The 55,489-nt window shown below is 67.0% G+C and carries 59 protein-coding genes and 1 tRNA gene (1 of these 60 running past the window's edge); 32 read left to right on the top strand and 28 right to left on the bottom strand.

Annotation, left to right across the window (positions count from 1 at the left end):
- Positions 1–119 precede the first annotated feature (119 nt).
- The 8 genes from AB0L70_RS20110 (at position 120) to AB0L70_RS20075 (ending at position 8,264) form a co-directional block, all read left to right on the top strand.
- Positions 120–518, top strand: a complete 399-nt coding sequence (locus AB0L70_RS20110) for a prepilin-type N-terminal cleavage/methylation domain-containing protein (protein ID WP_363686125.1) — start codon at positions 120–122, stop codon at positions 516–518.
- A gap of 81 nt (positions 519–599) precedes the next feature.
- On the top strand, positions 600–1,697 hold the full coding sequence (locus AB0L70_RS20105; RefSeq protein WP_363686123.1) for a type IV pilus twitching motility protein PilT: 1,098 nt from the start codon (positions 600–602) through the stop codon (positions 1,695–1,697).
- 26 nt (positions 1,698–1,723) lie between these two features.
- Positions 1,724–3,316 (top strand): GspE/PulE family protein, encoded by a 1,593-nt coding sequence (locus tag AB0L70_RS20100; RefSeq protein WP_363686121.1) that lies wholly within the window; start codon positions 1,724–1,726, stop codon positions 3,314–3,316.
- Positions 3,313–4,518 carry a type II secretion system F family protein gene (locus tag AB0L70_RS20095; protein ID WP_363686119.1) on the top strand — a complete coding sequence of 402 codons (1,206 nt, stop codon included), beginning with the start codon at positions 3,313–3,315 and terminating at the stop codon, positions 4,516–4,518. Before AB0L70_RS20100 ends, AB0L70_RS20095 begins: the two co-directional genes overlap by 4 nt.
- Positions 4,518–4,952: a type II secretion system protein gene (locus AB0L70_RS20090; protein ID WP_363686117.1), complete on the top strand. Its 435-nt coding sequence runs from the start codon at positions 4,518–4,520 to the stop codon at positions 4,950–4,952. The genes AB0L70_RS20095 and AB0L70_RS20090 overlap by 1 nt, the downstream gene beginning before the upstream one ends.
- On the top strand, positions 4,943–5,578 hold the full coding sequence (locus AB0L70_RS20085; RefSeq protein ID WP_363686115.1) for a prepilin-type N-terminal cleavage/methylation domain-containing protein: 636 nt from the start codon (positions 4,943–4,945) through the stop codon (positions 5,576–5,578). Before AB0L70_RS20090 ends, AB0L70_RS20085 begins: the two co-directional genes overlap by 10 nt.
- On the top strand, positions 5,575–7,542 hold the full coding sequence (locus AB0L70_RS20080; RefSeq protein WP_363686113.1) for a hypothetical protein: 1,968 nt from the start codon (positions 5,575–5,577) through the stop codon (positions 7,540–7,542). The genes AB0L70_RS20085 and AB0L70_RS20080 overlap by 4 nt, the downstream gene beginning before the upstream one ends.
- Positions 7,543–7,622: 80 nt before the next feature.
- On the top strand, positions 7,623–8,264 hold the full coding sequence (locus AB0L70_RS20075) for a response regulator transcription factor (RefSeq protein ID WP_363686111.1): 642 nt from the start codon (positions 7,623–7,625) through the stop codon (positions 8,262–8,264).
- On the opposite strand, the gene AB0L70_RS20070 is transcribed toward AB0L70_RS20075, so the two are convergent.
- Entirely contained in the window at positions 8,254–9,177 is a 924-nt protein-coding gene (locus AB0L70_RS20070) for an NADP-dependent oxidoreductase (protein WP_363686109.1), read from the bottom strand. The genes AB0L70_RS20075 and AB0L70_RS20070 overlap by 11 nt on opposite strands.
- A 103-nt stretch (positions 9,178–9,280) precedes the next feature.
- Between AB0L70_RS20070 and AB0L70_RS20065 the strand changes: the two genes are divergently transcribed.
- Together AB0L70_RS20065 and AB0L70_RS20060 are read left to right on the top strand one after the other, a co-directional pair.
- Complete coding sequence (locus AB0L70_RS20065; protein ID WP_363686107.1) at positions 9,281–9,688, top strand: helix-turn-helix domain-containing protein; 408 nt, start codon at positions 9,281–9,283, stop codon at positions 9,686–9,688.
- Positions 9,685–10,326, top strand: a complete 642-nt coding sequence (locus AB0L70_RS20060; RefSeq protein ID WP_363686105.1) for a hypothetical protein — start codon at positions 9,685–9,687, stop codon at positions 10,324–10,326. Before AB0L70_RS20065 ends, AB0L70_RS20060 begins: the two co-directional genes overlap by 4 nt.
- Positions 10,327–11,633: 1,307 nt before the next feature.
- On the opposite strand, the gene AB0L70_RS20055 is transcribed toward AB0L70_RS20060, so the two are convergent.
- Both AB0L70_RS20055 and AB0L70_RS20050 read right to left on the bottom strand, forming a co-directional pair.
- Entirely contained in the window at positions 11,634–12,221 is a 588-nt protein-coding gene (locus AB0L70_RS20055) for an NUDIX domain-containing protein (RefSeq protein WP_363686103.1), read from the bottom strand.
- A gap of 307 nt (positions 12,222–12,528) precedes the next feature.
- Positions 12,529–13,818 carry a zinc-dependent metalloprotease gene (locus AB0L70_RS20050; RefSeq protein ID WP_363686101.1) on the bottom strand — a complete coding sequence of 430 codons (1,290 nt, stop codon included), beginning with the start codon at positions 13,816–13,818 and terminating at the stop codon, positions 12,529–12,531.
- A 276-nt stretch (positions 13,819–14,094) separates the two neighbouring features.
- Between AB0L70_RS20050 and AB0L70_RS20045 the strand changes: the two genes are divergently transcribed.
- The 5 genes from AB0L70_RS20045 to AB0L70_RS20025 are packed head-to-tail and all read left to right on the top strand — an operon-like array spanning position 14,095 to position 19,475.
- A complete protein-coding gene (locus AB0L70_RS20045) occupies positions 14,095–14,520 on the top strand; it encodes a molybdenum cofactor biosynthesis protein MoaE (protein ID WP_363686099.1) in 426 nt (141 codons plus the stop codon).
- A gap of 30 nt (positions 14,521–14,550) precedes the next feature.
- Entirely contained in the window at positions 14,551–14,796 is a 246-nt protein-coding gene (locus AB0L70_RS20040; RefSeq protein WP_363686097.1) for a hypothetical protein, read from the top strand.
- The gene (locus tag AB0L70_RS20035) at positions 14,793–15,830 is read left to right on the top strand and encodes a PDZ domain-containing protein (protein WP_363686095.1); all 1,038 of its coding nucleotides are present in this window, start codon (positions 14,793–14,795) and stop codon (positions 15,828–15,830) included. The genes AB0L70_RS20040 and AB0L70_RS20035 overlap by 4 nt, the downstream gene beginning before the upstream one ends.
- 43 nt (positions 15,831–15,873) lie before the next feature.
- A complete protein-coding gene (locus AB0L70_RS20030) occupies positions 15,874–16,491 on the top strand; it encodes a PPA1309 family protein (RefSeq protein ID WP_363686093.1) in 618 nt (205 codons plus the stop codon).
- Entirely contained in the window at positions 16,488–19,475 is a 2,988-nt protein-coding gene (locus tag AB0L70_RS20025; RefSeq protein ID WP_363686091.1) for a UPF0182 family protein, read from the top strand. The genes AB0L70_RS20030 and AB0L70_RS20025 overlap by 4 nt, the downstream gene beginning before the upstream one ends.
- Positions 19,476–19,548: 73 nt before the next feature.
- Here AB0L70_RS20025 and AB0L70_RS20020 read toward each other — a convergent pair whose 3' ends face one another.
- A complete protein-coding gene (locus tag AB0L70_RS20020; RefSeq protein ID WP_363686089.1) occupies positions 19,549–20,085 on the bottom strand; it encodes a hypothetical protein in 537 nt (178 codons plus the stop codon).
- A gap of 183 nt (positions 20,086–20,268) precedes the next feature.
- Entirely contained in the window at positions 20,269–21,234 is a 966-nt protein-coding gene (locus AB0L70_RS20015) for a GNAT family N-acetyltransferase (RefSeq protein ID WP_363686087.1), read from the bottom strand.
- 115 nt (positions 21,235–21,349) lie between these two features.
- Here AB0L70_RS20015 and AB0L70_RS20010 point away from each other — a divergent pair.
- A tRNA-Met gene (locus tag AB0L70_RS20010) sits at positions 21,350–21,426 on the top strand.
- A 709-nt stretch (positions 21,427–22,135) separates the two neighbouring features.
- On the opposite strand, the gene AB0L70_RS20005 is transcribed toward AB0L70_RS20010, so the two are convergent.
- Positions 22,136–22,693 (bottom strand): tyrosine-type recombinase/integrase, encoded by a 558-nt coding sequence (locus AB0L70_RS20005; protein ID WP_363686085.1) that lies wholly within the window; start codon positions 22,691–22,693, stop codon positions 22,136–22,138.
- 342 nt (positions 22,694–23,035) lie between these two features.
- On the opposite strand from AB0L70_RS20005, the gene AB0L70_RS20000 reads away from it, so the two are divergent.
- From AB0L70_RS20000 to AB0L70_RS19990, 3 genes are all read left to right on the top strand, one after another.
- The gene (locus AB0L70_RS20000) at positions 23,036–23,977 is read left to right on the top strand and encodes an aminoglycoside phosphotransferase family protein (protein ID WP_363686083.1); all 942 of its coding nucleotides are present in this window, start codon (positions 23,036–23,038) and stop codon (positions 23,975–23,977) included.
- 405 nt (positions 23,978–24,382) lie between these two features.
- Positions 24,383–24,889 (top strand): SigE family RNA polymerase sigma factor, encoded by a 507-nt coding sequence (locus tag AB0L70_RS19995; RefSeq protein ID WP_363686081.1) that lies wholly within the window; start codon positions 24,383–24,385, stop codon positions 24,887–24,889.
- 11 nt (positions 24,890–24,900) lie between these two features.
- Positions 24,901–26,001: a hypothetical protein gene (locus tag AB0L70_RS19990; protein WP_363686079.1), complete on the top strand. Its 1,101-nt coding sequence runs from the start codon at positions 24,901–24,903 to the stop codon at positions 25,999–26,001.
- Positions 26,002–26,065: 64 nt separating this feature from the next.
- On the opposite strand, the gene AB0L70_RS19985 is transcribed toward AB0L70_RS19990, so the two are convergent.
- On the bottom strand, positions 26,066–27,112 hold the full coding sequence (locus AB0L70_RS19985; protein WP_363686077.1) for a zinc-dependent alcohol dehydrogenase family protein: 1,047 nt from the start codon (positions 27,110–27,112) through the stop codon (positions 26,066–26,068).
- Positions 27,113–27,311: 199 nt separating this feature from the next.
- On the opposite strand from AB0L70_RS19985, the gene AB0L70_RS19980 reads away from it, so the two are divergent.
- From AB0L70_RS19980 to AB0L70_RS19970, 3 genes are all read left to right on the top strand, one after another.
- Positions 27,312–27,965 (top strand): GPR1/FUN34/YaaH family transporter, encoded by a 654-nt coding sequence (locus tag AB0L70_RS19980; RefSeq protein ID WP_363686075.1) that lies wholly within the window; start codon positions 27,312–27,314, stop codon positions 27,963–27,965.
- Between the two features lie 98 nt (positions 27,966–28,063).
- Positions 28,064–28,534 carry a hypothetical protein gene (locus AB0L70_RS19975; RefSeq protein WP_363686073.1) on the top strand — a complete coding sequence of 157 codons (471 nt, stop codon included), beginning with the start codon at positions 28,064–28,066 and terminating at the stop codon, positions 28,532–28,534.
- Positions 28,503–28,886, top strand: coding sequence for a glycosyltransferase (locus AB0L70_RS19970; protein ID WP_363686071.1), 384 nt, complete (start codon positions 28,503–28,505; stop codon positions 28,884–28,886). Before AB0L70_RS19975 ends, AB0L70_RS19970 begins: the two co-directional genes overlap by 32 nt.
- Before the next feature lie 3 nt (positions 28,887–28,889).
- Here the strand turns inward: AB0L70_RS19970 and AB0L70_RS19965 are convergent, their stop codons facing one another.
- Entirely contained in the window at positions 28,890–29,063 is a 174-nt protein-coding gene (locus AB0L70_RS19965; RefSeq protein WP_363686069.1) for a hypothetical protein, read from the bottom strand.
- 125 nt (positions 29,064–29,188) lie between these two features.
- Between AB0L70_RS19965 and AB0L70_RS19960 the strand changes: the two genes are divergently transcribed.
- Positions 29,189–30,019 carry an amidohydrolase family protein gene (locus AB0L70_RS19960; protein WP_363686067.1) on the top strand — a complete coding sequence of 277 codons (831 nt, stop codon included), beginning with the start codon at positions 29,189–29,191 and terminating at the stop codon, positions 30,017–30,019.
- A gap of 30 nt (positions 30,020–30,049) precedes the next feature.
- Here the strand turns inward: AB0L70_RS19960 and AB0L70_RS19955 are convergent, their stop codons facing one another.
- Positions 30,050–30,373 carry a putative quinol monooxygenase gene (locus AB0L70_RS19955; protein WP_363686065.1) on the bottom strand — a complete coding sequence of 108 codons (324 nt, stop codon included), beginning with the start codon at positions 30,371–30,373 and terminating at the stop codon, positions 30,050–30,052.
- Between the two features lie 53 nt (positions 30,374–30,426).
- Entirely contained in the window at positions 30,427–31,314 is an 888-nt protein-coding gene (locus tag AB0L70_RS19950) for a MurR/RpiR family transcriptional regulator (protein ID WP_363686064.1), read from the bottom strand.
- Positions 31,315–31,394: 80 nt separating this feature from the next.
- On the opposite strand from AB0L70_RS19950, the gene AB0L70_RS19945 reads away from it, so the two are divergent.
- Positions 31,395–32,198, top strand: coding sequence for a PHB depolymerase family esterase (locus AB0L70_RS19945; protein WP_363686063.1), 804 nt, complete (start codon positions 31,395–31,397; stop codon positions 32,196–32,198).
- On the opposite strand, the gene AB0L70_RS19940 is transcribed toward AB0L70_RS19945, so the two are convergent.
- Together AB0L70_RS19940 and AB0L70_RS19935 are read right to left on the bottom strand one after the other, a co-directional pair.
- Positions 32,185–32,838, bottom strand: a complete 654-nt coding sequence (locus AB0L70_RS19940) for a response regulator transcription factor (protein WP_363686061.1) — start codon at positions 32,836–32,838, stop codon at positions 32,185–32,187. The two genes, AB0L70_RS19945 and AB0L70_RS19940, sit on opposite strands and share 14 nt — an antisense overlap.
- Positions 32,823–34,049 (bottom strand): histidine kinase, encoded by a 1,227-nt coding sequence (locus AB0L70_RS19935; protein WP_363686059.1) that lies wholly within the window; start codon positions 34,047–34,049, stop codon positions 32,823–32,825. The genes AB0L70_RS19940 and AB0L70_RS19935 overlap by 16 nt, the downstream gene beginning before the upstream one ends.
- Before the next feature lie 152 nt (positions 34,050–34,201).
- On the opposite strand from AB0L70_RS19935, the gene AB0L70_RS19930 reads away from it, so the two are divergent.
- The gene (locus tag AB0L70_RS19930; protein WP_363686056.1) at positions 34,202–35,320 is read left to right on the top strand and encodes an acyltransferase family protein; all 1,119 of its coding nucleotides are present in this window, start codon (positions 34,202–34,204) and stop codon (positions 35,318–35,320) included.
- A gap of 74 nt (positions 35,321–35,394) precedes the next feature.
- Here AB0L70_RS19930 and AB0L70_RS19925 read toward each other — a convergent pair whose 3' ends face one another.
- The 3 genes from AB0L70_RS19925 to AB0L70_RS19915 all read right to left on the bottom strand — a co-directional run bounded on the left by AB0L70_RS19925 (position 35,395) and on the right by AB0L70_RS19915 (position 37,565).
- Positions 35,395–35,610, bottom strand: coding sequence for a hypothetical protein (locus AB0L70_RS19925; RefSeq protein WP_363686054.1), 216 nt, complete (start codon positions 35,608–35,610; stop codon positions 35,395–35,397).
- A 258-nt stretch (positions 35,611–35,868) separates the two neighbouring features.
- On the bottom strand, positions 35,869–36,642 hold the full coding sequence (locus AB0L70_RS19920; RefSeq protein ID WP_363686052.1) for an ABC transporter permease: 774 nt from the start codon (positions 36,640–36,642) through the stop codon (positions 35,869–35,871).
- Positions 36,643–36,650: 8 nt separating this feature from the next.
- Positions 36,651–37,565, bottom strand: coding sequence for an ATP-binding cassette domain-containing protein (locus AB0L70_RS19915; RefSeq protein WP_363686050.1), 915 nt, complete (start codon positions 37,563–37,565; stop codon positions 36,651–36,653).
- 83 nt (positions 37,566–37,648) lie between these two features.
- Between AB0L70_RS19915 and AB0L70_RS19910 the strand changes: the two genes are divergently transcribed.
- Positions 37,649–38,392: a TetR/AcrR family transcriptional regulator gene (locus AB0L70_RS19910; RefSeq protein WP_363686048.1), complete on the top strand. Its 744-nt coding sequence runs from the start codon at positions 37,649–37,651 to the stop codon at positions 38,390–38,392.
- Here the strand turns inward: AB0L70_RS19910 and AB0L70_RS19905 are convergent.
- From AB0L70_RS19905 to AB0L70_RS19865, 9 genes are all read right to left on the bottom strand, one after another.
- The gene (locus AB0L70_RS19905) at positions 38,379–39,011 is read right to left on the bottom strand and encodes a nucleoside/nucleotide kinase family protein (RefSeq protein ID WP_363686046.1); all 633 of its coding nucleotides are present in this window, start codon (positions 39,009–39,011) and stop codon (positions 38,379–38,381) included. The genes AB0L70_RS19910 and AB0L70_RS19905 overlap by 14 nt on opposite strands.
- 23 nt (positions 39,012–39,034) lie before the next feature.
- A complete protein-coding gene (locus AB0L70_RS19900) occupies positions 39,035–39,667 on the bottom strand; it encodes an urease accessory protein UreD (RefSeq protein ID WP_363686044.1) in 633 nt (210 codons plus the stop codon).
- 31 nt (positions 39,668–39,698) lie between these two features.
- Positions 39,699–40,415, bottom strand: a complete 717-nt coding sequence (ureG, locus tag AB0L70_RS19895; RefSeq protein ID WP_363686042.1) for an urease accessory protein UreG — start codon at positions 40,413–40,415, stop codon at positions 39,699–39,701.
- Positions 40,408–41,160, bottom strand: a complete 753-nt coding sequence (locus AB0L70_RS19890; RefSeq protein ID WP_363686040.1) for an urease accessory UreF family protein — start codon at positions 41,158–41,160, stop codon at positions 40,408–40,410. The genes ureG and AB0L70_RS19890 overlap by 8 nt, the downstream gene beginning before the upstream one ends.
- Before the next feature lie 11 nt (positions 41,161–41,171).
- Positions 41,172–42,875: an urease subunit alpha gene (locus tag AB0L70_RS19885; protein ID WP_363686038.1), complete on the bottom strand. Its 1,704-nt coding sequence runs from the start codon at positions 42,873–42,875 to the stop codon at positions 41,172–41,174.
- The gene (ureB, locus tag AB0L70_RS19880) at positions 42,868–43,251 is read right to left on the bottom strand and encodes an urease subunit beta (RefSeq protein WP_363686035.1); all 384 of its coding nucleotides are present in this window, start codon (positions 43,249–43,251) and stop codon (positions 42,868–42,870) included. The genes AB0L70_RS19885 and ureB overlap by 8 nt, the downstream gene beginning before the upstream one ends.
- A gap of 10 nt (positions 43,252–43,261) precedes the next feature.
- A complete protein-coding gene (locus tag AB0L70_RS19875) occupies positions 43,262–43,564 on the bottom strand; it encodes an urease subunit gamma (protein WP_363686033.1) in 303 nt (100 codons plus the stop codon).
- Positions 43,561–45,213, bottom strand: a complete 1,653-nt coding sequence (locus AB0L70_RS19870; protein WP_363686031.1) for a hypothetical protein — start codon at positions 45,211–45,213, stop codon at positions 43,561–43,563. Before AB0L70_RS19870 ends, AB0L70_RS19875 begins: the two co-directional genes overlap by 4 nt.
- 102 nt (positions 45,214–45,315) lie before the next feature.
- Positions 45,316–45,711, bottom strand: a complete 396-nt coding sequence (locus tag AB0L70_RS19865) for a MarR family transcriptional regulator (protein WP_363686029.1) — start codon at positions 45,709–45,711, stop codon at positions 45,316–45,318.
- A 103-nt stretch (positions 45,712–45,814) separates the two neighbouring features.
- Between AB0L70_RS19865 and AB0L70_RS19860 the strand changes: the two genes are divergently transcribed.
- Entirely contained in the window at positions 45,815–46,891 is a 1,077-nt protein-coding gene (locus AB0L70_RS19860) for a substrate-binding domain-containing protein (RefSeq protein WP_363686027.1), read from the top strand.
- On the opposite strand, the gene AB0L70_RS19855 is transcribed toward AB0L70_RS19860, so the two are convergent.
- On the bottom strand, positions 46,879–48,234 hold the full coding sequence (locus tag AB0L70_RS19855; RefSeq protein WP_363686024.1) for an FAD-dependent monooxygenase: 1,356 nt from the start codon (positions 48,232–48,234) through the stop codon (positions 46,879–46,881). The two genes, AB0L70_RS19860 and AB0L70_RS19855, sit on opposite strands and share 13 nt — an antisense overlap.
- An 85-nt stretch (positions 48,235–48,319) precedes the next feature.
- On the opposite strand from AB0L70_RS19855, the gene AB0L70_RS19850 reads away from it, so the two are divergent.
- Positions 48,320–48,940: a TetR/AcrR family transcriptional regulator gene (locus AB0L70_RS19850; protein ID WP_363686022.1), complete on the top strand. Its 621-nt coding sequence runs from the start codon at positions 48,320–48,322 to the stop codon at positions 48,938–48,940.
- Here the strand turns inward: AB0L70_RS19850 and ligD are convergent.
- Positions 48,937–49,917 carry a non-homologous end-joining DNA ligase gene (gene ligD / locus AB0L70_RS19845; protein ID WP_363686020.1) on the bottom strand — a complete coding sequence of 327 codons (981 nt, stop codon included), beginning with the start codon at positions 49,915–49,917 and terminating at the stop codon, positions 48,937–48,939. The genes AB0L70_RS19850 and ligD overlap by 4 nt on opposite strands.
- 58 nt (positions 49,918–49,975) lie before the next feature.
- Between ligD and AB0L70_RS19840 the strand changes: the two genes are divergently transcribed.
- Positions 49,976–50,386: a nuclear transport factor 2 family protein gene (locus AB0L70_RS19840; RefSeq protein ID WP_363686018.1), complete on the top strand. Its 411-nt coding sequence runs from the start codon at positions 49,976–49,978 to the stop codon at positions 50,384–50,386.
- A 1-nt stretch (position 50,387) separates the two neighbouring features.
- Here the strand turns inward: AB0L70_RS19840 and AB0L70_RS19835 are convergent, their stop codons facing one another.
- Together AB0L70_RS19835 and AB0L70_RS19830 are read right to left on the bottom strand one after the other, a co-directional pair.
- A complete protein-coding gene (locus AB0L70_RS19835) occupies positions 50,388–51,515 on the bottom strand; it encodes a branched-chain amino acid aminotransferase (protein WP_363686016.1) in 1,128 nt (375 codons plus the stop codon).
- 10 nt (positions 51,516–51,525) lie between these two features.
- Positions 51,526–52,710, bottom strand: a complete 1,185-nt coding sequence (locus AB0L70_RS19830) for a helix-turn-helix transcriptional regulator (RefSeq protein WP_363686014.1) — start codon at positions 52,708–52,710, stop codon at positions 51,526–51,528.
- Positions 52,711–52,980: 270 nt separating this feature from the next.
- Between AB0L70_RS19830 and AB0L70_RS19825 the strand changes: the two genes are divergently transcribed.
- The 3 genes from AB0L70_RS19825 to AB0L70_RS19815 form a co-directional block, all read left to right on the top strand.
- On the top strand, positions 52,981–53,382 hold the full coding sequence (locus AB0L70_RS19825; protein ID WP_363686012.1) for a hypothetical protein: 402 nt from the start codon (positions 52,981–52,983) through the stop codon (positions 53,380–53,382).
- A gap of 126 nt (positions 53,383–53,508) precedes the next feature.
- Entirely contained in the window at positions 53,509–54,279 is a 771-nt protein-coding gene (locus AB0L70_RS19820; RefSeq protein ID WP_363686010.1) for a helix-turn-helix transcriptional regulator, read from the top strand.
- 100 nt (positions 54,280–54,379) lie between these two features.
- Positions 54,380–55,489, top strand: partial view of an MFS transporter gene (locus AB0L70_RS19815; RefSeq protein WP_363686008.1) — the 5' portion only. 141 nt of this gene lie beyond the right edge of the window; only the first 1,110 of its 1,251 coding nucleotides appear in the window; its start codon is at positions 54,380–54,382; its stop codon lies beyond the right edge, outside the window.

Here is a 55,489-nt window from a genome sequence, read left to right as displayed (position 1 = left end):
GATGTGAGGCTGGCTCAGCGAGATTTACAGGGGTCGAGCTGAGTCGCTCGTCCGCGCGCTGTCGCGCCTGGAAGACCCCGTCTCCGTCGCTTGCCGGAGCATCTGCAAAGGAAGCAAGAATGAACTACCGCCTTCGGGCCCTGGTCGCCCGGACCGTCCACCCTGCCCGCAATCGGATCCACCGAGCACGGACCAGGACGGAGTCCGGCTTCACCCTGATCGAACTACTCGTCGTCATCGTCATCCTCGGCGTCCTGTCCGGGATCGTCGTGTTCGCCGTCTCCGGCATCCAGGACCGCGGTAACGCGGCCGCCTGCAAGACCGACAAGAAGAGCGTCGAGGTCGCCGTCGAGGCCTACTACGCGAAGAACGGCACGTACCCGGCCGCCGGCGACGCCGGCTGGCTGCAGCTCACTGTCGGCGTCAACCAGCTCCTGCGCAGCAAACCGGACGGCGACGGCTACGCCATCACGCTCGGCGTCAACGGCCTCGTCACCGCGTCCGGAGCCTGCACCTGATCGCTCCCGCTGGCCAGCGGATCACGGTACGGCGCACGTCCGCGTCGTACCGCGGTTCGACGATCTCGCCGAAGGAGCGTCATGAAAGTTCCCCTGCCCGGTAGCCGGGTGGATCTGTTGCTGGAAGAACTCTGGAATGCCGGAGGCACCGACCTCCTCCTCACCGTCGGGATGGCGCCACAGTTGCGCGTCCACGGCGTACTGCGTCCCTCCGCCGACGCGACCCGGCTGACCCGCCTGGACACCGAGGCGATGCTCGTCGAGGTCCTGAACCCACACCGGTCGAACGTATGGCAGACGACGTACGAGCATGACTTCTCGTTCTCGTGGCGGGACAACGCCCGGATCCGCGCGAACGCGTTCACCCAGCGCGGCGACACGGCGCTGGCGCTTCGGATCATCCCGCGCAGCATCCCGACGATGTCGGAGCTGGGGTTGCCGCCGGTGCTCGCCAAGTTGGCCCAGCTGCATCAAGGACTGGTGCTGGTCACCGGTCCGACCGGCTCCGGCAAGTCGACCACGCTCGCGTCGATCATTCATCAGATCAACACCGACCGGGCCTGCCACATCATCACCATCGAGGACCCGATCGAGTACGTGCACGAGCATCGCCGCTCGGCGGTGAACCAGCGGGAGGTCGGCAGCGACACGGCATCGTTCCCGGACGCGTTGCGGGCCGCGCTGCGCGAGGACCCCGATGTCCTGCTGGTCGGTGAGATGCGGGATCTGGAGTCGATCCAGTTCGCGCTCACCATCGCCGAGACCGGGCACCTCGTCTTCGCCACGCTGCACACCAACGACACCGCACAGTCGCTGGCCCGGATCATCGACGTGTTCCCGTCGGAGCAGCAGTCGCAGGTGCGGGTCCAGCTCGCGGCCGCGTTGAGCGGGGTCGTGCACCAGCGGCTGATCCCGCGGACCGGCGGCGGCTTGGTCGCCGCATTCGAGGTGATGATCGCGAACGCCGGGATCCGCAACCTGATCAAGGAGGGCAAGACGCATCAACTGCGCAACGCCCTCGTCACCGGCCGGCGCGAAGGCATGATCACGCTCGAGCAATCTCTGTCCGAGCTGGTCCAGGCCGGCGACATCTCGGCCGCCGAAGCTTATGCCCGCAGCGCGTATCCGAAGGAGATCGAACTCCGGGCGCGCTCACGAACTGGAGTAGGGCAGGTTTGATGAAACACCGCGGACGGGGAAAACCGGTGGCACCCGCGGCACCGGTTCCAGCACTTGGACCTCAAGGACCTGTCGACGTCCAGGCTGCGCGGCGATGGGCCGCGCAACTGGCCGAACGGCACGGCATCCCACTGGTCGATCTGTGGACCGTCACTCCGGAAGCGGAGGCGACGGCGCTGATGGACGAGAACCTGGCCCGGTCCTGGACCGCGATGCCGCTGGCGATGCGCGACGGCGAAGTCCTCGTCGTACTCGCGGATCCGGCGCTCGCGGTCCAGATCGAGGAGTCGCTCGGCCATCCGGTCCGGCTGGCCCTCGCGGCCGCGCCGGACATCGTCCGCGCGATCGACAACACCTACCGCGCGCTGGCCGGGATCGACGCACCGATCCAGCAGTTCCAGGCCAGGGATACCGCGCCGGAGCCGGACGAACTCGTGGTGAACGAGGACGCGCCGGTCGTGCAGGTGGTCCAGCTGATCATCACCCAGGGCCTGCGCGACCGGGCCTCGGACATCCACATCGAGCCGCACGACGACCGGGTCCGGGTGCGGTTCCGGGTCGACGGCGCCTTGCGCGACCAGCTCGATCTGCCCGGCACGATCGGGCCGGCCGTGGTCAGCCGGATCAAGGTGCTGGCGGACCTCAACATCGTCGAACGCCGTCGTTCCCAGGACGGTCAGATCCGGATGCAGGTCGAAGGGCGAGACGTCGACATCCGGGTCTCGACCGCGGCAGTGGTCGGTGGGGAGAAGGTCGTACTGCGTCTCCTCGACCGGAGCCGGCCACTGTTCCGGCTCGGTCAGCTCGGGATGCCCCCCGAGTTGACCGAGCGGTACTCCGCCCTGCTGCGAACGCCGTACGGGATGGTCATCTGCGCCGGGCCGACCGGGAGTGGCAAGACGACCACGCTGTACGGGTCGCTGGGCGAGATCGACAGTCCCGAGCGCAATGTGATGACGATCGAGGACCCGGTCGAGTACAGCTACGCCTCGATCAACCAGATCCAGATCAACGAGACGGCCGGGATCACCTTCGCCACCGGGCTGAAGTCGATCCTGCGGCAGGACCCCGACATCATCCTGGTCGGCGAGATCCGGGACGTGGAGACCGCGCGGATCGCCGTCCAATCCGCTCTGACCGGGCACTTTGTGCTGTCCTCGGTGCACGCGACCGACACCGCGACGGCCCTGCATCGCCTGCTGGACATGGGCATCGAGAACTTCCTGGTCGCGTCGTCGGTGAGTGCGGTGGTCTCGCAACGGCTGATCCGCAAGATCTGTGAGAACTGCCGCGAGTACTACGACCCACCGCCGGTGGAGCGGGCCTTCATGCAGAGCAGCGGTGCCGAGGCTCCGGCCGGCGGGCTGGTCCGCGGTGCGGGCTGCAACTTCTGCGCGCACACCGGCTACCTCGACCGGACCGGTGTGTACGAGCTGATGCCGGTGTCCGACGCGATCCGGGAGCTGGTGGTCGATCAGGCGCCGCTCGCGGAGATCCGCAAGATCGCCTGTTACGAGGGCATGCGAACGCTGCAGGAGGAGGGCGCCCGGCTGGTGCAAACCGGGATCACCACGGTCGCAGAGGTCTTCCGCTCGATCTACACGGTAGGGATGCGATGACGAGATACAGGTACGTCGCGGTCGAGGCCGACGGGAGCACCAAGCGGGGTACGACGCGGGCCCCGAGCCGCGAGGAGGCCGAGGAGGCGTTGGTCGACCGCGACCTCCACAACATCCGCCTGACCGAGAAACCGGGCCTGCTCCAACTGGAGATCACCGCACGGCGGGTGAAGCGGGAAGAGGTGATGCACCTGACCCGGCAGCTCGGTGCGTTCGTCGCGGCCGGCCTGCCGCTGACCGAGTCGGTCCACAGCCTGGGCCGGGAGGCGGAGAACTCGTCGGTGCGCCGGATGATGCTGGAGGTCGAGGACGGCCTGCGCGACGGTGAGACCCTGTCGGACTGCTTCGATCGGCACCCGCGGATCTTCCCCGAGTTCTACCGTGGCATCCTGCGGTCCGCCGAGCTGAGCGGTCGCCTCGACACCGTGCTCGGCCAGCTCGCCCGTTACCTGGAACGCGATCTCGAGGCCCGTCGCCGGATCAAGCAGGCCACCATCTACCCGGCCGTCGTCGCCGCGATGTCGGTGGTGACTCTGGTCGTGCTGGCCGGTTTCGTACTGCCCCGGTTCCGGGAGTTCTTCGCCAGCCTGGGCGCCAAGCTGCCGCTGCCGACCAGGATCCTGCTGGCGATCACGGAGTTCCTGAGCAGTTGGTGGTGGGCTCTGATGATTGGCACGGGGGTGCTCATCCTCGCCCTCGTCTACGTGCTCAGTACGACGCCAGGCCGCTACCTGCGCGACCGGTTGCTGCTCGCGTTGCCGGTGATCGGCCCGACCGTGCAGTTCGCGCTGGTCGAGCGCTTCTGCCGGATTCTCTCGTCGATGGTCAGTGCAGGTGTCCAGCTGCCGCAGGCGTTGCGCGTCGCGACCGGCTCCTTGCCGAACCGCGTGTACCGCCGGTCGTTGGCTCGCGTGATGGAGGCGATGTTGCAGGGCGAGGGCCTGGCCCGGCCGCTCGCCGCCTCCGGGTTGTTCCCGCCCACTGCGGCCCAGATGCTCCGGGTCGGCGAGGACACGGGGACGCTCGACGGTCAGCTCGAGGTCACCGCGCAGTACTACGAGGGCGAGCTGGACTACAAGCTCAAGAAGCTGATCGGCCTGTTCGAACCGGCCGTGATCGTGCTGATGGGTGGCGTGGTCGGGTTCGTGGCGATCGCGCTGGTGTCCGCGATGTACGGGATCTTCCGGCAGGTGCAGGGCTGATGCGGGAGCGCGGGGAGAGCCTGCTCGAACTGGTGGTCGCGATCGGGTTGATGGGCGTCGCCATCGTCGCGGTGATGTCCGGTCTGACCACGACCGTGCTGATGTCGGACGTCCAGCGCAAGGAGGCGACCGCCGGTACGACGGTTCGCGACTACGCGGAGGCCCTCCAGAAGTACGTTGCCGATGGCCACTACGTCGCGTGTGCCTCGTCGTACGCCGTACCTGGCTTCGTCCCGCCGGACGGGTTCACGGCGCGTGTGGTGAGCGGGTCGGTGCAGTACTGGACCGGGGCGTTGTGGCTGCCGTTGTGCCTGCCAGATCGCGGAGTGCAGCGGTTGAGGGTGTCCGTCGCCAGCACGGACGGACGTGCCGCCGAGAGTCTGGACGTCGTACTGCGGAAGCCCTGCCGGCCGGAGGATCCACCGTGCAGCTGAGGCGCGCCGAACAAGGCTTCACGCTGATCGAGGTGCTGATCACGATCGCCCTGATGGGGGTCGTGTCGCTCGCACTGTCCGACCTGGTGATCAACGCATTGCGGCAGATGAGTGCGACGTCCGACCGGCTGGACATGTCGCAAGATTCCCAGCTCGGGTCGACGTACTTCTCTCGAGATGTGGCGGCAGTGGGACTGCGGGACTACGGCGCTGTGGGCGCTGACGGGTTGTTGCCGTTCAAGCCGTCGGTCGAGCTGGATGCGGCCTTCAGCGTGGGTGGGGTCACCTGTGGTCCGCTGCCGGACGCAGCGGTGCGGTTGCTGTCGGACAATTGGGATACCACGGTCACGCCGGCAGTTCGGCGTACTGCTGTGGTCGCTTACTACGTGAAGGTCGCCGACGGGGTCAGCGAGGTGCGCCGCGCGCAATGCCTCGAGCCGAGTACGACGCCCACGTCCGACGTACGTATTGCGTCCAATGTGAAGCCGGGGAGCCTGACGGTCACGTGCTCGAGTGCCTGTGATGCAACTGTTCTGCCGGAGGACATCACGTTGCGCTTCCTGCTGACGAAGCCGTCGACCGGTGACTACGAGGTCGTCCTCAGCGGACTGCGGAGGCAGGGGTGAGGCGCCGGGACGAACGCGGGTCGTCACTCCTGCTCGTGCTCGTGGTGATCACCGTGATCGGGGTGGCGCTGTCCGCGCTGTTGACCCGGACCGACACGGCGCAACGGGTTTCGAAGAGCCTGCAGGGGGAGACCGCGGCGTCGTACACGGCTGACGGTGCGATGGAGGCCGCGATCAACAACCTGCGGAACAGCACCTACAACGGCGAACCGGGGCAGCGGTGCTTCGGACTCTCCAACACGCTGTCGCTGGTGCTGTTCAACGGTTTGGACTCCGCCGCTGTCACGTGTCGGCCGGATCCCAAGCAGGTGGTGGTGCAGTGCCATGACGCGGCTGACTGCAACCGGCCGGACAACGCGATCCTCACGCTGGGCCGGATCGCGGGGGAGGACGGCCTGTCGATCAACCAGCCCGCCGGTTCGAACCTGCAGATCCACGGCGACGTGTCGTCGAACTCGACGGTCTCCGTGGCATCCGGCTCGCTGAAGGTTCTTGGTTCGCTGTCGGCGCGCGGTGGATGTACCGGAGACGTGCTCGGCTTATGCGGTTCTGTTCTGCCGCACGGAGACGACCCCGGCTATCCGTCACCGTTGACGGCGGTGCCGGTCCACCGGTCGCTGCCGGCCTGTACGACGCCTAACTCCGTCGTCACGTTCTTGCCTGGCTACTACGACGACGCTGTCGGGCTGAGCGCGATGATGAAGAGCGGCAGTGCTTGTCACGGGAGCACGTGGTGGTTCAAGCCGGGCTCGTACTACTTCGACTTCCACAACACCGTTAATCCGCTGCTGTCTGCTGGTGAGAATGTCTGGACCATCGAGGACGGCAATCTGGTCGGTGGAACGCTGGCCGGTGGTCCGGTCGTGATCCCCGGCTCGTGTCTCAGTCCGCTGAGTGGTGCGACCGGTGGGGTCCAGTTCGTCTTCGGCGGGGACAGCCGGCTCGAGGTGAAGGCGTCGGCGAAGGCCGAGCTCTGCGGGAGCTACTCCTCGACCCGGCCGGCGATTGCTCTCCAGGGACTCACCGGCGGGGTTGAGTCCCTGGAGTCGTCGGCTTTGAAACCGACTGCGGTCTCACTGCTGAGCAAGTTCGGGCTGACCGCGACTCCGGGCCGGCTGAGCACGGTCGACGGTGTTGCGGCCAGTTGGAAGAGCACGGTGGCGGGGGACAGCGCTGGGCTCACTCTGAACGGTTACACGCCGGCTGGCGTGATTCCGGCCGGCTCGGTGCTTCAGTCGGCCGCATTGAAGGTTACTCATCGGCACAGTGATCCGGGGTCGACGGATCAGCTTGATCTGTCGGTCGACGTCGGCTCGGGTGCACCTCTCACTGCGTCGGTGACTGGCGGGTCGGGCGGAACGGCGTACCAGACCGAGACTGTCCCGCTCGATGCGGACCGGACTGGGGCGCTGGCTCGGGCTGTTTATGGCGGGACATTCACCGGGGCCAGCGTGGCGCTCTTTGCGCGGCTTGCGGCGAAGGACGACACCGAGGACATCGATGCGGTTCGGCTGGAGCTCAGCTTCACCCCGCCGGCGTTGCGGGCTGCGGATGGGTGTGTGACGGACGGGCCGTATCCCAGTAGTACAAGCGCTTGTGCCATGGTCAAGGCGGCCGGGCGGTTCTACGTGCAGGGCACGGTGTACGCGCCGGACGGGGTGCTGGATCTGACGGTCGCGCCGAGCCCTTCTGCGGCGGTGCTCCGAGCTGGTGCGGTGATTCGTGCGTTACGGATCACCGCAACGGGAACGCTGTCCGGTGTGGTGGTCGATCTGCCGGACAATTCGCCCGGTTTCACCTTTGGCTTGCACCTTGCGGCGTACATCTGTCCGGGGGCGCTGATCTGCGCGCCCAGTGGCCGCCCGGCGCTGCAGTCGAGAATCGGGCTGGTCGACGCCGATCCGACCGCTCCGGTCGCCGGGCGGCGCGCCGTGACCGTACTCGGATGGTGGCGACCGGGCTGATGGTGATGTGTCGAGTGGCTCCTTCGCTGATCTCTACCGCAAAGGTGTCACGCTGCGTAGTTTGGTCTGCGGGGGAATTCATGAGCGAGTTGGTCAAGGTTGTCGTCATCGACAGTCACACGCTGGTCCGGTACGGACTGGCCGGTCTGGTCGACCAGGAACCGGATCTGGAGATCGTCGGGAACACCGGCCTCCGCGCGGAGGCGGTCGGGATCGTGCTGGCCGCGCGCGCGAATGTCGTCGTACTCGATGTGACGCCGCCTGATCTCGAGGGTCTGCGTACTGCGCGCGATCTCCGGGACCGGTACACCGAGTTGGGGATCGTGCTGCTGGCGCCGGAGGGCCAGGACAGCGTGCTGTTCGATGCGCTGGAGTCCGGTGTGTCCGCGTTCGTCGCGAAGACCGCGCCGACGGACGAGATCCTCGCGGCGATCCGGCATGCGGCTGTCGCGCCTACGTCGTTCACGGCGACTGGGCTAGGTCCCGCGATGGCTCGGCGGGACCAGCCCAGCGGGCAGACGCTTCTGAGCCCTCGCGAGACTCAGGTCCTGCAGTTGCTCGGCCAGGGGTTATCGGTGCGTGCGATCGCGGTGGCGTTATCGGTCAGCGTGTCGACGGCTAAGACCTACGTGGAACGGCTCTACGAGAAGCTCGAGGTCTCCAACCGGGCCCAGGCCATCATGACCGCCCTCCAACGCGGGCTCATCGCTCCTAAGGCCTGAGTACCAAGCGTCCGCGTACGCCGCCTTTGGCCAGCCGGGCATACGCCGCGGCGGCGTCGTCGAGTGGGTAGGTCTCGGCGACGCGGGTCGAGACGACGCCTGCCTCGATCAGGCGCACAAGCTCGTCGAGAACGGTGCGGGTCGCGTGGACGAACTGCTGGACCACGGTGATCCCGCGTAGGTGCGGCGGCAGCGGTCCGCCTTGTAGGTGCACATGTCGGCCACCGTTGCGGACAGCCTCCTGCGCTCCGACTCCGACGATCGCGGCGTCTATCAGACCGTCCACGCCCTGCGGAACGATCTCTCGTACGGCGGCCGACAGGTCGTGCGACCGTGGAACGAAGTGGTCTGCGCCCAGGCGCCGTACCAGCTCCTCGTCCTCCGCGGCCGCACTGGCGATCACGGTCAGCCCGAAGTGCTTGCCGAGCTCGATCGCGTACCCACCGACGCCGCCGGCCGCGCCGGTGACCAGCACTGTCTGGCCGGGTTCTCGTTGGAGTGTCGTGTACGCCTGCAAGGCCGTGGATGCGTTGAGCGGGAAGGTCGAAGCTGCTGTCAGGTCGACGTTCTGTGGTGCCCGGGTGACCGCGTCTGTGTCGAGTACGACGTACTCGGCGTGTGTCTTTAGTGCCCGGCCCAACAGGTCGGCCAGCCCGACTACCGCCGTACCCGGCTGGAGGTCGACACCGGGGCCGACCGCGTCCACGGTGCCGGCGACGTCCCAGCCGAGGCCGAACTGCGGTCTGGCCGCGGTCAGGCCGAACTGGACGGCCAGGCCGGCGTTGACGGCCAGGTCCACGGGATTGACTGCTGCGGCGGCTACTTTGATCCGGACCTGGCCCGCGGCCGGCTCGGGTACCGCGATCTCGATCAGTTCCGGTTCGTCGAGCCCTCGGGCCACCAGTGCGCGCATATCGTTCGCTCTCCTTATTTGTGTTGGAGACACCACTGTCGGAGAGTTACTCTCTGGCGGGAAGTACGCACTTCGAAGTGGGTATCGCACGACGAGGAGAGCCATGCCGACGCGCACCGCCGCCCAACGCCGCGAAGTTGCCGCCCGGGAGTACGACGCCTTCCTGGCGACCTGCCCGGCCCGGCAGTTGCTGGACCGGATCAGCGACAAATGGGTGACGCTCATCCTCACCGCTCTGTCGGACGGGCCGCAGCGGTACTCCGATCTGTCCCGCCGGATCGCCGGTGTCAGCCAGAAGATGCTCACCCAGACCCTGCGCCTGCTTGAACGCGACGGGCTGGTGAGTCGGTCGGTCACGCCGTCGGTCCCGGTGCGCGTCGACTACGAGCTGACCCAGCTGGGCCAGACCCTGATGCCGCTGATCGCCGCGATCAAAGACTGGGCCGAAACCCACATGCCCGAGGTCACCACGGCCCGATCCGCCTACGACGCCGAAAGCGCCTCCGCGTGACCGACCCGTCTGCTGCTGACCGGCGCGTGGTCGTCCTCGTCGTACCCGCCCAGGGGACGTGGGCCCCACCCGGCCGCTCACCCGACGCATGGCGCCTAGCCCTGGCCGAAGACACCTACGAAGTCCTAGCCGCCCTAGACCGCGTAGAAGTAGCAGTAGCCGTCGTCACCCCCTCCGTCGCCAACTCGTCAGACCCGGCGGTGGCTGAGATTGCTGAGCTGACTTGGCCCGGGACGCCGGTGTACGCCGTCAGCTCCGACCGGCCGATCCTCGACGCCGTCGAACTCGCCGGCCCGGCTGCCGCAGTAGTCGCCGTCTCGTACGACGTACCCGACCTCCCCGGCCTCCTCATCGGCAAACTCTTCCGCGCCCTCAGCAGCGCGGACATCGCCGTAACCCCCGCCGAAGACGGCACGCTCGCCGCAATCGGAGTCAACCTCCCATCCGCCTCCTGGGTAGCCGCGGCAGCCCCAACGTTCGATACCCCGCTGTCCGAACTCGAGTCCCACAAACCCCGCCGCCACGCCGTTGCTATCGGCCCCGGTTGGCACCGTCTGCGATCGTCCGCTGACATAGCGCGACTGGATCCCGGCCTCGAAGGCTGGGACGCGACAAGATCCCTACTTCGTCACTCCTGACCCGTCACCTTCCTGCGCTCCGCTCGTTCTCCAAGCAGCGGGAACTCCTGGGGGAGTCCGGACTGATCTCGATGCCGTTCAGGGGCGGTACTTCGAGCCAGCCCACCCCCGCTCGACGGTCGCACCCGGGGGGATGCGATCAGCCCAAGCCCCACCCTGACGGGGCCGACGGCAACCACACGGGGAAGCAACAAACGAGCACCACCGGGGGATGGGACTCGACGGGGACCAAGCAGCAAATACGACAACGGAATTCCGTAGTCCAGCGGGGGACTCACGGGGACCATCCCATCGGGAGTAAGGAGCCCGATGGGATGCCACCGCGAACCAGCACGACAGCAACACGCCACTGGAAACGAGCAGTTCAACGGGCGACACGGGGAACCCGAGGACAGTGCGAGCTCGCCACCAGCGGAAGAGGCACCACCCATCGGGGGATGGATCCAAACGCGAGCCCACGGGGGACTGTTAGTAGAGCAGGCTCGCAAGGCACCCATCGGGGGATGGGAGCAACACAAAGGGGAAGCAGCACAAGGGGAAGTAATACGCGGGAGTAGTACAGGGCGGGACTCGGGTGGACCAGCAGCCTGGTGGGGACAACGGTACGACCCGGGGGCGGAGCTCGGCTACGGGTCGCGGGCCGGTCGTCCGACGCGTCCGGGTGCACTCGCAGCCCTGATGGTTAGTCCATCGGGATGCGGCGGGATGGAAGAGCAGGGATACGAGGGCTCTTCTGGCCGGTAGGTAGGGGGTGGGCCGGTTGATCCAACCGGCCCACAGCTCTACCCGTCGTACGTCTCTCCCCGATCCAACCTCGTACGTGTCTCCACGCTCCAACGCCGTACGTCTCCATGCTCCGACGCCGTACGTCTCCCTTGCCCGACGGCGTACGTCTCCCTGGCCCCGACGACGTACGTGTCTCCCCGGTCCACGTCGTACGTGGTTCCCTGACCCAACGCCATACGTGATCAAGTTGGGTCACACAGAACCACCCAGCGCCCACGGGACCATGCCTCGCGACACGCCACCACCCAGCGCCCACGGGACCATGCCTCGCGACACGCCACCACCCAGCGCCCACGGGACCATGCCTCGCGACACGCCACCACCCAGCGCCATTCGGGGCCACGCATCGCCAGACGCCACCACCTAGCGCCTACGGGATCACGCATCGCCTACGGGACGCGCCGCGAATGCGGGAGCATCTTCGTATCTGGGGTCGGTGCCGTCATCGCCGTACCGGCCGGCCGATTCCGCCGCTGCGGTCGACGCGGTCTGTGGGTGCTTCGTGTTGGCGGTGTGCAGGGTTAAGCAGGGTGTGTGCGCGGGCCGCGGGTGCTGGGTGGGGTGAGGTGGTCGCGGGCGCGGGTTGCTAGTTGGCGGACTGTGGGGTCGAGGTCTTGGGGGAGCGCGTCGAGGGGGAACCATGCGAGGTCGTGGGACTCGTCGCTGACGGTGTAGTCGGTGCTCGCGGTGGCGGTGACGACGTACTGGACATCGAGGTGGAATGCGCCGGCGCACCCGCCCGCAAGGATCTGATGCCGCGAGAGCTGGACCGGAGCCGGCGTGATCGTCAGGCCGTCCAGGCCGGATTCCTCAACGGACTCACGCAAAGCCGCACCAACCAACGTGATGTCGTCCGGCTCGCAATGTCCGCCGAGCTGGAGCCAACGACCGACCGTCTTGTGCAACGTGAGAAGCACCCGACTACCCGACGCGTCGACCACGAGCGCACTCGCCGTGATGTGCTCCGGCCGGGAACTCCGCCAAACCCCATCCGCATGCTCCTTCAAATGCCGCAGATAGTGCTCCCGCAACTCCTCCTGCTCACGATCAGGCGCACTCCACCCCTCCAACACCCCAACCGCATCCCGATGAAGCACCCCATCCGCCACCAAGCCACCATCAATCACCCGCCAAGTCTCCCCCACCCCACCGAAGCCCCATCCACCCACCACAAACCACGTATCCCCACCCCATCACCACACGAACCCACGCCTTGCTCCAGGCCGTGCGAGATGCCGACCCGCCCCACCCACCGAAGACAAACAGGAGGTGCGACAGCGCTCCACGAACATCGACAGCGCGCTCGGTGGAGCCCATGACTGTCACCGCGGGCAGTCTCGTCCTGCTGGGTGGCGTGCGTGCGGACATCCTGCCCGGCGGACGGAGCAGGTGGGAGTTCAGCTCGTGGAGCGGAGGTTATTTGGTGGGGGGTTCGCCGGATTCGGGGGGTTCTTCGTTGGGGAGGAAGTCGGTTATGTCTATGTCGGCCAGTTCGCCGGCGTGTTGGGCGAAGCCGATGGGGTCGTCCAGGTCGGCGGCGCTGGGGAGGAGGTCGGGGTGCGACCAGAGTTCGTCGCGGCCGGCTACGCCTCGGGCGTCGCGGACGGCGGCCCAGAGGTTGGCGGCGTCGCGGAGGCGGCGGGGGCGGAGTTGGAGACCCACCAGCGTGGCGAACGTCTGCTCGGCCGGTCCACCGGCGGCGCGGCGACGGCGTACTGTCTCGGCGAGCTGGACGGCGGCCGGCATCCGGTCCTTGGTCGCTTGCCGTACGACGTCGTCGACCCAGCCCTCGACCAGCGCGAGGTTCGTCTCGAGCCGGACCAGAGCCGCCTTCTGCTGTTCGGAGTCCTCGGGCTCGAACAGTCCGCCCGCTAGGGCCTCCTGCATGGCCTCCGGGTTCTGCGGGTCGATCCCGGACATCGCGGACTCGATCTTCGCGGTGTCGACCTCGATGCCGGCGGCGTAGTCGGCGACCGCGGCCAGCAGGTGCTGACGCAGCCACGGCACACCTGCGTACAGACGCTGATGCGCGACCTCACGCAGAGCCAGATAGAGCCGAACGTCCTCGTCGGTCAGCCCAAGACCCTCGGCGAACTTCGCGACGTTGTCGGGAAGCAAGATCGCCTGACCGGTCGGTCCGAGCGGCAGCCCGATGTCGGACGAGCTCACAACCTCGGTCGCGAGCTCCCCGAGCCCCTGACCGACCTGCGCGCCGAAGACGGACCCGCCCAGCTGGCGCAGCATGCCGGCCATCGGGCCGGCGAACTGCTGTGCCTCGGCCGGAAGGGCATTGCCCATCGCGCCGGCGACGTGCTCGGCGACCGGGTCGACGATCGTCTGCCAGACAGGCAGCGTGTTCTCGACCCACTCCGCCCGGCTCCAGGCCGCGGATGTGGCGGACACCTCGGGCAGCGTGGTCGCCTCGTCGAGCCAGTGCTCGGCCAGCCGGACCGCGTCCGATACCCGGTCGGTGTCGGCAGCGACGATCGACCGGTCGCCGGCGGCGGAGACGGTCTTGCGGGCGATGTCCTTGGCCAGATCCCAGTTCACCGGCTTGCCGTCGGTGGAACCGCTCAGCATCTGCTGGACCTGGGCGAAGATCGCGTTCAGATCCGGGGTGCCGCCCGCGCCGGCCGCACCGGAGAACTGCTGGAACATGGCCTCGAACGGAGTTCCCTTGAACGGGTTGTCCGGTTCATCGCTCATGTCAGTGGGCCTTCCTGTGCGGGTGGGGCGTACATACTCCAACGTACTGGTTCCACCCACCGGTTCCGCCCCCGGCGAACGGATTAACGCTCCAGTTCACCCGGGGCAGACCCACCTCCCGCCCGCAGGCGGCGTGGATCGCGGGTAGGTGAGCAAGGCAACAGTGTTGAACGGCCCGGAAGAAGGGCGGATTCGGGCTGGAGGCAGATAAGAGGGACAATCGGGTGTTCGGGGTAGCTGGGTGCGGGTCGGGGGCCTGCCGGGAATGAGGGACGGATGAGCGACACGATCAGGCTGCTGGACATCCGGGCGGATGTCCTGTCCAGCGACGAGGTGCTGGCTGCCGTCTCCGATCCGACCGCAGGTGGGACCGCTCTCTTCATCGGGACCGTGCGCAACCACGACCAGGCCAAGCCGGTCGATCGGCTCAGCTACGAGGCACACCCGGACGCGCTGGAACACCTGCGGAAGGTAGCGCTGCGTATCTGTGACGACCCCGCCGTGACCGCGCTGGCCGCCGTCCACCGGACCGGCGACCTGAGGATCGGGGACGCCGCCGTGATCGTGGCCGTGGCCGCTTCTCACCGGGATGTCGCGTTCGCCGCGTGCCGTCGGCTGATCGACGATCTCAAGGCCGAGGTTCCGATTTGGAAACACCAGCACTTCACCGACGGTGCCAGCGAGTGGGTCGGCGCTCACTGACACGTACGCTGGGCGCATGAAGGTGGCCGGATGAAGGTTTTGGCGTGGCTGGCGTTCCCGCTGGTCGCCACGCTGCTGGCGATGTGCTGGGCGGCGTGGCGTGGGCGGAGCCGTGGCCCGCGCCGATCCGGTGGTGCCTTCGACTCGGTCGACGACTTCCGTCGGTTCAACGAGGCGATCGCCGCGCCCGGCCCGCGCGCTGTTCCGCCCCGCCGCCGCGGTCTGGGCCGCCGCGCTGACACACCGTCCACCAAGATCGCAGGGCAGGGTTCGTGACACGTCGTACCGCCACATTGGTCGCCTCGATCGTCGTGCTCGTCATCTCGCTCGGACTGGTCACCGCGTTCCCGGTGCCGTTCGTGTCGTTCAGCCCGGGCCCGGTCAAGGACACCCTGGGTACGGCGAAGAACAAGCCGGTCATCGAGATCACCGGGCACGAGACGTTCCCGACCAGCGGCCAGCTCGACCTGACCACCGTGTCGGTCACCTCGCCGGACCGTGAACTGACCCTGCCGCAGGCGATGCGGAACTGGCTCGACCCGCACCACGACCTGTTCCCGCGCGACATCATCTATCCGCCGGATCAGAGCGCCGACGAGGTCGAGCAGCAGAACACCGCAGAGATGACCGGTTCGCAGGACAGCGCGATCGCAGCCGCACTCCAGGCGGCGAAGGTCCCGTTCCACGCGAAGGTCTCGACGGTCTCCAAAGACACCCCGGCCGAGGGCAAGCTCAAGGCCGGCGACGTCGTCCTCGCAGTCGACGGCCAGACGGTGACGCAGGTCCCGCAGGTCGGCGACTTCGTTCGTAAGCACAAGGTCGGCGAGAACGTCGTCTTCCTGATCCGCCGCGGTTCTGCCGAGCAGACCGTGCAGCTGAAGACCGCTGCCACGCCGGGGGAGACGACGCGGCCGATGGTCGGCATCACCATCGGAGTCGACTCTCCGGTGAAGGTGACGGTCAACCTCGGCCAGGACATCGGCGGCCCGAGCGCGGGGACGGCGTTCGCACTGGCCATCTACGACAAGCTGACGCCAGGCCCGCTGCTGGACGGCAAGCACGTCGCCGGCACCGGCACGATCGACGCACTCGGTCAGGTCGGCGCGATCGGCGGCATCCAGCAGAAGATCGCCGGCGCCAAGAACGACGGCGCCACGGTCTTCCTGGTCCCGGCCCCGAACTGTGAAGCAGCACTGCATGCCGACGTGAAGGGCATCCGGCTGGTGAAGATCAGCACCCTGAGCGACGCGATCACCGCACTGCAGGCGGTCGCCACCGGAAAGGGAGATGTCCCGGCATGCACATCCTGAGCCACCTGTACGCACCGGCCAGCCAAAGGGGAGATCTGCCGGCATGGACTCCGTAGGCATCCTTCCTCCTGACGCGCTCAGCCGCGCAGTGATCGAGATCGAGAAGCACGTGAGCAGCGCGGGCTGGGACCAGCCCGCGCAGCTGTTCGCGCTGGTCCCCACCGATGAGCTCCTCCGCGCCGAGCCCCAACTGGCGGCCGAACTCGGGGCCGAGGACGCATCCCAGCCGCTGACTCCGGTCGCCCAGGGCGAACTGCCGGGCGCCGTAGAAGACGAGCACCTGGCCGACGCGCTGGCCCGGATCGAATGGCCCGACGGCGTCAGTGGCTGCGCGTTGGCGATCGAGCGGATCGTCCTACCCGCCTCGGCCGAGGCGGGTCTGTCCAGCGTCGAGGCGGATGCCGAGCTCGCCCGGATGGCAGGCAGCGATCCGCGCCGCCACGAGGTTCGGATGGTCGCCGCCGTGCTCCGCGAAGGCGACCGGTTCGGTGCGGTCCGGCTGCGCTCCCATGACGAGGACACCGCCGTACTGACCGGCATCGACTTGGTCCCCACGCTGTGCGAAGTACTGTCTTTGACATTCGAGCCTTCGGTCGGCATCCGGCCGGGCGAGGGCCCTGGGGTCGACGGCATGAGTGACGACGAGGAGAACCGATCATGAGTGACGGCGTCTACGACATGCCGGAGGAGCCGCGGAGGACGCGGCGAACAGGCGGGCGTCCCCGGGCCCTGCTGCCGACGATCGCCACCCTGATCGTGCTGCTGATCCTCTTCAGCGTCTTCACCGACGTCTGGACCCAGCGGCTCTGGTACCGCTCGGTGGACCTCGGTTCCGTGTTCAGCACGGTGCTCGGCACGCGAGTCCTGCTGTTCGTAGTGGTCGGCCTGCTGATGGCCGTCGCGGTCGTCGCGAACATCGTGGTCGCCTTCCGCACCCGCCCGCGGGTCGCCCTCGCGCCGTCGCCGAGCCCCGGCTTCGAGCGGTACGGCGATCTGCTGCAGCAGCGCGGGAAGATCGCCATCGGTGTGGTCGCGGCCCTGATGCTGGTGTTCGGTGGCTCGGCCGCGTCGGGCGAATGGAAGGTGTTCCTGGCCTGGCGGAACCGAACGTCGTTCGGTGTGAACGACCAGCACTTCAACAAGGACATCTCGTTCTTCGTCTTCGACTACCCGTGGCTCCGCGTCCTGCTGGGCTTCGGCTACTCGATCGTGCTGCTCTCCTTGGTCGCCGCGATCATCACCCACTACCTGTACGGCGGTTTCCGCCCGTCCGCCAAGGGCCAGAAGGCCTCCGGTGCGGCGCAGGTCCAGTTCTCCGTGTTGCTCGGTCTGCTCGTCCTGCTCAAGGCCTTCAGCTACTGGCTGGACCGGTTCGGTCTGACGACGTCCGACGGCAGGCTGTTCACGGGTATCTCCTACACCGGTGACAACGCGGTTCTGCCCAGCAAGGAGATCCTGGCGGTCATCGCGGTCCTGTGCGCGGGCTTGTTCTTCGCGAACGTGGTCCGCCGCACCTGGCTCCTGCCCGGTGTGGGCACGGTCGTCCTGATCCTGTCGGCGATCCTCCTCGGCGCCCTGTGGCCGGCCGCGCTGCAGCAGTTGCGCGTCCGTCCGAGCGAGCCGGTGCGTGAGGGGCCGTACATCGCCAAGAACATCACGGCGACGCGGCAGGCCTACGGTCTGGAGCGGACGCAGGTCATCAACTACCCGGCGCTGACGACGGCGAAGCCGAGCGAGCTGCTGGCCGACACCGAGGTGCTGCCGGGCATCCGGCTGATCGACCCGACGGTGGTCGGCCCCACCTTCGAGCAGTTGCAGCAGGTCCGCGGTTTCTACTCGTTCCCGACCGATCTGGACGTCGACCGCTACAAGGTCGGCACCAAGGTGAACGACACCGTGATCGCGGTCCGCGAGGTGCAGATCGACCGGCTGCCCGCCGGCCAGCGCAACTGGAACAACGACCACACCGTCTACACCCACGGGTACGGCGTCGTCGCGGCGAACGGCAACCAGCGTGCACCTGACGGAACGCCGGTGTTCTCCGAGAAGGACCTGCCGCCGAAGGGTGACCTCGGTGACTACGAACCGCGGATCTACTTCGGCGAGCAGTCTCCGGACTACTCGATCGTCGGTGGACCGAACGGCGGCCAGGCGGTCGAGCTCGACACACCCGAAGGCAAGAGCGGCGGCGACCCGACCCTGAACACCTATCAGGGCAAGGGTGGTGTGGGGCTCGGATCGTTCGGCAACCGGTTGCTCTACGCAACCAAGTTCCGGGACGCGAACATCCTGCTTTCCAGCCGGGTCAACACCGACTCGAAGATCCTCTACGACCGCACTCCGCGCGAGCGGGTCGAGAAGGCGGCGCCGTGGCTGACTCCGGACGGTGACCCGTACCCGGCGATCGTCGACGGCCAGGTCGTCTGGATCGTCGACGGCTACACCACCACGGCGAACTACCCGTACTCCGAGAAGGTCGCCCTGGACGAGAGCACCCGGGACACGACGACCGGTCGTGGCACCATCGCGCAGCAGCCGAGCGAGCAGATCAACTACATCCGCAACTCGGTCAAGGCCATCGTCAACGCGTACGACGGATCGGTCGAGCTGTATGCCTGGGACGAGAGCGACCCGATCCTGAAGACGTGGATGAAGGCGTTCCCGGGCACGGTCAAGCCGCGCTCGGACATCTCGCCGCAGCTGATGTCGCACCTGCGCTACCCGGAGGACATGTTCAAGGTCCAGCGCGACCTGCTGGCCAAGTACCACGTGACGGACGCGACCACCTGGTATCAGAACAGCGACCTGTGGCGTGTCCCGGCTGACCCGACCGCGGTGACGTCGAGTGATTCGTCGGCGCAAGTGAAACAACCTCCCTTCTACCTCTCGTTGCGGATGCCCGGTCAGACCGAGCCGAAGTTCTCGCTGACCTCGGTCTACGTGCCGAACGCGGAACGGGAGAACCTGACCGCGTTCATGGCCGTCGATTCCGAGGCTTCATCGCCGGACTACGGCCAGTTCCGAATACTGCGATTGCCCGGCAACCTGCAGATTCCTGGCCCGGGACAGGTGTTCAACAAGTTCCAGACCGACGAGGGCATCAGAACGGCGTTGCTGCCGATCAACCAGCCGTCCAGCGGCGCCAGAGCCCAGTTCGGGAACCTGCTGACGCTGCCGCTCGGCGGTGGTCTGCTCTATGTCCAGCCCGTGTACTCGGTCCGGACGAGCGGGCCTGGTAGCTACCCCGTCCTGCGGTACGTGCTGGTGTCCTTCGGTGATCGTGTAGCCTTCGGCGCCACATTGTCGGAAGCGCTGACCAAGGTCTTCGACACCAACGTCCAAACCAATGAACAACCCGGCGGTACGACGACTCCGCCGAACAACCCAACGCAGAACCCAACGGTCACGCAGGCGCTGGCCGAAGCGCAGGCCGCGTACACAGCGGCACAAGATGCTCTGAAGGCCGGCAATCTGGCCGAGTACCAGTCCCAGGTGAACAAGATGAAGGCCGCGGTCGACAAGGCCATCAAGGCTGGGGCCACACCCGCGACACCGAACCCGACGACAACGCCGTCGGGCACACCGTCCGGCACTCCGTCGACGCCGGCAAATCCGACCAGTCCGCCGAGTTCCCCGACAGGCTGATCCGCAGGCCGCTTCCCGGGGCGGCGACACCGACACCAGTCGGCGTCGCCGCCCCGTTCCGTTGCCTAGGGCATCAGGTAGTGGTCTCCGGGTGGAAGCCGGCGGCGGTGTCGAGGAGGTCCTCGTCGGTGAGGCGGTCGTGGTCGATCGTCACCTCGGCCGCGACGCCCGGCTCGATGAAGTAGAACACCTCGTTCCCGGCGAGCAGACCGTCGTACCCACCGACCTTGACCGGGGTCAACGCCCAGCTGTCCGGATCCTTCTCCTCGTACTCGATCAGGAACGTCTTCAGGGCCGCGAGATCGGTCAGCTTCTCGCCGCGGAGCGTCTTGATGGTCAGATCGACCTTGAACGCACCCTCCGGATCCGGTCCGGTCTCCCAGACCCGGCTGCGGAAACTCACGTCCTCCCACTCGTACTCGAAGTCGCTCGGCGTACCGATCCCGTCGGGTAGCTGCTCGATCACGAAGCCGTCCAAGGTGCATGCCCTTTGCTCGGTCGAAGGAGGTGCCACGGAGTAACCCGAGCGCGGCCCGGGCTCACTCGCCGCGGCCACGGTGGCGGTCCAGGCGCCGAGTGAGGCGAGGACGACCGCGCTCCCCAGCACCATACGGCCCAGCACGATGCGACGGGTCGGCGGAACGACTCGGGAACGAAGGGAAGAACGCGACATGGCTGCCTCCTGGGAACCGTGACGCCTCACCTGCTGCGAGACGCCTTCGTGCCCAAGAACATGCCGTGATCACCCCAGCCCTCGACCCGCGAATTCAAAGCTGTGGATAACCGCCCGAAGTCAGTGCCCGATCATCCGATGCAACCGATGGAACGTCTGCTTGAACCCGAGCCGCGGCCAGGTCCGCGACGACAACAGATTCGTCACCCGCCAATCGGTCACCACCGACGTGTACCCGGTCGTCGCCGCCCACTGCAGTACCGCTTCGCCCAACGCCCGCCCGGCGCCGTGCCCCCGAGCCGACGGCAGTACGGCGGCGAATCCGAGAAAGCCGGCGTTGTCCGGCCGAGCCAACCCGCTGTGCGAACTCGACTTCTCCAGCGAGCACCCGACCGCGGACCCGATCACCTGACCGTTGTACTCGGCAACAAAGCTCGCGTAGTCCTGGTCGTCGATCGACTCCTCCCAATCCGCCACTGCCTCCTCGAGGGTCGGCAGCTCCCCGGTGGCGAACACCGGCGACAGACCCTGGTGCTGGGGCAGTGCCAGATCGAGCTCCGCGAGTACTGGAATGTCTTCGCGGACGGCTCGACGGACCAGCAGATCCGGAGGCGGCAGGAGGAGAGTTGTCGGGGCGGGCCGGACCGCGTGCGCATGCTGCGAGCCGAACGCGAGCCGGAACCACGCATCCAAGAGCTGTGGGTCATCCGGGACCAGCGCGTAATGCGCGATCCGACCGTCGTCGACCCACTTCGTTGCCGCGGCAGCGTACAAGTCACGAATGTGTTCAGGCTCACGTACGGCGTGACCCGCGGCCTCGACCCAGATGTTCGGCCCCCAGACCGGCGACTTCTTAGGTGCCCCCAGCACGTATCCGGTCAGTTCGCCGTCCTCGATCATCACCGCACCAGAGGCGCTCTCGCTCTCCCACAGGGCCGTCACTTCGACCAGGGCGAGCAGTTCGTCCTCGTAATCCGCCGGAAGCAGAGGGTGGCGCTTGCGATGTTCCTTGTGCCGCTGCGCGAGCAGACCGGCGGCCGCACCGAGATCCGTGGCCTCGAACGGCCGGATGACGTGTCTGGACATACCCGGACGGTACGCCGCTCGCCCGGGTGGCGGAACGGGTTTTCACCAGGTCAGAGCCACACCGGGAACCGATTTGGTTGCTCGGCCCAGATCCTCTAAACTAAAGACACAACGGCGCGGGGTGGAGCAGCTCGGTAGCTCGCTGGGCTCATAACCCAGAGGTCGCAGGTTCAAATCCTGCCCCCGCTACCACAGAAGGCCCGGACCAACAGGTCCGGGCCTTCGTTTTGTTGTGCCGTCTGACCTGCGGTTCTGCGCAGTCCTGGTCGGCTGTCAATCCATCAGTCGGGATCGCCTGGATGGCCATCGGCCGACGCCGTCCGCAGGCATCTAGTGTCGGACCGCGCCACGGGTACCCAGTGGCTTGATTATCTCTCGCGTGATGTGGACATGAGCGGAGAACTGGCACCAAGGTTCAACCCTGCATACAGACGAGTCCTTGCCCGGTGATCTTGCCGGCGATGTCGTGTCCTCCCTGATGCCAGGCGCGGGACCTCTCGTCAAGCGCATGTTGGAGGCGGTCGCCAGCGAGTGGAGCAAGAATCGGTCGCAGGCGCTCAAGGCGGCAGTGGCGACCTCCGGACTGACCCGGGAGGATCTCGCCCAACGGATCGCAGAGAAACCCGAGCTGGTCCCACTCGTGACGCGCCTCCTTTATGAGGCATCAATGACTGCGCGAGATCCGCGATCGGTATGTGTTCGTCCAACAGATGGAGCAACCGGAAGACGAGACCCCCGAGACCGATGAGATGCAGACCGCTCGCAGACTGTCCGCGCGCCTCCAAGTGAACGAGGAGGCATTGGTGTTCGGGCTCGTAAGGCTGTCGAATCAGGGCTTCGTCACGTTCACATCGGTTCTATCTGGCGAGCGGTTCACAATCACCGAGTTGGGACGACTCCTTTACGACGCCCTAGAGCCCGCCTTGTCCACGAGGCGATTGGACCGTGCGGTGATCGTGTCGGGGTGCAGCGGTCGACCTTCCGGTCCGACCATGACGTAGTCGTGGTTCGGGTAGCTGTCGCCAAACGCCTCTCGCTCTTCGTTCATCCGGCCGATGTAGCTGCGCAGGTGGCGAACAGTGAAGCTGTCGAGCGAGATGTCGCGCTGGCTCGATTCGGACTTGCCGTCTGACGCCTCGGCTCGTCCACGCACCACCACCCGAGTGTCTTCGATAGTCAACGCGCCCGCGTCCAAATCGACCATCTTTCCCTCGACGCCGGCCAGCTCAGATCGGCGCATTCCTGTAGTTGCCGCGAGCACCCACATTCCGTCATAGCGATCTCGGAGGGCGACGAGTAGAAACGCGCCAAGTTGTGGCGGGGTCCAGATCGCGTGCTGCTTCTTTGCTGAACGTCGGCCGCGCTCCCTTGGGCGGCAATTTCGCGAGGCAGAGGTCCAGCGCCGTCGCGTTCGTCGTTGAGCCAGCGAGCCGGTTGTAATGGATGCAGAATCGCTCATTCTGAACCTCGAATCGGTTCCCGAGAATCCGTGGGCCGCGACAGGGAGTCAAGGAACAATGGGGATCGAAAGTGTATTCACTGAAACTCTGATGAACGGGGAGATTCCGTTAGGCACATGTAACGTCGTCGTGGGCCCAGCTGAATTTCAAGACGAGTGGTCCAGGACTCGAGCGACTCGGCGGCCAGGTTACAGATTCGGGTAGTGCCGATGCCTGATACCCGGGCCCTAATGCGCCGTGGACCGCTGCCGCCAGAGCTCGTAACCGGTAACGAGGCTGACGCGACTGCCCTTTGATCTAACTGTGTTGGGAAAGCCACTGCTGCGTCATAAAGTCATGAAATGGCAAGAGCACACACAGGCAAGATGCCGAGTGACCAGGTTCTGCGCTGGGCGGCCGAGGCGGTTGGCGGGACGAGCGTCGTTTCGTCCGAGGGCCTGACCCGCGGCGAGCACCGCCCTTCGGGCACGTTCCGCCTGGGAATCGAAGGACCGGCGGCCCGGACCAGGGACGTGATCTTGAAGGTCCCTGTCCGGGGATGGATCGCTGCCGCGTGGGTGATTACGAACGCACGCGCGCTTCAGTTGGCCGAGACTCATGGCCTGGCCGCGCCGCGGCTGATCGCTGCGGATCTCGACGGGAAGGCGAGCGGAACCGTCGCCACCCTGGAGACCTTCCTGCCCGGCAGCGCCGGTCTCTCGCCGACGGTTTCGGTCGCCCGGCTCCGCGAAGCGGGAGCGGCCCTTGCCAGGGTCCACGCCTTCAGGCTGGTTCCGCAGGCCCACCTGCCATACCGGCCGCGGCCGTGCGCCGTCGACGACCGCGCCGATGAACGCTTGCGGGGCCTGATGCCGACCACACCTTTGCTGCAGCAGGCCGACGAGCGGGTCAGGTCGCACGGGATGCCGGCAGTCGCGTCGGTGTTCGTGCATGGTGACGCCTGGGGCGGCAACATGCTGTGGGAGGGTGACCGTTGCGTTGCGCTGATCGACTGGAATACAGCCGGGGCCGGTAATCCGGGCGTCGATCTCGGCAGCCTGCGGATGCAGATGACCCTTCAGTACGGCCAGGACGCGGCGGCCCATGTGTTGGAGGGCTGGGAGCGGCAGGCGGGCCGGGAGGCAGTCGGCGTGCCCTACTGGGATGCCGTGGCCGCGCTGAACACGCCGACAGTGATGGACGGTTGGGCGGGATTCGCCGACGACGGTAGCCTCCTGGGCGCCGCTGCCGTCACCGAAAGGCGCGACGCTTTCCTTCGCACCGCTCTCAGTCAGTGGTCATAAAGTGGTCGCGCATGCCGAATCGACGCTGCTCTCCACTTGGGGGCCTGTAAGGGGATGCAGTACACGGGCGGAGTCGCCGCGCCTGGTTGTGTAGTTGCCACTGGTGGGATCGGAGACCGTCAGCCCACGTACCCAGATCCGTACCCAAGGCGATCCAGGACCCGCCCGATCGGATGAGACGTAGGGGACAAACTGGACGGCGATCAGGTCGAGTACACGCAGTTCTCGACACACTCTGTTGCGCCTGAGACACCGCCCGGGCCTTCGCTTTGCTGTATGACCTGCTGACTCCTCCGTGCTTCAGGACGCCTGGGAGTATGTGTCCACAGATCTCCACGCCCGACTGATGCAGCGTTAGTGGGTCGGGCTTCCGTCTTGAGGGGGACATGGAGAGCGGAGGCGGGGATGGCGGAGCGGGACAAGGCGTTCGTCGAGTTCGTGGAGGCGGCGCTTCCGTCGCTACGGAGGACGGCGTACCTGATCGGCGGCGACCGGCACAAGGCGGACGACGTGGTCCAGGAGACGCTCTACAAGCTGTACCTCGCCTGGCCGAAGGTGCAACGGGCCGGCAACCCGTTCGCCTACGCCCGCCGGATGCTGGTCAACGTCGCGTACGACGGTGGCCGGCGCCCCTGGCGTCGTGAGGTCACCATCGCCGAGCTCCCGGAGTACGCCGTCAAGGGCGGCGACTTCGCGGCTGGGCACGCTGACCGTGACGAAGTGCTCGAAGCGCTGCGAGCACTGGCGCCACGGCAGCGTGCCTGCGTTGTCCTTCGGTACTACGAGGATCTCTCGATCGCGCAGACCGCGGAGATCCTCGGGTGCTCGGAGGGAACGGTGAGAAGCCAGGCGACCCGCGGCCTCGAGACTCTCCGCAAGGCCATCGATCGGCGACGGAGTCCGGCGCTGTGAAGGAGAACGAGATGGAAGACACCCGCGAGGTCAGCGCTGAGCTCCACCGTCTGGCCGACGCCGCACCAACGAATCACTTCGACACCGCGACCGTCCTCACCCGAGGCCACCGTGGTCTGCGGCGCCGCCGCTTCCTGGGCGTGGGCGGCACCATCGCCGGCGTCGCCGCGGCAGCCCTCGCCGTCACCCTCATCCCCAATCTCACTGGAACCGGCAACGGCGATGATCCCGGCGTGGCCGCCACCCAGACCGAGAACTCCCAGTTCAGCCCGGTCCCGGGCGTCCCCCGCGGCGAGGACGGCGCCGGGCAGCGGATCTCCAAGCAGGAGGCCGAACGCCGCTGTGCCCTGCGGTATCCCGATGCGAAGAAGTCGCTGACGGATGGCACCGGCTTCCGGTCCGTGAGCTCGCACTCCTACGATCTGAAGAGTGGGCAGCAGAAAGGCGGAGGGGTGGTGCTGAATTCCTCGAGCCCCTTCTTCTGCATGATCCCCGGCGGCGACAAGCCGTCCGCTGCGCTGGTCGCCGCCGCGAAGGCGGATCCTCTCCCGAAGAACGAGGCCGACCAGCTTCGCAACTGCTCGGTGAACGCATGGGTCGATATGACCAAGTGGCACATCGTGGTCTCCGACCGCCTGGCTCTGACCGAGAAGAACTACCGCGGATTCAGCCGCGAAATGCTGATCGCGGTCTCGCCGTCCGGCAAGACGGCAATCGCCTGCCAGTTGCCGGTGGACGTAGTTCGGGGCGCCGGCTTCGGCTGGGGGGTCACAGCCCTGCGCCTCGACGACCTCGGCACGGACTACCCCCGGATCCCGTGGCCGGACGGCACCCAGGGCAAGGAGATCGCCGCGATTCTTCCCGAAGGCACGGACTGCAACGGCAACGTCTGTGGCCGGTCACTGCCCACCGGCTGGGGCCAAGCACCGGCGAACACCGCCAAGGTCGTCGTACAGATCGGCTCCGGTCCGGCGTACGAGTCGCCGCTCAAGGACGGCTGGTTCACCTTCACCGTGATGGACAAGCACAGCCACACCAATGCCGAGCCGTTGAAGGTCAGGGCGTACGACAAGGACGGAAAGCTCCTCAGCAAGCTCTACCCCGAGAAGTAGCCACCCCGCCGGCCCGGGATCCCCCGGGCCGGCCTCGGCTGATCCGTACCCGTACGGCTCCTGCTTACGAGGCGATGATGACCTTGAGGGCTTCTTGTTCGGCGGCGTTGGCGAAGGTGTCGTAGGCCAGTTCGAACTGGCCGAAGGTGAAGCGGTGGGTGACGAACTTCTCCGGGGCGATGGCACCCTTCTTGATGTCGTCGAGGAGTTCTGGTGCGGTGATCGCGTTCACCAGGCCGGTGGTGATGGTGAGGTTGTTGATCCAGTGCCGCTCGATCGGGAACTGCACACTCTCACCGTGTACGCCGATGTTGGCGACATGCCCGCCGGGCCGTACTGACTCCAGCGCGGTGCCGAAGGTTGCGGGCACACCCACCGCCTCGATGGCGACATCTACGCCCAACCCGTCGTGGCTGAGTTCCTTCAGGGCCTCCACGACATTCTCGCCGGCTTCGATCGTCTCGGTCGCCCCGAAATCGCGGGACTGATCGAGCCGGAACTTGTTGGTGTCGACGGCGATGATGCTCGCGGCACCGGCGGTGCGGGCGGTCATGATCGCGGCGAGCCCGACCGGCCCGGCGCCGATGACGGCGACGACATCCCCGCTCTTGACGGCACCGTTCAGTACGCCGATCTCGTAACCGGTCGGGAGGATGTCGCTCAACATGGTGCCCTGCTCGGCCGAGACTCCTTCGGGGAGCGGGATCAGGCCGTTGTCGGCGTACGGGACGCGCACGTACTCCGCCTGGGTTCCGTCGATGAGGTGCCCGAAGATCCAGCCGATGCCACCGAGGGTCTTGCAGTGCGAGGGCAGGCCGGCCTTGCAGTAGTCGCAGGTCCCGCACTTGCTGATGCAGGAGATGATGACCCGGTCGCCGACCTTCACGGTCTTGCAGCCGAGGCCGATCTCGGTGACCACGCCGACGCCTTCGTGGCCGAGGATCCGGCCGTCGGTGACGGCAGGTACATCGCCCTTGAGGATGTGCAGGTCGGTGCCGCAGATGGTGGTGACCTCGACCTTGACGATCGCGTCGGTCGGGTCCTTGATGACGGGATCCGGGACGTCTTCCCACGCTTTCGTGCCAGGTCCGTGGTAAACGAGGGCTTTCATCGCAACTCCTTGTCTCGTTGGCCAGTCGGCACCAGGAGCGCACCGGCGTTGAACGGATAGTCACCCCGCAGCACCACCGCGCCGGTCTCAACTTGAGACGACGCCATCGGGCCGGCGAGGTGCCTCAAATCGAGACACCCTCGAGGGTGAGAAGGGGCAAAGCTGGTCGCATTCGGGATGCACCCGGAAGGAGCTGCCCATGACCACCATCGATGCCGATGCTCACAGCGCCCCAGAGGTACGGGCCCAACCTGCCGCCGAGGCCGCGGTCCCGGTGGCGACCGGAGACCCGTCCCTGATCGGTCTCCCCAGTTTCATCGCGGGATCGGTCGCACTCGGTCTCGTCCTGGTCGGCTACGTTCCCGCGGCGGCGGTCGGAGCGTCGCTTCCTATCATCCTCGCGGCGACCGGCCTCGGCCTGCTGGTCGCGGGCATCTGGGCGGCAGGTGTCGGTCAGAGTGCGGTAGCCGGAGTGTTCGGCATCTTCGCCGGGTTCTGGCTGAGCTACGGGATGCTCGTCCTGGGCCTGACGCACAACTGGTTCGGCATCGTCGCCGCGGATGCCCTTCATACACAGGGCCTGTACCTGATCTCCTGGCTGGTGGTGATCGGAATGCTGACCCTGGCGACACTCCGACTGCCGGTGGCATACACGCTGCTGTTCGCGTTGATCGAGATCGCTCTGGTGCTGGTGCTCGTCGGCACGCTGCAGCAATCGAGCGGTGCGTTGAAGGTCGCCGGTGTGGTGGTCTTCGTCTTCGCCGCGTTGGGTGTGTACCTGTTCTTCAGCTCGGCTTCGCAGGCGACCGGCGGTAAGGCGCTTCCGCTCGGACAGCCGCTGCTGCACGGCTGACCCACCTCTGTCGACGGTCCGGATCTGCTGGTCCGGACCGTCGTCTTGCTACGGTCATGAGATGCGGGTGGTGCTATCGACGTACGGCGGACGTGGCGATGTCGAGCCGATGGTGGCCTTCGCCGTGCGGTTGCGAGAACACGGTCGACCTGGCCAACGGTCAGCGCGAGGTACTGCCTGAGGTGGCGGAGGGGTGCGATCTGCTGGTCGCGACCGGTGTGCCGGCGGTGGTGGGCGGAGCTCGGTCGATCGCCGAGAAGCTAGGTATCCCTTGGATTCACGTGACCTTCCAGCAGCTCATCCTGCCGTCGCCGTACCGTGCCCCGCAGACCTACCCGGGCCAGGAGTATCCGTCGGACGTGACGGACATCCCGACGCTGTGGAAGCTCCACGACCAGTACCTGAACACGTTGCTCGGTGAGGCCATCAACACCAACCGCGACGCGTTGGGGCGGCAGCATGCCGATGACGTCGTCGACGGACTTGTCGAGTGCTGTCATTGCGGCGGTGCGCGCGAATGGCCGGCGTGCGGTGTTGATGCGCGGATGGGCCGACCTGTCCGCTGTTGACGGACAAGAGGACTGTTTCGTCGTCGGTGAGGTCAACCATCACGAGCTCTTCCCGCGGATGGCCGCGGTCGTTCACCACGGCGGCGCCGGTACGACGGCAACGTCCGCGCGGGCCGGCGTACCGCAGGTTGTCGTACCGCAGGGCGCGGACCAGCCGTACTGGGCGAGCCGCGTCGCCGAGCTGGGAATCGGCGTAGCTCATGACGGTCCGAACCTGACCGCAGAGTCGCTCACGACCGCACTCGAGAACGCCATGGCGCCCGAAACCACCGAACGTGCGGGCGCCATGGCGAAACGAGCCAGCACCGACGGCGCGGTGCTGGCAGCGAATCTGTTGCTCAAGCAGGCTTGAAGATCAGCGGCGGCGCCCCCACTTGCCGCCGGCGCCGACGCCGGCCAGGTGAAGGGCGATGCACAACAGACCGGCCATGAGCAGGGTCTGGGGCGTGAACGCGTCGCTGGCCTTGATGTTGGCCCAGTCGAGGATGAGTGCCAAGCCGAAGATGACGGCAGCGATGATCGCGAACATCGGGGTGCTCCTTAATGGGGCGGGCAGAGGTGTGTCCGGTACCCAGGCGCAATCCTTCAGAGTCGATATGTCGGATAATAGATGAACCTATTGCATAGGAAACCCTTGGGCGCTACCGTCGGGGGATGACTCAGACGCTGACGAATGACGCACATCGCCACCTGGGCATCATGCCCGCGTTCCCGTTCTACGGTGGGCCGCCGGCCAACCCGGACGTGCTGGCCCGGGCAACGCCGGCCGAGCTGATCGAGGACCTCGACCGGGAAGGCGCCGAGCGCGCGCTCGTCCTGCCGAACTACGGAGTGCCCGACGCTTCGGTGTCGTTCGGTTTCAACCCTCTGGTCATCGAGGCCGCGGCCAAGGACGACCGGATCAGCTGCGGGCTCTGGGTGTCACCGCGGCCGCAGGATGCTGAGCTCACGGCGGAAGCACTCGCTCTGACCGGTGAGCCGGGTGTCGTAGCCCTGAAGACCAGCTTCCTGCTGGGCGGCGCGGTCGACGACCCGGACTGCCAGCCGCAGCTCGAGCAGATCTTCTCCACCGCACGCGAGCGCGGTCTCGTCGTACACATCCACACCTCGCCCGGTGCGGCCTCCGACATCGACCAGATCGGCAAGCTGGTGGATCGGTACGCCGATGACGTCAAGATTCACCTGGTCCACTTCGGCGGTGGCATGAGTGGTCACATCAAGCTGATCAGTGAGCGCTTCTTCACCTGGATCGAGGCCGGCAAGCAGGTCTACACCGACACCAGTTGGGCGATCGGCTTCGCGCCACGCTGGCTGGCGCGCGAGATCGAGCGGCGCGGGATCGGCCAGGACCGAGTGCTGTTCGCGAGTGACGAGCCATGGGGTGACTACGTCGGCGAGGTCCACCGCCTGAGCGAGGCAGCCGGAGACGGCGAGCTGGCCAACCTCTTCCTCCGGGACAACTTCACCGCGCTCTACGGCTCCTGAGGCGTCAAACAGCGAGGCGAACCCGCCCGGTTACTTGACGGCGAGTTCGCCGAGCTCGGACCAGTCGTCCTGGGGAACCTTGAAGTTCACGATGCGGGGCGTCTCCACCAGGTGCGGCGGGAGGTCCTGCTGCGCGGCCTTGAAGTGGTCCGAGGTGACGTGGGCAGTGGCCGCGTCATCGTCGGCGAAGGCCTCGACCAGGACGTACTCGTTGGCGTCGTCGACCGAGCGGGACCAGTCGAACCACAGGCAGCCTGCCTCGCCCCGGGTGGCGGCGGTGAAGGCCGCGGTGATCGACGGCCAGTTCTCGGCATGCTCCGGCTTCACGCGGAACTTGGCGGTGATGAAGATCATGGCCGACAACTTAGCGCAGCCACACCGCCAGCGGAGTCTCAATCTGCGACCTGTCAGAACCCCAGTTGCTGTCGCAGCGACTCGAGCGTGTGTGCCGACTCCAGCGTCCGCTCCGTGTCCGCACTGGCCACTGCCTGCGCCAGTGCGTCTGTGGCGACGATTGTCGTCAGCATCTCCGCGGTGATGCCGGTGACTGTGTTCGGCACGTGGATCGCGACCGTCACGTCGCCGGCCAGTCGTTCGGCCACGAGTTGCTCGCTGAGCAGGATGATGGCGGCCCCGACGGCTCGCGCCCGGTCGATCACCACCTCGGCGTCGATGGTGATCCGGCCCGGCGCGATCACGATCACCACGTCGTCCGGGTCGATCGCCAGTAGGTCGTCGGCGAGCCGGAACCCGGCCGTGGTGATGCACCGGCTGCGCAGCCCGAACCGATTCAGCTTCAGGGCCAGGTGCTCCGCCGCGACATAGTTGGCCCCGAATCCGTACGTCGACACTTCGCGCGCGTCGAGCAGCAGCCGGACCGCCTCCTGGAAGGCGTCCATCGACATGTGCTGGTTCAGGAACTCGATCCGCTCGATCGACTCCGTGATGACCCGGTCCCAGACGTGCTTCGGGTCGCCGCCGGTCGACTCGATCCGGTTCCGCAGCCGCTCCTGGCGGTGTGCGGTCGTGAATGGCGACGCAACCAGGTCCTTCAGCTCGGCCAGACCGGCGTACCCGAGTGACTGGAGGGTGCGGACCACGGTGGCGTTGCTGGTCTTGCTCGCTTGGCCCAGTTCGGCCGCGGACAGATAGAGCAACCGCTCCGGCGACATCTCCGACAGCGAGCGGCAGACCGCGCGAGAGGCCGGGGTGAACTCGTCCCAGTGCTCCCGGATCCGGCGGCGGAGCTCGGCGATCGCGGGATTCTTCGTAACCCCTGTTACCTCATCTGGCATTTGTGTATCATCCGATCCCATCGCGTCTGTAACAAACCATCCAAGCCAGTCAATTCTGTAACACATCGTAAAGGAAGCTGATGCATACCTTCTATCAGCGTGGTGCGACGCCGATCTTTGCGTCTCAGGCGGATCAGCGGCTGCATTACTGCCTCTACGTTCCGGAGCGGCTGACGGATGGTGACCGGGCGCCGCTGGTGGTGATTCAACATGGGACCGCGCGGTCGGCGACGAACTACCGCAACCAGTTGAAGGAGTGGGCCGAGGACCAGGGCGCGGTGGTCCTGACGCCGATCTTCCCGGCCGGGCTGGTGGATCCGACCGACCTGCACAACTTCAAGTTCATCGAGTACCAGGGGATCCGGTTCGACCGGATGCTGCTGGCGATCGTGGACGAGGTCGCGGACCGGTTCCCGGTGGCGACCGAGAAGTTCTATCTGCACGGGTTCTCCGGCGGCGGGCAGTTCACGCATCGGTTCCTCTACCTGCATCCGGAGCGGCTGGCCGCGGCGTCGATCGGGGCGCCCGGGCGGATCACGCAGCTGGACGACACATTGCCGTGGTGGCTCGGGACGAAGGGGTTCGAGGACAAGTTCGGGCAGTCGATCGACTTCGAGGCGCTTCGCCGGGTGCCGATCCAGCTGGTGGTGGGATCGGAGGACGTGGAGACCTGGGAGATCATGAACCGCGGTGAGTCGAACTGGATGGACGGCGCCGAGCTGACCGGCACCACCCGGATCGAGCGGCTCCGCACGCTGGAACGCAACTACCGCTCCCACGGCCTCGACATCACTTTCGACCTGATCGAAGGAGCCGCCCACTCAGGCCGCAAGATCCTCCCCGCGGTAGAACGCTTCTTCACAGCACAACTCAAGAACCGGTGAGGCCCAGGTAGGTCAGGACGGCCAGGACTCGGCGGTTGCTGGTGTTGTCGTCGGTGAGGCCGAGCTTGGTGAACAGGGATGTGGTGTGTTTGCTGATGGCGCTCTCACTCAGGAAGAGTCGTTGCCTGATCGCCTGATTCGAGAGCCCTTCGGCCATGAGTCCGAGCACGTCACGTTCGCGCTCGCTGAGACGGTCAAGGCGCTTGTTCGACGTACCACTCGACAGCAGCTTCGAGATGACCGCCGGGTCCATCGCAGTCCCACCTGCTGCAACCCGCTCCAGCGCGTCGATGAACTGATCAGCCTCGAACACGCTCTCCTTCAGCAGATACCCGACGCCGCTGGCCCCGTCGGTCAGGAGCTCACGTGCATACAGCTGCTCGACGTGCTGCGACAAGATCAGCACCGGCAACCCAGGCACCTGCCGCCGGGCGGCGAGCGCAGCCTTCAGCCCTTCATCCGTCTGCGTCGGCGGCATCCGTACGTCGATGACCGACACATCCGGCCGCCACTTCAGCAACGCGTCGAGCGTCTCCGGTCCGGTGCTCGCGGTCGCCACGATCTCGTGACCGTACGCCTGGATCAGCCGGACCATCCCGTCCCGCAACAGGTAGAGGTCTTCGGCTACAAGGATTCGCATGGCACCGTCATCCTCGCACGCGTCGGCCCACCCACCGGGCTGCTGAACTCCAGCGATCCGTCGAACGCGGTCAGCCTCCGCTGCAGTCCCGCAAGCCCACCACCCGGCGCAACCGAACCGCCGCCCTGCCCGTCATCCTCGACCGTCGCCACGATGCCGGTGCTGTCGAGAACAAGAGTGATCTGAGCGTGCGAGGCTCGCGCGTGCTTCACCGCGTTGGTCAGCAGCTCAGCGATCCCGAAGTACACAGCCGACTCGATCGGCGGATCCAGCCGTAGCTCACCCTCGGCAGCCACTGAGGTCTCGAGCGGGCTGTCCATCGCCAACGCTCGTACGGCGTCCACGAGACCACGCTCGTTCAGCACTGGCGGGTTGATCCCGCGCACCAGTTCACGCAACTCCGACAACGAGGTCGCGGCGCCGACCCGCGCCTCGCGCAGCAGCGCTTTCGCCTGCCGCGGATCCGTCTCCATCAGCTTCTCCGCCGTCGCCAGCGACAGCCCGAGAGCGACCAGCCGAGCCTGCGCGCCGTCATGCAGATCCCGCTCGATCCGCCGGATCTCCGCGGCCTGCGCGATCGTCGCGTCGGCACGCTGCGCCGTCAGCTCCTCAACGCGATTCACCAACGCCATCGACGACGTGGGCCGCAAGAACCGCAGAGCGACCGGCCCGAAAGCCCGCCACGCGTACGGCGAACTCACCACGGCCACCACGAGCCCCGCCACACCGATCACCGGCTTCGCCTGAGCGAACCCAACGACCGCAACCACGATCCCAGCCGGCGGAACCGCAGCGGCCAGTCCGGCCGTCATCGCGAGGATCGCCGCGAACCGCAGATCACGCCAGTTCGCCGGATCGGTCCACCGCACCCGCATCGCCAGATCCTTCTCGGCGTCCCGGCGACTGCGCTCGTACGAGTACCCGTTCCACCAGTAGCCGGTCGACAGCTGCGTCACCGCCCCAAGCTCCCGATACCCGGCCGGGATAACCGCCCCCGTCCACCGGGCCACGAGCGAGCGAGCCATCCGGCAGACCGGCCGGAGCAGCAGCCCGGTCCCGACCACGGCCCAGACCAGCGGCGCGAACCAGGTCCACGGGTTCTTCCACCAGATCGCGATCAGTACGGCGGACGCCCACACGGCCGGCACCAGCGCGCTGACCACCAGAACGACGCACGCCCGGACGAACCCGACGCCGGCACTCCTGACCATCACAAACCCTCTCCTTCATCACGGTTGGTGATTTCACTCTGCATCACCCGCACCGCGAAATCGGCTCGATCGGCACCGAAGTAGGGCTAGCCCCACCCAACCGTGCGTCCAGCCGCATACCGCGCCGTACTCGCACTTTCTAGCGTCGAAGCATGCCGCAAACAACGACTCTGCCCGACACCTCCCGGACCCAGCGACTGTGGTTCGTCGACAATCTGCGCGTCCTGTTGATCTCGCTCGTGGTCGTCCACCATGTCGCGTGTATCTACAGCGGGCTCGACGCCTGGTACTACACCGAACCGCCGACCAGCGACGCCGCCGGCCTCGGCCTGAGCGTCTTCCTGCTGGTCAACCAGTCCTGGTTCATGGGCGCGTTCTTCCTCCTCTCGGGCTACTTCTCGCCCGCGTCGTACGACCGGAAAGGCCCGCGCGCGTTCCTCCGCGACCGGCTGATCCGGCTGGGCATCCCACTGCTGATCTTCTACTTCGCGATCAACCCGGTCCTGGCTCTCGGCAGCGGCGACAGCTACCTGCACACGATCGGCAGCGGGCCGCTCTGGTTCGTCCTCGCGCTGCTTCTTCTCGATACGTCGTACGCCGTCTTCCGGCACCTGACCCGCCGGCCCCAGAGTCGGACCCAGCGCCGGACCCAGAGCCGGACCCCGCGGCCGCTCACGTTCCGTGCGGTGATCGCGTTCATCCCGGCGCTGGCCTTGGCCACCTTCGCGCTGCGGGTCGTGATCCCGATGGGTGTCTCGGTACCGATCATCGACTTCCCGACCAGCGGCTACCTGCCGCAGTACGTCAGCTTCTTCGTCCTCGGGACCGCGGCGTACCGACGCGGCTGGCTCACTGCCACCCCCGCCCGACTCGGCAAGCTCGGACTCGGCCTTGCCGTCGGCGGAACGCTGGTCTTCCTCCCGCTCGCGCTGACAAACGGACCCGACGCGTTCCTCGGCCACGGCACGGTCAACTCGCTGTTCTACGCGCTGTGGGACTCGACCTTCGCGGTGGGCGTGGTGCTTGCGCTGCTCACCCTCTTCCGCCGGCGCTTCAACACCCAGGGACCGGTACGGCGCTACCTCTCGACGCACGTGTTCACCGTGTACGTGATCCACGCGCTCGTCGTGACCGCGGCCGGGTACGCGCTGCGCGGGGTGGACCTGCCGTCGCTCGAGAAGTTCGCGATCGGTGCAGTCGTGGTGCTGCCGGCCTGTTTCCTGCTCGCCGGTCCGGTCCGGCGGATTCCCGGCGTACGGCGGGTGCTCTGAACAGACATCAGCCGCTGGTGCCCGGCGTGGGCAGCAGCGGCTGACGGTGGTACTCGAGCGACCTGAACAGGTTGTCAGGCAGCTTGGGGAACGCGGGTGCGGCTCTTCGCGGCCCAGACGGCGCGGCGCAGCTTGGCCTTGTCCGGGTAGCCGGCGGCGCAGCCGATCACGTAGACGTCGTGGCTGCGCATGTTGACCATGCCGGCCACGTACCAGACCGGGCTTCCCTCGGCCAGCATGGTGATGATCATGTTCCTGACGGTGCTGTCGATCGTTGCGGTGGTGTTCATCCTGACCCTCTCCCTTGGTCGCTCTTACTGATACGTCGACCCAGGGCGGCCAGAATCGACACACCTCGACAAAGAAGTTTTGGCCGCAGAAAACAGAACGCCCCGGCCAATGACCGGGGCGCTTGTCCGTGTGGGTCCCGGGGGGAGTGGGACCACCACACGTTGGGGGGGACTTTGACGTTAACCCGGCGAAGGGGTCATGTGCACCTTTTCGTCCACTCTGGAATACCCAACCGGCGAACGGTGCGGATCCTGCGCTCAGTGGTTCGTCTTGCGCCGGTACAGCGTTGTCGCCAGCACGAACGAAAACAGGAGCAGACCACAACACCACGCGAGCGCGATCCAGCCGGTGTTGCCCATGGGTGTTCCGATCAAAAGACTACGGACAGTCTCGATCACCGGGGTGATCGGCTGGTGTTCGCTGATCGGACGCAGCCAGCTCGGCATCGTCTCCGGCTGCACGAACGCGCTGCTCAGATATGGCAGGAACAGCATGAAGAAACTCAGTGTGCTGGCCGACTCGACCGTCTTCGCGATCACGCCGAGACCGGCCGCCAGCCAGGAGAGCGCGAGTACGTAGAGCAACAACAACCCGATCGTGCCGAGCCAGTCGAGCACGTTCCCGGACGGACGGAATCCCATCGCGAACGCGGCCAGGATCACGATCGCCGTCGAGGTCGCGTTGCGGGCGACGCTCGCGGTGACATGTCCGGTCAATACGGCGAAACTGCGGATCGGCAGCGAGCGGAGCCGGTCGATCATCCCGCTGGTCATGTCGTCCGCAACCACCATCGCCGTCGAGGAAGCGCCGTATCCGGTGGTGAGCAGCAGGATCCCCGGGACGACGTAGTTGATGTACTCGGTGCCGGTGTTGATCGCGCCGCCGAACACGTACACGAACAGCGCCATCATCAGCAGCGGCAGGAGCAGGGAGACGAAGAGGGTGTCGACGTTGCGTCGCGCCAGCCGAACACTCCGGTCGATCATGGTCGACGCATCCGAGAACGCGGCGGCAACTCCTTGATGGGACATCAGGGCTCCTAGGCGGTGAGTGCGAGGAAGACGTCGTCGAGGGTCGGACGGTGCGATGAGACCCGCTCGGGCTGCAGTCCGTTGTCGCGGAGTACGTCGAGGACGTGATGCAGATGCGCCGCCGTCCCGTCGGAGGGAAGTCCGAGCACGAGGTCCTCGACTGCCACGGCTCCACTCTCTCCGCGCAGGGTGGCTGTTGCTTTCAGCAACTCAGGTTCGCTGGTGAAGCGGAGTTCGATGCGTTCGCCACCGATCTGGGCCTTCAGGGCGTCGGCGGTGCCGGTGGCAACAATCCCGCCGCGGTCGAGCAGCACGATCCGGTCGGCGAGCCGGTCCGCCTCCTCGAGGTACTGCGTGGTCAGCAGGATCGTCGTACCGTCGCGGACCAGGTCGCCGATCGCGTCCCACATCGTCGAACGGCTGGCCGGGTCGAGTCCGGTGGTCGGTTCGTCCAGGAAGATCACCCGCGGTCGTGCGATCAGGCTCATCGCCAGGTCGAGCCGCCGCCGCATGCCGCCCGAGTAGGTCTTCACCCGCCGGTCCATGGCGTCGATCAGCCCGAACTGTTCCAGGAGTTCCCCGGTCCGGCGCCGTGCCCCCGGCTTACCCAGGTGCATCAGGCGGCCGACCATGACCAGGTTCTCCCGGCCGGTCTGGTTCTCGTCGACCGCGGCGTACTGCCCGGTCAGGCTGATCACCCCGCGGACCTGGGCCGGCTCGCGGAGTACGTCGTACCCGGCGACGGTGGCGTGGCCGGCGTCCGGCTTGGTCAGCGTGGTCAGGATGCGCACGGTGGTGGTCTTGCCGGCACCGTTCGGACCGAGCAGCGCGAGCACGGAACCCTCCGGGACCCGCAGGTCGACACCGGTCAGCACCTCGGTCGTGCCGAACGACTTCCGCAGTCCGGCTGCTTCGACGATCATGGCCCCTCCTGTAACTGCGTATTAGATACGCTAAATAGCGTAGCAGGTACGCAGTAAGGCTTGGCAAGCCCTAGACTGAGCCGGTGGAGAAGAACGAGCTGCCGGCCGATGTCGCGGCGATGTGGCGGTTGCGGGAGCCGCCCCGGCGCGGGCCGAAGCCGTCGCTGACCCTCGACGACATCGTCCGGGCGGCGATCGAGCTCGCCGACGCGGAGGACCTCGCCGCGGTCTCGATGGCGCGGGTGGCCGAGCGCCTGGGCAACTCGACGATGGCGCTGTACCGGCATGTGAAGAGCAAGGACGAGCTGCTCGTGATCATGTCGGACGCGGCGCTCGAGCGTCCCGAGCCGATGCCGGCGGACGTGGACTGGCGGACCGGGCTGACGTTCTGGGCGGACGGCGTACTCACGGCGATCCGCAAGCACAAGTGGTACGCGAAGCTCCCGATCTCCGGGCCACCGGCTGGGCCGAACAACCTCGCGTGGTTCGACTCCGCGCTCGGCGCCTTGAAGGACACGGGTCTGCCGGAGCCGGCGAAGGTTGGCGTGGTGATGGGCCTGATCACCTATGTCCAAGGCGAGATCCGCGTCGCCTTCGACCTCGCCGCCGGGTACGCCGAGGATCCGTCCGCCTTCACCCAGTTCGGCAGCACGCTCGCCCGCGTCGTCGACCCCCGCGTCTATCCCGCCGTGTCTCGCCTGGTCGAAGCCGGGGTCTTCGACGAGGTAGGCAGTTTCGAAGAGGACAACGAAGCCGACTTCGACTTCGGCCTACAGCTCTATCTGGACGGGGTGGCCGCCTTTATCGAGAGAGTTAAGCGAGGGTGATGAGCGCGTCGGCGGCTGCGGCTGTCGCGGCGATCAGTTGAGCGTTGCGCTCGTCGGACCCGAACGTGCGTTCGTGTGCTTCCTCCGCCGATCGACCGTAGCGGCGATGCCGGGCCTCCAGCCGCTCGTGCCGCACTTGCTCCGGCACCGCGACATACCAGCACTGGTCGACAAGCGTACGAACAGTTGCCCATGGCATCTCGTCGAGAAGCAGGTAGTTGCCTTCGGTCACCACCAGCGTCACCTCCGGCGCCACCCCGATGCTCGCGGCAATCGAATCCTCCAGCCCGCGGTCGAAGCGGGGCGCCCAGATCTGCTCATCCGATGCCTCCTTCAACCGTCGGAGCAAGGCAACAAACCCATTCCCGTCAAAGGTATGCGGCGCGCCCTTCACATCTGCCAGGCCCAGCTCCTCCAGCACCGACTGCGCCAGGTGATACCCGTCCATCGGCACCAGCACGACCTTGTAGCCGTCAGCGGTGAGCTTCGCCGTCAGCTGCTCGGCGTACGTCGACTTTCCAGCCGCCGGCGCCCCGGTGATCCCGAGAATCGACCGCTCGCCGCGGGTGGCGAGCTCAACAGCAAGGTCATAGGCGGCAGCCGGATCCAGTGTGCGCACCCGTCGATCCTAGGAGGTCCTCGTCAGCCCCCGCCCATTGTGCGCAAGTCCAGATCACTCTCATGCTGCTCCCGAACCAACCGCCGCGCGATCGACCCAGCCGCCTCGAGCTGCAGAGTCTGTGCCCCCTCGGGCAACCGGAACCCGAGCGCGGTCACGGTATCCAGGCAACGGGCACTCCCCAGGATCGCCCAACCAGTACGCGCCGCTGGCGACAGGTCCAGGTCCTCAGCCAGCACGAGTTCGTCCCCGATCCAAGCCCGCGTACTCGTCTGCAACGCCCCACCGACTTCGCCGTGTCGGCCGAGTACGAGTGACTCCCGCACCTCGGCCGTACACCGCGGGTCGAGACGGATCGACGACGTCCTCACGACATCCGCGTCCGCGGACACGACGAACGGTTCGCCGTACCACACCAGACTCGCCCCATCACTCAGCCGAATATCCACATCCCATCGCGCCGACCCGCCACGCATCCCATACGCAACCGTCCCGGCCGTCTCGATGATCTCGACCCGCAGCTGCCCCGTGACCGCGATCTCGATCTGCACCTGATCACCAGCCAGGAGCAGTGCACCCGCCGCCACCAACGCGACCCGTACAACGCCCGGCGGCCCGGGCAGCCGACGCGGTGACAGATGGTCAGTCCTCAGCACACACCGATCACGGACCGGATCGGCTGTGATCTCAATGCGCGTGGGCATGAGTGTGCGTGATCAGCTCGCCGTCCTCGCCGACGTGCGAGTGCGGAGCCATCGGACCGGGATCGACAGGCGTGTGCTCACCACTGCGGACCACCTGGGTCATCGACAACACCCACTCCTTGAGCCGGGCGACGGAGGCGGAGTCCGTGTGAGAGAGCGCCAGTACCGGCTTCCCCGCACGCGCAGCCTCCGCGTCCCGCACCATCTGCTCGACGTCGACTCCGACGTACGGTGCGAGGTCAGTTTTGTTGACAATCAGAAGGTCTGCACGCGCGATCCCCGGACCACCCTTGCGCGCGACATCACCACCTCCGGCCACGTCGAGCACGAAGATCTGCGCGTCGACGAGCGCGGGGGAGAAGGTGGCGGTCAGGTTGTCGCCGCCGGACTCCACGAGTACGACGTCCAGCGGCGCGAAGTCGCGTTCGAGGTCTTCGACCGCGATCAGGTTCGGCGTCACGTCGTCGCGGATCGCGGTGTGGGGGCACGCGCCGGTCTCGACCGCGCGGATCCGCTCGGGATCGAGTACGCCGGCCGACCGGAGCAAGCGTGCGTCCTCGTCGGTGTAGATGTCATTGGTGATCACGCCGAGGCTGAGCTGATCGGAGAGCTCGCGGCAGACAGTCGCGATCAGCGAACTCTTCCCCGTACCCACCGGCCCGGCGACGCCCAGCCGGAACGATCGTGTGGTCTCAAGCATGGAACAACCTCATTCTCTCGATGGAGTGGTTCTGCGCGAACAGGTCGATCAACGGTGCGCCGTGCGCGGGAATCTTCTCGATCTCGGTCAGCGGTGCCACGTCGGTTACGAGTCGCTCGATGTCGTCGTGCAGATCGGCGACCCAAGCCGCCGCGTCCGCCGGATCCACGGGCAGCAGCTTCAGCGATGCCGCGACGACCGTCTGAACGTCGTCGTACGCAACGACCCGTGCGACCTGCTCCGCCGACATCCCGGTCACCGCTCCGATCACCCCGACCACGATCGGCCGAGGAACCTCGCTGTCGGCCGGCAGATACGCCAGGATTTGCGGCCAAACCCGGGCCGCCAACCGCAAGTACGCCCGCCCCTGCCGCCGTGAAACGCCACGCAAGACATCACTCGGCGTACGAGCCGCCCAAGCCTTCTCGACCGTATCCAACTGGCGTGCAGTCTCCTGGTGCCAGCCCGGGAGTGGACTGCCGCCCGTCGTCGCGGCCCGTGGATCCTGGTGGGAGGCGGATAGGCACAGGTGGCGGGACACGACGGCCACGGCTGCTTCGACCCGGGTGACAGTGCGCACCCGGTCTCGTGCATAGGTGACGACATCCGCGAGTTGCTTGCCCTCGGCACCCAATCCGGCCCGCACCGCCGGCTCCAGCCCGGCCGACTGCGTATGCCCACCGGTAGGCAACCGCGCGTCCGCCAGCATCAACGCGACCACCTCGGGCGAGGTCGTCCGACCCATCGGCGCGTTCATCAGAACATCGCGTAGAGCTGGGCGAGCGGGAGAACCTCGGCCGGTGCGGGTTCGATCAGCTCGCCGTCGACCTTGATCGCGAACGTCTCCGGGTCGATGTCGATTGTCGGCAATGCACTGTTGTTCTTCATGTCCGCCTTGCCGATCGCCCGCGTCGGACGTACGCCGAGCAACTGCCGACGCAGCCGCAGCCGCTCAGCGAGCCCGTCCTCCAACGCCGCCGGTGACACGAACGTGAACGACAGATCCGCCCCGATCGCGTCCCCGAACGCCGGTCGCATCAACACCGGCTGCGGGGTCGGGATCGACGCATTCGGATCACCCAGCGCCGCCCACGCGATCGCGCCCCCCTTGATCACGAGCCGCGGCCGTACGCCGAAGTACTGCGGATCCCACAGCGTGAGGTCCGCCAACTTCCCCACCTCCACCGAGCCGACCACATGATCGATGCCATGGGCAACCGCAGGGTTGATGGTGTACTTCGCGACATACCGCCGTACCCGCTCGTTGTCGGCCGGCAGTCCATCGCCGAGCGTGCCCCGACGCAGCTTCATCACGTGAGCGACCTGCCATGTCCGCGTGATGACCTCGCCGATCCGGCCCATCGCCTGCGCGTCCGACGAGGTGATCGAGAGTGCGCCGAGGTCGTGCAGGATGTCCTCGGCCGCGATCGTGGTCGCGCGGATCCGCGACTCGGCGAAAGCGAGGTCCTCTGGTACGTCAGGGCTGAGGTGGTGGCAGACCATCAGCATGTCGAGATGTTCGGCGACCGTGTTGACGGTGTGCGGCAGCGTCGGGTTGGTCGAGCCGGGGATGACATGCGGATACGACGCAATCGAGAGGATGTCCGGCGCGTGACCACCGCCCGCACCCTCCACGTGGAACGCGTGGATCCCACGACCCGCGATCGCGCTGAGCGTCGACTCGACGAAACCGGCCTCGTTCAAGCTGTCCGCGTGCAGGGCGACCTGCAGGCCCCACTCGTCCGCGGCTCGGAGCGCGGTGTCGATCGCGGCCGGCGTCGAGCCCCAGTCCTCGTGCACCTTGTACCCGGCGGCGCCCGCGAGCGCCTGCTCGGCGAGGGCTTCCGCGCTGACCGAGTTCCCCTTGCCCAGCAACAACACGTTGAGCGGGAAGCCGTCCAGACTCCGATGCATCTGCTCGAGGTGCCAGGCACCTGGCGTCACCGTTGTCGCCTTGGACCCCTCACTCGGCCCGGTCCCGCCGCCGACGACCGTCGTAATCCCGGTCGCCAGCGCCTCGTGCAGTTGCGAGGGCGAGAGCAGGTGCACGTGTGAGTCGATCGCTCCCGCGGTGAGGATCCGGCCTTCTCCCGCGATCACATCCGTCGACGGCCCGATCCGCAGGTCCGGGTGCACCCCGTCCGCGATGTCCGGGTTCCCCGCCCGCCCGAGCGCGACGATTCGTCCGTCGCGGATCCCCACGTCCGCCCGGATGATCCCCCACCAGTCGACCACCACCACGTTCGTGATGACCGTGTCCGGAGCCCCCTCCGCGCGGGTCGTCGTACCTTGCCCCATCGACTCCCGAATCGACTTCCCACCGCCGAACACCACCTCCTCACCGCCCACGGTGAGGTCCTCCTCCACCTCAATCCACAGATCTGTATCGGCCAACCGGACCTGATCCCCAACCGTCGGCCCGTAGAGCGCGGCATAAGCCGCCCGCGAGATCTCAACCACGATCCACCTCGCTGGGGGAGTCCGGCTTCACCTGAATCCCCGGCACACGACGAAGTCCTCTCAACGCGACCAGGTTCACCTCCCGGGAGGCGCCTGGTTCGAAGCGTTGGGAGGTCCCGGACGGGATGTCGAGCCGGAAGCCTTGAGCGGCTTCGCGGTCGAAGGACAGCGCGGTGTTGGCGTCCGGTAGGTGGAGGTGGGAGCCGATCTGGATCGGGCGGTCGCCGGTGTTCACGATCACCAGTCGCAAACGTTCGTCGGCCGAGCGGTCGGCGTTGAGGACGATCGTGCCGGCTGCTACTCGGATGGCACCTGGCCCGGGTGGGCCGGCCTGCGCCCCCTGACCTTCATTGCTAAGTCTAACGTCGTCGGCCATGGATTCTGCCTTAAATAATAGGGTTGTGGATGGTGACCAGTTTTCGGCCGTCGGGGAAGGTGGCTTCTACTTGGACGTCGTGGAGTAGTTCGGCGACGCCGGGCATGACCTGGTCTCGGGTGAGGACGGTGCGGCCGGATTCCATCAGGTCGGCGACGCGGGCGCCCTCGCGGGCGCGTTCGATCACCCAGGTGCTCAACAGCGCGACGGCTTCGGGGTGGTTGAGCTGGACTCCCCGGGCCAGCCGGTCGCGGGCGACCATGCCGGCCACGGAGAGCAGCAGCTTCTCTACGTCAGCGGGAGTGAAGTTCACGATTGCAAAGGTAGGACGTGGTCGGACACCTTGTCTGTGCTGAGACACAACGAGCACACAGCCGCATCATGAGTAGCGCAGGCAGTCATATCCGGTCGCTCGTACTCCTGCCGACACACGTGACAGGTGAGTACGGCGCCCGACGGGTTCCCATGCTCGTCGTACATCGGCAGATCCAACCCGTCATCCGTCCGGCGCAGGTAGTACTTCCCCCGCGTCACCACAGCCAGCACCGGCGGCAGTACGAGCGCCAGCCCGATCGCGACGAGTGGTGAGTACGGCTTGATCGTGTCGCCGAGTCCGCCGAAGAACACCAGGATCGAGACCCCCGCGGCCATCGCCATCGAGACGAACCCGACCGGGTTGACGGCGTACAGCATGCCCCGGCGGAACTCGGGCTGCATCGGCGACAGCTTCAGCAGGTACTTGTTGAAGACGATGTCAGAGGCAACGACCACGATCCACGCCATCCCGCAGTTCGCGTAGAAGCCGAGGATGGTGTTGAGGAAGTCGAACATGTTCGCCTCCATCAGCACCAGCGCGATCACCAGGTTGAAGGCGAGGAACACGAGCCGGCCGGGGTAGTGCCGGGTCAGCCGGGTGTACGAGTTCGTCCACGCGAGTGAACCGGAGTACGCGTTGGTCACGTTGATCTTCACCTGACTGATCACGACCAGTACGACGGCCAGCGTCATCGCCAGCCACCCCGGCAGGAAGCCGCGGTAGATCTCCAGGAACTGATGCACCGGCTCGTTCGCGACGGAGGCGCCATCGGTGACCTGGGCAATGATGTAGACGGCGAGGAAGAGGCCGATCACCTGCTTGATCGCGCCGAAAATCACCCAGCCCGGACCGGCGAGCAGCATCGCGGTCCACCACTTGCGCGAGTTCTCCGGGGTCTTCGGCGGCATGAAGCGCAGGTAGTCGATCTGCTCGGCGATCTGCGCGATCAGCGACAGGCACACTCCGGCCGCGAGCAGCATCGAGCCGACGTTCGTACCCTCGTTGTTCTCGCCGCGGTAGTCGAAGAACGTCGACACCGAGTCAGGATGCGACACGACCAGATAAACGAACGGCAGCACCATCAGGATCAGCCACAGCGGCGTTGTCCACACTTGCAATGTCGACAACACCTTCATCCCGTAGATGACCAACGGGAAGATCACCAGCGTGGACACGGCGTACCCGAGCCAGACCGGGACATGCAGTCCGAGTTCGAGGCCCTGCGCCATGATCGAGCCTTCGAGGGCGAAGAAGATGAAGGTGAACGATGCGAAGATCACGTTCGTCACGACGGAGCCGTAGTACCCGAAGCCGCTGCCGCGGGTGATCAGGTCGAGGTCGACGTTGTACCGGGCCGCGTAGTACGCCAGCGGTAGGCCGGTCGCGAAGATCACCACGGCGAAGATCCCGATCCCCCACAGGGCGTTGCTGGTGCCGTAGGAGATGCCGATGTTCGCGCCGATTGCGAAGTCGGCGAGGTACGCGATACCGCCGAGCGCCGAGACGGCGACGACGCCGGTGGACCATTTGCGATAGCTGCGCGGCGCGAACCGGAGGGTGTAGTCCTCCAGCGTCTCCCGCGTCGCGGCTGTCTGCGTGGGTGGTTGGGCGGGAGCGTGGTGGTCGAGCGAGGGTTCAACAGTCATGGCGGAACTCCTGCGGCACCTTCGGGCGAGCGAGTGCTCCGGCGTACCGGCGACACTGCCGGCGGGGATGCACCCAGTTGGAAGGAACCTAGGAAGACCGTGTTACCTGTGTGTTGCCGAACCGCTACGTTCGTGTATTTCCATCTGGAAGTAATCCGCGAGGTCGGCCTCGAGGGCGCGCTGGGTGGCGGCGAGGCGGTCTGCGACGGTCGTGCCGACGGGGGAGAGGGCGGTGACGATGCGGCGCTTGTCGTCCGGGTGGATGCGGCGCACGACCAGGCCGCGCTCGACCAGCTTGTCCACGTGCCGGGTCAGGCTCGCAGCCGGGAGTACGGCGGACTCCGCGAGGACCGACATCGGCTGACCGGGTTCCTCGTACAGCGCGGACATGATCCGCCACTGCTCAACCGTCAGGGCGAACTCGTCCAGCAGCGGCTGGAGACCGAGCTCGAGCTGCCGCTCGGCCCGCTTGAGCAGCAGGAGCAGGCTGGCCGGCATCCGTACCCCTCCCGTCCTAGGTGCTGGGAAATATAGCTGTTCGCTCGAAGATCCGCCTCCGGTTGCGCCACACTGACGTGATCAACGGCCGAGGGAGGTGACCGTGCGCCGGCCTGACGTGGTGTCGATCGCCTTCGTGGTCCCGGTGCAGGGACCGACCGGGATCTACGGACCGTCGTGTCTCGCCTGCTGTCAGCTCGCCGTCGAGGAACTGAATGCCCGCAACGGCATCGCCGGCCGTCAGATCGAACTCGTTCAGGTCGACGCCGGCCGCTCGCCTGAGGTCGTGGCCGAGGAGGTCGGCCAGCTGGTCGACTCCGGCCGGGTCGACGCGGTCGCCGGGTGGCACATCTCGGCCGTCCGCGTCGCCATCACCCGGCGGATCGGCGGCCGGGTCGTCTACGCCTTCGCGGCGATGCACGAGGGCAGCGACGATACTCCCGGTGTCTTCATGCTCGGCGAGCGCCCGATCAACCAGTTGCTCCCCGCAACGCAGTGGCTTCGCGAACATCACGGCGCCCGCCGCTGGGTTGTTGTCGGCAACGACTACATCTACCCTCGCGCCACCGCGTCGGTCGCTCAAGAAGCCTTGCAGGAAACGAGTTCTGAGGTCGTTGGCGCCACCTATGTTGCCCTCGGCACTGAGGACTTCAGCCCGGTCATCGCCCAGCTTGAGGCAACCAAGGCCGACGGCGTGATCATGCTCCTGATGGGCCAGGATGCGGTCCATTTCAATCGTCAGTTCGCCCGCGCCGGGCTGAGCGATCACCTGCTCCGCCTCAGCCCGGCGATCGAGGAGAACACGCTCCTCGGCGCCGGCTCAGACGCCAATCACGGCGTCTATGCGGCCGCGGCGTACTTCGATGGTTTGCAGACCGTGGAGAGCGGTGAGTTCGCCCAGCGGTACTGCGCCCGCTTCGGTCCGTTCGCCCCGGCCCTGAACGCGGTCGGCGAATCCTGCTACGAGGCGATCCGCTTCCTGGCCCGCCTCGGCGAGGTGAGCGGTTCGATCGCGATGTCCTCGGTCGCCGCCCTCCCCACCGGTCATTTCTACGACAGCCCCCGCGGCCTGCTCCGCCTCGACGGCAATCTGGTCGACCAGGATGTCTACCTGGCTGCCGCCGACGGCCTCGAGTTCAAGATCCAGGAACAGATCGCCCACACGGCTCAGGCGATGTAGCCGTCGGAGCGGATCAGGATCTCGTCGCCGTCGGCCGCGTGGTAGTGGGCGAACGCTTCGGGGGACGCGTCGCGGGAGATGTCGACGGTGTGGGGGTGGGTCGACGGGCTGGTGGGGGAGAAGCGCAGCAGGGTCTCGTGCGGTCCACGGAACAGTTCGAACAGACGAACCTTGTTGCCTGAGGCATCGACCAGAGGCGCGTCAGGAGCACGGTCTCCGGCCGCGATCGGGCTGGTGTCGGAGGGGTCCCGGTAGGACACGTCCAGCTGGCGGGTGTTCTCGCCACGCTCCATCGCCGACTCGTCGCCGTCGACGTGCTTCTGCATCAGGTCCTCGCTGATCCCGAGTACCCGGAGCGCGTTGGTCCGGCGCTCGGTCTCGTACGTCGCCAGTACCTCTTCGCGCCCGTCCGCGAGCTTCCAGCCGAGGTTGTACGCGTCCTGGACACCGGTGTTGAGGCCCTGACCGCCGGTCGGCGGGTGCACGTGTGCGGCGTCGCCGGCGATGAAGACCCGGCCGACCCGGAACCGCTCCGCCAGCCGGACGTTCGGCCGCCAGACAGTCGACCAGGTGAGGTTGCGGAGCTTCGCCGCACCGGGGCCGGCGTAGCGGTCGACGAGTTCCTGGAGGGCCTCGATCGAGGTGTCGGCGTCGGCGGAGTCGAGCGGAGCGCCGAACTGGAAGTGGTCGCCGCCCGAGAGCGGAGTCAGCGCGATCCCGGCCATCGGGTTCGCCTTGGTCGCGAACCAGTAGCCGTGTTCGTGGTCCAGCCCGTCGGCCGCGACATCGCCGAGCAGGGTCCGGATCGACTCGTCGGTCGTACCCTCGAACGCGATCCCGAGGTGCTTGCGGACGAAGCTCCGGCCGCCGTCCGCGCCGACCAGGTAGTCGGCCTCGACGGTCTCGCCGGTGGAGAGCTCGGCGGTCACCGAGTCCTCGGTCTGGGAGAACCCGACGATCGCGGTGTCGAGTTCGACGGTCACGCCGTACTCGGCGAGCTTGTCGCGGAGGATCTTCTCGGTGCGCGACTGGCCGAGCATCCGGGCGTTCGGGTACGGGATGTCCGGGGTGGGCTCGACCGGGTCGGCCATCCGGCGCTCGCCGACCAGCTCGCCGTCGAGGTAGATCTTCATCAGCGGAATCGCGATGCTCTGCCGCAGGACCTCGTCGAGTACGCCGAGATCCTCGAAGACCTCCAGTGTCCGCGGCTGCAGACCGTCGCCCCGTGACCCGTCGAAGAACTCGGTCGCCTTGTCGATCAGGCGTACGCCGATGCCCCGCCGGGCGAGGTCGATCGCCAGGGTCAGTCCGGTCGGTCCGGCTCCCGCAATCATGACGTTCATGGCTGGTCTCCTTGGGTGAATTATGATTCACTGAATTTAGATTCAGTGTGAACGCGACTAGGGTTCGCTGTCAAGGAGGTTGCTCGTGACGGACGCAGTAAGCCGCCGGGAACGGGCGGCCGGGACCGAGGCGGCGCTGAAGCAGGCCGCGCGTGAGGTGTTCGCCGAGCGCGGATACCTGACCACGAAGATCACCGACATCACCGCGGCCGCGGGCCGCGCGACGGGGTCGTTCTACAACCACTTCGCGGGTAAGGAAGAGCTGCTCGAGGCGCTGCTGAAGGACATGCTCGCGTCGGCCGACGAGCTCGTGCTCGATGTCGCCGGCCACGACGAGGACTTCAGCAAGCAGTCAGCGGTCCGCTGGCATGTGGCGGCGTTCTGGGAGTTCTACCAGGCGCATCTGCCGGAGATGATCGCGGTGAAACAGGCGGCGATCGCCGATCCGGAGCTCGGTCGCCGGCTGCAGCAGATCATGGCCGACGACGACGCCCACATGATCGAGCACTTCACCCACCTGCCCGACCCACCCGCCAAGCCGTACGTCGCGATCACCGCGATGAACGCACTGATGGAGGGCTTCGCCTACACCTGGCTCGTGGTCAACCCGGCCAACGGTCTGACGATCACCGACGAAGAGGCGATCGACACCCTGACCGGCCTGATCCACCACGGTCTCGCCGGCAATCGGCCCGGCGTCGGCTAGTCGTCTTCCGGCGGGGGTGGTTCCTCGGCGCCTTCGCGTTCGTCGCGCTCGGCCCACTCCATCAAGGTGTCCAGGGAGTAGACGTTGTCGTCGATCGATTCGTGCAGGTCGCCGAGCTCGGCGAAGCGGGGCGGGACGGTCTGGATGGTGAAGTCCTTCGGGTTCACGTCGTCCACCTCGTCCCAGCGGATCGGGGTCGAGACGGTGCCTTCCGGATTACCGCGGACCGAGTATGCGGACGCGATCGTGTGGTCCCGCGCGTTCTGGTTGTAGTCCACGAACAGCTTCTTCGGGTCCCGGTCCTTGCGCCACCACGTCGTGGTCACGTCATCCGGCGCACGCCGCTCGACCTCACGGGCGAACGCCAACGCAGCCCGCCGTACGTCGGAGAATCCGTACGCCGGTTCAACCCGAACGTAGATGTGGATCCCCGAACCGCCGGAGGTCTTCGGGTAGCCGACCGCACCGAGCTCCTCCAGGACCTCGTGGGCGACGTGGGCAACCCGGCGTACTCGATCGAACGGGCAGTCGGGCATCGGATCGAGGTCGATCCGCCATTCGTCGGGCTTCTCGGTGTCGGCGCGGCGGGAGTTCCACGGGTGGAACTCGACCGTCGACATCTGCACCGCCCACGCGACATGCGCGATCTCGGTCACGCACAGCTCGTCCGCCGTCCGGTTGTACCGCGGGAATTTCACCCGCACGGTCTCCATCCACGGCGGCGCCCCATGCGGCAGCCGCTTCTGGTGCACCTTCTCGCCGGCAACACCCTCCGGGAACCGATGCATCATGCATGGCCGCTCCCGCAAGGCCCGAACGATCCCGTCGCCGACCGACAGGTAGTACTTGACCAGATCCAGCTTCGTCTCACCCCGGGCAGGAAAGTAGACCCGATCCGGATTGGACACCCGCACCGTCCGCTCACCCACCTCCAGCTCGATCGCCGGAGACTTCGCCTTCCCCTTGGACTCAGCCATAACCTCAACCTAACCGCACCAACCGACAACAGCCATCAACCTCAGTCGGAGGAGCCAGATGTCCCCGCGCGAAATCCTCGAGCGCTTCCAGCAGGCCGCGATCGATCACTCACTCGAAGACATGCTCGACCTCTACGCCGACGACGCCGTCCATGAGTTCCCCTTCACCCGGCCCGGTCTGCCGTCACGGCTGGAGGGACGCGACCAGATCCAGGCGTTCTTGCAGGCGAACTGGGAGAAGAGCCCGCTGCAGTATCACGCCTACCGCAACGTCGTGGTGCATGAGACCGCCGACCCGGAGGTGATCGTCATCGAGCAGGACGCCACTGGCACGGCGACGACCAACGGGCGTGAGTTCGCTCTTCCCAACATCGTCGTACTGCGTGTTCGTGACGGGCGGATCGTGCACTTCCGCGACTACGTGAACGTGTACGCCGTCGCGGAGGCCCTCGATCGTCCGCTGTCGTAGGTCAGGCCAGGCGGGTGAGCCAGTTGTGGGTGTCGGGGGTGCGGCCGTACTGGAGGTCCAGGAGGGAGGTGCGGATGGACTGGGTGACCGGGCCTACGCCGTAGTCGACGGAGTGGTCGCCGATGGTGAGGTCGCCGGTGGGCCAGGCGACGCGGCCGATGGGGGTGATGACCGCGGCGGTGCCGGAAGCGAAGACCTCCGTGATCTCACCGGAGCTGACGCCGTCCTTCCATTCGTCCGCGGAGATCTGCCGCTCCTCGACCTTGTGCCCGAGGTCGGCCGCGAGGTCGAGCACGGACGTCCGGGTGACGCCCTCCAGTATCGAGCCGTTCAGCGAAGGCGTCGCGATGCGGCCGTCGGCGTACACGAAGAAGAGGTTCATGCTGCCGATCTCTTCGAGCCACTTGTGCTCGACGGCGTCGACGAACGCGACCTGCTCGCAGCCGTTGGCGACTGCCTCGGCCAGTCCGGCAAGGCTGGCGGCGTAGTTGCCACCGCACTTCGCCGCACCGGTCCCACCGGGGGTGGCGCGGATGGTCGAGGTGGTGAGCCAGATGGAGACCGGCTTGGGTCCGGTGTCGAAGTACGGCCCCGCGGGCGACGCGATGACGCCGTACAGCACTTCACGAGCCGGCCGGACGCTCAGTGCGGCTTCGGTGGCGATCATGTACGGGCGCAAGTACAGACTTGTCTCGCTGTCCTCGGCAGACGGCACCCAGGGCTCGTCCACTGTCACCAGCGCGCGCAATGACGCCAGGAACGCGTCCTCCGGGACCTGCGGCAGTGCGAGCCGCTCAGCACTCGCAGTGAACCGGGCCGCGTTGCGCTCCGGCCGAAACGCCCAGACCGATCCGTCCGCGTGCCGGTACGCCTTGAGACCCTCAAAGATCTCCTGCGAGTAGTGGAAGACAGCAGCGGCCGGACTCAGCTTGAGGGGCGCGTACGCCGTCACCTTCGAGTCATGCCAGCCACGTCCGTCGGTCCAGTTCGCTACCACCATGTGGTCGGTGAACTGCTGCCCGAACGAGGGCTTCGCGAGCACCTCGGCCCGAGCCTCCGCACTGGCCGGATCACTCCGCAACTCAACCGGGAAGTCCCACGCGCCTGTCACCGTCGTCTCAGCTGTCACCCTGCGCACGCTACTCCCGGATCGCACTCGACCACGACCCGCTGCCCACACTCCGGCCGCGCTGGTACGCACGGCGCTCCAAAAGCACCGCAAGATCGCGCACGGCGGGCTGCCCGGGCTCGCGCTCTCGCGCCGCGGACAACACCCGCTCGGCATCGTCGTACAGGTAGTAGGTGTGCCACTCGTCCGGGAGCTCGACCAAGGCGCGCATGGTCAGCGCCAGCGCGGTGGCGACCTCTCCTTCCAGCGCCAGGCACTCCGCCTGGGTCACCTGCAGCCTGGCCCGCTCACCCGGCCTCCCGTCCGGACAGAGCTCCAGCGCACGCGCCAACAGCAGACAGCCAGCCGTCCCGTACCCAAGGCTTGCGCACACTCGCCCCTCCAGACCATGCACCTGGTACGGCGCGATCTCGCAGGTGCTTGCCGTGGGCAACGCATCGGTGCAGCTCAGTACCTCCTGGAGCGCCCGGTGTGCCTCGGCCGCCGCACCCAGCGTCGCAAGCACCTGCGCCCGCACCGCAAGTGTCCGCAGCACGACGCTGTGTTGAGCGGATCCCTGCTGCGCAAGGGCCAACGCCTCATCCGCCAGCTCCAGCAGCTGCGGCAACGGCCGTCGCTCCGCGAGTCCGCTGGTCACTTCGGCGGCACGCACCTGACTCCGGATCCAAGCCTCGCCCGAGTCGTCCGCAATCGCGCGTCCGGCCGACCACCAACGCCTCGCGCCGAGTGGCTCACCGAGGGCGGTCAGGGTCTCCGCGATCAGCGCACACCGCTGTGTCGCCCGGGCCGCGAACGTGGGCACGGCTTCGGGCCCACGGGCCTGTAGTTGTCGCAGCTCGCTCACCAGCTCCGGCAGCATTCGACCGGGCGGAACGCTGAGTGGATCCACCCATTCGTCCGCTCCGCCGTATCCACTCGTCAGGTCCTGCCACGCGGCTGCCAACGGATCCAGCGATGGCTTGACGGTGGGCGGGGGCTTGCGGTGCGTTTCGGCGTACGTCTCGGTCAGCTGGGAGCCGGTGCCGAGCTCGCGGTCGCAGAGGCGGGCCAGGTCGGCGGATCCCGTGCGTTGGCCGCGCTCCACCTGGGACAGATAGCTGTGGTCGTACCCGACGCGGCCTGCCAGTTGCCGCAGGCTCAAGCCGACCGCCTGCCTGCACTGCCTCAGCTGCCTACCGAACCCTGCTTCAGCCACAGGATCACCCCCGTTCGTGCGCTGCGTCCGCCTGGTGGTTGCGGTGCGTGGTGATGAAGCTACAAGGCCCCATCGACAAAAGAGCTCGATGTCGTCGGACCCGACGCCGGCAAGCCCAAGTGGGCCAGTCAAACGGGGGCAGTCCAACGGGGCAGTCCAGAGTGGGGCAGTCACACGTGAGGCAGTCAGGGGTGTGGGCTGTTCGCACAGCCCACAGACCACACCTGTTGTGCACAGCGGGCGCTGGGCGACGCTTCAGAGGTGAACACGATGCAGCGACAGGCTCGCCTCTTCCGTCTGGTCCGCCACACCGACCCCTCCGGTGTGCGGGGGACCGGCACGCTCGCAGAGGGCGTGGAGTGGTCCGACGGTGCCGTGGCGCTCAGGTGGCGTGGTCCGTGGCCGAGCACGTCGACCTGGGACGGCGGGATCGACGCTGTGCTGGCAGCTCACGGCACCGGCGGCCGCACCCAGATCCACTGGTTCCCCCAGGTGCCCACCCTCGCGACCAAAACCTCGGCACCCGAGGCGATCAAGGCCCCGCCGCCCGGGGACACCAAGGCGCCGGTTCCGGCGGAGCGAGTGGACACCGTGTGGCTGCCGGCGCCAGGCGTGGACGGTCTGTGTTCCCGCTGCGGCCGGCCCTGGCCCTGCCTCAGCTGTGGCCCCTGACCGTCCGCTGCGCCGGCTGCCGAGACAACAGCGTTGAGACAACAGCGTTGAGACAACGCTGTCAGGCGCGAGCTGATCCGGTTTAGTGTGTGGTGGTTTTGGTGCGGCGCGGGAGGGGTGGTGTCGGTGGCGGATGGTGCTGTTGTGGATGGTGCGGTGGTGGATCCGCTGGACGAGCTGGACGCGCAGTTGGCGCGGCTGCGCAATGTGGCGGACGACCTGCGGGGTGCGCGCGGTCGGCCCGTGCTGGAGGGCAATCAGATCGAGCTGATCGAGGACGGACCCACTCTGCTCCGGGCGTACGAGGAGCTGCAGAAGGGTTCCCGGAGCGTGGTGCGGGTGCTGGACCGGCCGCCGTACGTGACGCCGCCGTCGACACAGCAGAAGCTCGAGCTGGACCGGCTCGCCGACGGGATCGAGTACCGGGCGATCTACGGCACCGAGGTGTTCGAGTCCGAGGACATCATGGGCGTGCTGCCGGAGCTGCAGGCCGCTGGTGAAGTGAGCCGGGTGCTGGCGCAGGTGCCGATGAAGATGGCGGTGGGGGACGACCACACCGCACTGATCGGGCTGACGAAGCGGGCGCCGGCCGAGTCCAACCTGCTGATCAGATCGTCGGGACTGCTCGACGGGTTGATCGCGACCTTCGAGATGTTGTGGGCGTTGGCGATTCCGATGCCGGCACTGCTGGCGAACGGCGACGTCCCGGCGTTGCGATCGCCGGACCGGGACATCCTGCTGTTGCTGGCGGGCGGTGCGACCGACGACATGATCAGCCGGCGGTTGCGGATCAGTCCGCGGACGACCCAGCGCCGGGTCCGGGCGCTGATGGAGGCGCTCGGCGCTCAGACTCGGTTCCAGGCCGGCGTTCAGGCTGCCCGCCGCCGCTGGATCTAAGGGCTGTGACGGGGATCACTCAGGCAGCTGGATTGCATTGAGCAACTCAGATGTTCTGGATTGCATCGCGCAACTCAGCGATCTCTCCGGAAGGAACGGCATGTCCTCTGCTCTCGAACTGCCCGTCACGGCGGCCGCGCAGCCACGCCGCGCGCTGAGCCGGAAGGCCAGTTTCTGGACCGCCGCCGCGGTCGCGGGCATCAGCCTGTGGACTAGCGCGGCCCCGACCACGACGTACCCGCTCTATGCATCGACCTGGCACCTCACTCCCACCGCGACGACCGCGATCTTCGCTGTCTATCCGGTGGTCCTGGTCGTCTTCCTGCTCGTCTTCGGACAGCTGTCCGACTACATCGGCCGCCGAGCAACGATGCTGTACGGCGTCGGCGCCATGCTCGCCGGTGTCCTCCTCTTCGCCATCGCGCCGTCAGTCGGCTGGGTGTACGCCGGTCGCGCACTGATGGGCGCGGGCGTCGGTCTAGCTCTGACACCTGCCACGGCTGCGGTGGTCGAGTTCAGCGCCCGTGGCCAAGTCGCGCGGGCCTCGTCCATCACGACCGCGGCGACCGCGGCCGGTCTGTCGCTGGCGACGATCGTCGGCGGCGGTCTGATCGAGTACGCACCCGCACCGCTGCACCTGGACTTCTGGGTCCTGCTCGCGGTGATCGCCCTTGTCTTCGGCCTCGTCTGGCAGATGCCACGGCACACCAAGGACGAGAGCCGGGGTGTCTGGCGGCCGCGCCCGATCAAGGTCGCCAAGGGGATCCGCCTGCTGTATGTCGCCTCAGCCGCCGCGGTGACTGCGGCGTACTCGTTCGGCTCGGTCTTCCTCGCGCTCGGCGCCCAGGTCGCCCGTCAGCTGATCGGCACGACGAACATCTTCGTCATCGGCCTGGTCCTCGCGATCATGTCGGTCACGATCGGCGTCACCGCGATCGCCGGCCGCCGCTTCCCGGCGGGACGACTGGTCGCCGTCGGAGCGGTCGCCACCCTCGCGGACCTCGCGTTGCTCGAGGCCTCAGCCCGGACGCACTCACTGCCGCTGTTCATGGTCACGACCGTGCTGGGAGGCATCAGCTACGGCCTGTTGTTCTCCGGCGGTCTGGGACTGATCACCACCCACGCACCGGCGCACCACCGCGGCGGCACGGTCTCAGCCGTCTACCTTGTCGCCTACATGTTCCAGGGTGCGATCGCGCTGACCCTCGGC

This window comes from Kribbella sp. NPDC051952 (assembly GCF_040680855.1).
Lineage (GTDB): Bacteria > Actinomycetota > Actinomycetes > Propionibacteriales > Kribbellaceae > Kribbella.
The sequence above is the reverse complement of the archived record's forward strand: the minus strand, read 5'-3'. Positions and strand labels throughout refer to the sequence as shown.

Bases quoted from the DNA above. Each gene is read 5' to 3' on its own strand.
- AB0L70_RS20090 (WP_363686117.1), top strand. From the start codon at position 4,518: ATGCGGGAGCGCGGGGAGAGCCTGCTCGAACTGGTGGTCGCGATCGGG.
- AB0L70_RS19920 (WP_363686052.1), bottom strand. From the start codon at position 36,642: ATGTCCCATCAAGGAGTTGCCGCCGCGTTCTCGGATGCGTCGACCATG.
- AB0L70_RS20065 (WP_363686107.1), top strand. From the start codon at position 9,281: ATGCCGACGCGCACCGCCGCCCAACGCCGCGAAGTTGCCGCCCGGGAG.
- AB0L70_RS19975 (WP_363686073.1), top strand. From the start codon at position 28,064: ATGTCGAGCCGATGGTGGCCTTCGCCGTGCGGTTGCGAGAACACGGTC.
- AB0L70_RS20025 (WP_363686091.1), top strand. From the start codon at position 16,488: ATGAGTGACGGCGTCTACGACATGCCGGAGGAGCCGCGGAGGACGCGG.
- AB0L70_RS19935 (WP_363686059.1), bottom strand. From the start codon at position 34,049: ATGGTCAGGAGTGCCGGCGTCGGGTTCGTCCGGGCGTGCGTCGTTCTG.
- AB0L70_RS19865 (WP_363686029.1), bottom strand. From the start codon at position 45,711: ATGCCGGCCAGCCTGCTCCTGCTGCTCAAGCGGGCCGAGCGGCAGCTC.
- AB0L70_RS20110 (WP_363686125.1), top strand. From the start codon at position 120: ATGAACTACCGCCTTCGGGCCCTGGTCGCCCGGACCGTCCACCCTGCC.
- AB0L70_RS19930 (WP_363686056.1), top strand. From the start codon at position 34,202: ATGCCGCAAACAACGACTCTGCCCGACACCTCCCGGACCCAGCGACTG.
- AB0L70_RS20075 (WP_363686111.1), top strand. From the start codon at position 7,623: ATGAGCGAGTTGGTCAAGGTTGTCGTCATCGACAGTCACACGCTGGTC.
- AB0L70_RS19945 (WP_363686063.1), top strand. From the start codon at position 31,395: ATGCATACCTTCTATCAGCGTGGTGCGACGCCGATCTTTGCGTCTCAG.
- AB0L70_RS19955 (WP_363686065.1), bottom strand. From the start codon at position 30,373: ATGATCTTCATCACCGCCAAGTTCCGCGTGAAGCCGGAGCATGCCGAG.
- AB0L70_RS20070 (WP_363686109.1), bottom strand. From the start codon at position 9,177: ATGCGCGCACTGGTGGCCCGAGGGCTCGACGAACCGGAACTGATCGAG.
- AB0L70_RS19950 (WP_363686064.1), bottom strand. From the start codon at position 31,314: ATGCCAGATGAGGTAACAGGGGTTACGAAGAATCCCGCGATCGCCGAG.
- AB0L70_RS19915 (WP_363686050.1), bottom strand. From the start codon at position 37,565: ATGATCGTCGAAGCAGCCGGACTGCGGAAGTCGTTCGGCACGACCGAG.
- ureG (WP_363686042.1), bottom strand. From the start codon at position 40,415: ATGCTTGAGACCACACGATCGTTCCGGCTGGGCGTCGCCGGGCCGGTG.
- AB0L70_RS19890 (WP_363686040.1), bottom strand. From the start codon at position 41,160: ATGGGTCGGACGACCTCGCCCGAGGTGGTCGCGTTGATGCTGGCGGAC.
- AB0L70_RS20005 (WP_363686085.1), bottom strand. From the start codon at position 22,693: ATGAGCGATTCTGCATCCATTACAACCGGCTCGCTGGCTCAACGACGA.
- AB0L70_RS19970 (WP_363686071.1), top strand. From the start codon at position 28,503: ATGCGCGGATGGGCCGACCTGTCCGCTGTTGACGGACAAGAGGACTGT.
- AB0L70_RS19840 (WP_363686018.1), top strand. From the start codon at position 49,976: ATGTCCCCGCGCGAAATCCTCGAGCGCTTCCAGCAGGCCGCGATCGAT.
- AB0L70_RS20015 (WP_363686087.1), bottom strand. From the start codon at position 21,234: ATGTCCAGACACGTCATCCGGCCGTTCGAGGCCACGGATCTCGGTGCG.
- AB0L70_RS19940 (WP_363686061.1), bottom strand. From the start codon at position 32,838: ATGCGAATCCTTGTAGCCGAAGACCTCTACCTGTTGCGGGACGGGATG.
- AB0L70_RS20105 (WP_363686123.1), top strand. From the start codon at position 600: ATGAAAGTTCCCCTGCCCGGTAGCCGGGTGGATCTGTTGCTGGAAGAA.
- AB0L70_RS20045 (WP_363686099.1), top strand. From the start codon at position 14,095: ATGAGCGACACGATCAGGCTGCTGGACATCCGGGCGGATGTCCTGTCC.
- AB0L70_RS20000 (WP_363686083.1), top strand. From the start codon at position 23,036: ATGGCAAGAGCACACACAGGCAAGATGCCGAGTGACCAGGTTCTGCGC.
- AB0L70_RS19925 (WP_363686054.1), bottom strand. From the start codon at position 35,610: ATGAACACCACCGCAACGATCGACAGCACCGTCAGGAACATGATCATC.
- AB0L70_RS19965 (WP_363686069.1), bottom strand. From the start codon at position 29,063: ATGTTCGCGATCATCGCTGCCGTCATCTTCGGCTTGGCACTCATCCTC.
- AB0L70_RS20020 (WP_363686089.1), bottom strand. From the start codon at position 20,085: ATGGTGCTGGGGAGCGCGGTCGTCCTCGCCTCACTCGGCGCCTGGACC.
- AB0L70_RS19825 (WP_363686012.1), top strand. From the start codon at position 52,981: ATGCAGCGACAGGCTCGCCTCTTCCGTCTGGTCCGCCACACCGACCCC.
- ureB (WP_363686035.1), bottom strand. From the start codon at position 43,251: ATGGCCGACGACGTTAGACTTAGCAATGAAGGTCAGGGGGCGCAGGCC.
- AB0L70_RS19990 (WP_363686079.1), top strand. From the start codon at position 24,901: ATGGAAGACACCCGCGAGGTCAGCGCTGAGCTCCACCGTCTGGCCGAC.
- AB0L70_RS20040 (WP_363686097.1), top strand. From the start codon at position 14,551: ATGAAGGTTTTGGCGTGGCTGGCGTTCCCGCTGGTCGCCACGCTGCTG.
- AB0L70_RS20095 (WP_363686119.1), top strand. From the start codon at position 3,313: ATGACGAGATACAGGTACGTCGCGGTCGAGGCCGACGGGAGCACCAAG.
- AB0L70_RS20050 (WP_363686101.1), bottom strand. From the start codon at position 13,818: ATGAGCGATGAACCGGACAACCCGTTCAAGGGAACTCCGTTCGAGGCC.
- ligD (WP_363686020.1), bottom strand. From the start codon at position 49,917: ATGGCTGAGTCCAAGGGGAAGGCGAAGTCTCCGGCGATCGAGCTGGAG.
- AB0L70_RS19980 (WP_363686075.1), top strand. From the start codon at position 27,312: ATGACCACCATCGATGCCGATGCTCACAGCGCCCCAGAGGTACGGGCC.
- AB0L70_RS19870 (WP_363686031.1), bottom strand. From the start codon at position 45,213: ATGACTGTTGAACCCTCGCTCGACCACCACGCTCCCGCCCAACCACCC.
- AB0L70_RS20030 (WP_363686093.1), top strand. From the start codon at position 15,874: ATGGACTCCGTAGGCATCCTTCCTCCTGACGCGCTCAGCCGCGCAGTG.
- AB0L70_RS19985 (WP_363686077.1), bottom strand. From the start codon at position 27,112: ATGAAAGCCCTCGTTTACCACGGACCTGGCACGAAAGCGTGGGAAGAC.
- AB0L70_RS19960 (WP_363686067.1), top strand. From the start codon at position 29,189: ATGACTCAGACGCTGACGAATGACGCACATCGCCACCTGGGCATCATG.
- AB0L70_RS19855 (WP_363686024.1), bottom strand. From the start codon at position 48,234: ATGAACGTCATGATTGCGGGAGCCGGACCGACCGGACTGACCCTGGCG.
- AB0L70_RS19995 (WP_363686081.1), top strand. From the start codon at position 24,383: ATGGCGGAGCGGGACAAGGCGTTCGTCGAGTTCGTGGAGGCGGCGCTT.